Annotated in this window: 59 protein-coding genes and 1 pseudogene (1 of these 60 running past the window's edge); 31 read left to right on the top strand and 29 right to left on the bottom strand. The window is 71.7% G+C overall.

Annotated features, from left to right (window positions below; genetic code table 11):
* The first annotated feature begins 180 nt into the window (after positions 1–180).
* The 12 genes and pseudogenes from BEK98_RS27085 to BEK98_RS50170 form a co-directional block, all read left to right on the top strand.
* Positions 181–471, top strand: coding sequence for a helix-turn-helix domain-containing protein (locus tag BEK98_RS27085; protein WP_094219281.1), 291 nt, complete (start codon positions 181–183; stop codon positions 469–471).
* Between the two features lie 92 nt (positions 472–563).
* Entirely contained in the window at positions 564–1025 is a 462-nt protein-coding gene (gene crcB / locus BEK98_RS27080) for a fluoride efflux transporter CrcB (protein WP_094219280.1), read from the top strand.
* Positions 1022–1402: a DUF190 domain-containing protein gene (locus tag BEK98_RS27075; protein ID WP_094219279.1), complete on the top strand. Its 381-nt coding sequence runs from the start codon at positions 1022–1024 to the stop codon at positions 1400–1402. The genes crcB (BEK98_RS27080) and BEK98_RS27075 overlap by 4 nt, the downstream gene beginning before the upstream one ends.
* Positions 1399–1773 (top strand): fluoride efflux transporter CrcB, encoded by a 375-nt coding sequence (gene crcB / locus BEK98_RS27070; RefSeq protein ID WP_094219278.1) that lies wholly within the window; start codon positions 1399–1401, stop codon positions 1771–1773. The genes BEK98_RS27075 and crcB (BEK98_RS27070) overlap by 4 nt, the downstream gene beginning before the upstream one ends.
* Positions 1774–1848: 75 nt before the next feature.
* The gene (locus BEK98_RS27065; protein ID WP_094219277.1) at positions 1849–2685 is read left to right on the top strand and encodes an undecaprenyl-diphosphate phosphatase; all 837 of its coding nucleotides are present in this window, start codon (positions 1849–1851) and stop codon (positions 2683–2685) included.
* Positions 2686–2855: 170 nt separating this feature from the next.
* Positions 2856–3533 carry a FadR/GntR family transcriptional regulator gene (locus BEK98_RS27060; RefSeq protein WP_094219276.1) on the top strand — a complete coding sequence of 226 codons (678 nt, stop codon included), beginning with the start codon at positions 2856–2858 and terminating at the stop codon, positions 3531–3533.
* Positions 3530–4972 (top strand): amino acid permease, encoded by a 1443-nt coding sequence (locus BEK98_RS27055; protein WP_094219275.1) that lies wholly within the window; start codon positions 3530–3532, stop codon positions 4970–4972. The genes BEK98_RS27060 and BEK98_RS27055 overlap by 4 nt, the downstream gene beginning before the upstream one ends.
* A 32-nt stretch (positions 4973–5004) precedes the next feature.
* Positions 5005–6021 (top strand): asparaginase, encoded by a 1017-nt coding sequence (locus BEK98_RS27050; protein ID WP_094219444.1) that lies wholly within the window; start codon positions 5005–5007, stop codon positions 6019–6021.
* A 134-nt stretch (positions 6022–6155) separates the two neighbouring features.
* Positions 6156–7565 carry an aspartate ammonia-lyase gene (gene aspA, locus BEK98_RS27045; RefSeq protein WP_094219274.1) on the top strand — a complete coding sequence of 470 codons (1410 nt, stop codon included), beginning with the start codon at positions 6156–6158 and terminating at the stop codon, positions 7563–7565.
* Between the two features lie 50 nt (positions 7566–7615).
* A complete protein-coding gene (locus tag BEK98_RS27040) occupies positions 7616–8554 on the top strand; it encodes a glutaminase (RefSeq protein ID WP_094219273.1) in 939 nt (312 codons plus the stop codon).
* A 131-nt stretch (positions 8555–8685) separates the two neighbouring features.
* Positions 8686–10080, top strand: a complete 1395-nt coding sequence (mptB, locus tag BEK98_RS27035) for a polyprenol phosphomannose-dependent alpha 1,6 mannosyltransferase MptB (protein WP_094219272.1) — start codon at positions 8686–8688, stop codon at positions 10078–10080.
* Positions 10077–10913 (top strand): annotated as a pseudogene (locus tag BEK98_RS50170) (glycosyltransferase family 87 protein); the annotation flags it as partial. The gene mptB and the pseudogene BEK98_RS50170, both read left to right, overlap by 4 nt.
* Before the next feature lie 272 nt (positions 10914–11185).
* On the opposite strand, the gene BEK98_RS27025 reads toward BEK98_RS50170, so the two are convergent.
* The gene (locus BEK98_RS27025; RefSeq protein WP_244202002.1) at positions 11186–12352 is read right to left on the bottom strand and encodes a D-alanyl-D-alanine carboxypeptidase family protein; all 1167 of its coding nucleotides are present in this window, start codon (positions 12350–12352) and stop codon (positions 11186–11188) included.
* A gap of 100 nt (positions 12353–12452) precedes the next feature.
* Entirely contained in the window at positions 12453–13601 is a 1149-nt protein-coding gene (gene rho, locus BEK98_RS27020) for a transcription termination factor Rho (RefSeq protein WP_094219270.1), read from the bottom strand.
* 391 nt (positions 13602–13992) lie between these two features.
* Here rho and BEK98_RS27015 point away from each other — a divergent pair, with 391 nt between their 5' ends.
* From BEK98_RS27015 to BEK98_RS27005, 3 genes are all read left to right on the top strand, one after another.
* A complete protein-coding gene (locus BEK98_RS27015) occupies positions 13993–14433 on the top strand; it encodes an MFS transporter (RefSeq protein ID WP_244202001.1) in 441 nt (146 codons plus the stop codon).
* A gap of 270 nt (positions 14434–14703) precedes the next feature.
* Positions 14704–15588 (top strand): hypothetical protein, encoded by an 885-nt coding sequence (locus tag BEK98_RS27010; RefSeq protein ID WP_244202000.1) that lies wholly within the window; start codon positions 14704–14706, stop codon positions 15586–15588.
* Positions 15589–15633: 45 nt separating this feature from the next.
* Positions 15634–16302 (top strand): hypothetical protein, encoded by a 669-nt coding sequence (locus tag BEK98_RS27005; RefSeq protein WP_244201999.1) that lies wholly within the window; start codon positions 15634–15636, stop codon positions 16300–16302.
* 25 nt (positions 16303–16327) lie between these two features.
* Here BEK98_RS27005 and BEK98_RS27000 read toward each other — a convergent pair whose 3' ends face one another.
* Positions 16328–16726, bottom strand: a complete 399-nt coding sequence (locus BEK98_RS27000; protein WP_094219268.1) for a nuclear transport factor 2 family protein — start codon at positions 16724–16726, stop codon at positions 16328–16330.
* 99 nt (positions 16727–16825) lie between these two features.
* On the opposite strand from BEK98_RS27000, the gene BEK98_RS26995 reads away from it, so the two are divergent.
* Positions 16826–17596 (top strand): class I SAM-dependent methyltransferase, encoded by a 771-nt coding sequence (locus BEK98_RS26995; RefSeq protein ID WP_094219267.1) that lies wholly within the window; start codon positions 16826–16828, stop codon positions 17594–17596.
* Here the strand turns inward: BEK98_RS26995 and BEK98_RS26990 are convergent.
* From BEK98_RS26990 to BEK98_RS26965, 6 genes are all read right to left on the bottom strand, one after another.
* The gene (locus BEK98_RS26990; RefSeq protein WP_094219266.1) at positions 17574–18317 is read right to left on the bottom strand and encodes a GntR family transcriptional regulator; all 744 of its coding nucleotides are present in this window, start codon (positions 18315–18317) and stop codon (positions 17574–17576) included. The two genes, BEK98_RS26995 and BEK98_RS26990, sit on opposite strands and share 23 nt — an antisense overlap.
* Positions 18318–18523: 206 nt before the next feature.
* Complete coding sequence (locus tag BEK98_RS26985; protein ID WP_094219265.1) at positions 18524–18928, bottom strand: nuclear transport factor 2 family protein; 405 nt, start codon at positions 18926–18928, stop codon at positions 18524–18526.
* A 25-nt stretch (positions 18929–18953) separates the two neighbouring features.
* Positions 18954–19922: an acetylxylan esterase gene (locus BEK98_RS26980; protein ID WP_094219264.1), complete on the bottom strand. Its 969-nt coding sequence runs from the start codon at positions 19920–19922 to the stop codon at positions 18954–18956.
* A gap of 248 nt (positions 19923–20170) precedes the next feature.
* The gene (locus BEK98_RS26975; protein ID WP_107428296.1) at positions 20171–20755 is read right to left on the bottom strand and encodes an Rv1733c family protein; all 585 of its coding nucleotides are present in this window, start codon (positions 20753–20755) and stop codon (positions 20171–20173) included.
* A 256-nt stretch (positions 20756–21011) separates the two neighbouring features.
* Positions 21012–21767, bottom strand: a complete 756-nt coding sequence (locus BEK98_RS26970) for a ferredoxin reductase (RefSeq protein WP_094219443.1) — start codon at positions 21765–21767, stop codon at positions 21012–21014.
* Positions 21768–21774: 7 nt separating this feature from the next.
* Positions 21775–22380 carry a sulfite oxidase-like oxidoreductase gene (locus BEK98_RS26965; protein ID WP_094219263.1) on the bottom strand — a complete coding sequence of 202 codons (606 nt, stop codon included), beginning with the start codon at positions 22378–22380 and terminating at the stop codon, positions 21775–21777.
* A 168-nt stretch (positions 22381–22548) separates the two neighbouring features.
* Between BEK98_RS26965 and BEK98_RS26960 the strand changes: the two genes are divergently transcribed.
* Positions 22549–23475: an NADP-dependent oxidoreductase gene (locus tag BEK98_RS26960; RefSeq protein WP_094219262.1), complete on the top strand. Its 927-nt coding sequence runs from the start codon at positions 22549–22551 to the stop codon at positions 23473–23475.
* Positions 23472–24233 carry a GNAT family N-acetyltransferase gene (locus BEK98_RS26955; RefSeq protein WP_094219261.1) on the top strand — a complete coding sequence of 254 codons (762 nt, stop codon included), beginning with the start codon at positions 23472–23474 and terminating at the stop codon, positions 24231–24233. Before BEK98_RS26960 ends, BEK98_RS26955 begins: the two co-directional genes overlap by 4 nt.
* A gap of 7 nt (positions 24234–24240) precedes the next feature.
* On the opposite strand, the gene BEK98_RS26950 is transcribed toward BEK98_RS26955, so the two are convergent.
* Positions 24241–24639: a MarR family winged helix-turn-helix transcriptional regulator gene (locus BEK98_RS26950; protein WP_167444275.1), complete on the bottom strand. Its 399-nt coding sequence runs from the start codon at positions 24637–24639 to the stop codon at positions 24241–24243.
* Positions 24640–24761: 122 nt separating this feature from the next.
* On the opposite strand from BEK98_RS26950, the gene BEK98_RS26945 reads away from it, so the two are divergent.
* A complete protein-coding gene (locus BEK98_RS26945; RefSeq protein WP_094219259.1) occupies positions 24762–25829 on the top strand; it encodes an ABC-2 transporter permease in 1068 nt (355 codons plus the stop codon).
* Between the two features lie 64 nt (positions 25830–25893).
* Here the strand turns inward: BEK98_RS26945 and BEK98_RS26940 are convergent, their stop codons facing one another.
* The 3 genes from BEK98_RS26940 to BEK98_RS26930 form a co-directional block, all read right to left on the bottom strand.
* A complete protein-coding gene (locus BEK98_RS26940; RefSeq protein ID WP_094219258.1) occupies positions 25894–27150 on the bottom strand; it encodes a vWA domain-containing protein in 1257 nt (418 codons plus the stop codon).
* Positions 27147–28376, bottom strand: a complete 1230-nt coding sequence (locus BEK98_RS26935) for an AAA family ATPase (protein ID WP_094219257.1) — start codon at positions 28374–28376, stop codon at positions 27147–27149. The genes BEK98_RS26940 and BEK98_RS26935 overlap by 4 nt, the downstream gene beginning before the upstream one ends.
* 68 nt (positions 28377–28444) lie before the next feature.
* Positions 28445–29923 carry a hypothetical protein gene (locus BEK98_RS26930; RefSeq protein WP_094219256.1) on the bottom strand — a complete coding sequence of 493 codons (1479 nt, stop codon included), beginning with the start codon at positions 29921–29923 and terminating at the stop codon, positions 28445–28447.
* A gap of 350 nt (positions 29924–30273) precedes the next feature.
* Between BEK98_RS26930 and BEK98_RS26925 the strand changes: the two genes are divergently transcribed.
* Positions 30274–31068, top strand: coding sequence for a putative protein N(5)-glutamine methyltransferase (locus BEK98_RS26925; RefSeq protein ID WP_094219255.1), 795 nt, complete (start codon positions 30274–30276; stop codon positions 31066–31068).
* Positions 31069–31072: 4 nt separating this feature from the next.
* Here BEK98_RS26925 and BEK98_RS26920 read toward each other — a convergent pair whose 3' ends face one another.
* Complete coding sequence (locus BEK98_RS26920) at positions 31073–33139, bottom strand: SpoIIE family protein phosphatase (RefSeq protein WP_208643240.1); 2067 nt, start codon at positions 33137–33139, stop codon at positions 31073–31075.
* Positions 33140–33428: 289 nt separating this feature from the next.
* Between BEK98_RS26920 and BEK98_RS26915 the strand changes: the two genes are divergently transcribed.
* From BEK98_RS26915 to BEK98_RS26900, 4 genes are all read left to right on the top strand, one after another.
* The gene (locus BEK98_RS26915; RefSeq protein ID WP_094219254.1) at positions 33429–34313 is read left to right on the top strand and encodes a hypothetical protein; all 885 of its coding nucleotides are present in this window, start codon (positions 33429–33431) and stop codon (positions 34311–34313) included.
* Positions 34314–34439: 126 nt separating this feature from the next.
* Entirely contained in the window at positions 34440–34808 is a 369-nt protein-coding gene (locus BEK98_RS26910) for a hypothetical protein (protein ID WP_094219253.1), read from the top strand.
* A gap of 121 nt (positions 34809–34929) precedes the next feature.
* A complete protein-coding gene (locus BEK98_RS26905) occupies positions 34930–36945 on the top strand; it encodes an NADPH-dependent 2,4-dienoyl-CoA reductase (RefSeq protein WP_094219252.1) in 2016 nt (671 codons plus the stop codon).
* A 30-nt stretch (positions 36946–36975) separates the two neighbouring features.
* Complete coding sequence (locus tag BEK98_RS26900) at positions 36976–37548, top strand: PadR family transcriptional regulator (RefSeq protein ID WP_094219251.1); 573 nt, start codon at positions 36976–36978, stop codon at positions 37546–37548.
* Between the two features lie 15 nt (positions 37549–37563).
* Here BEK98_RS26900 and BEK98_RS26895 read toward each other — a convergent pair whose 3' ends face one another.
* Together BEK98_RS26895 and BEK98_RS26890 are read right to left on the bottom strand one after the other, a co-directional pair.
* Entirely contained in the window at positions 37564–38103 is a 540-nt protein-coding gene (locus tag BEK98_RS26895; protein ID WP_094219250.1) for a hypothetical protein, read from the bottom strand.
* A gap of 179 nt (positions 38104–38282) precedes the next feature.
* Positions 38283–39263 carry a fibronectin type III domain-containing protein gene (locus BEK98_RS26890; RefSeq protein WP_094219249.1) on the bottom strand — a complete coding sequence of 327 codons (981 nt, stop codon included), beginning with the start codon at positions 39261–39263 and terminating at the stop codon, positions 38283–38285.
* A gap of 377 nt (positions 39264–39640) precedes the next feature.
* Here BEK98_RS26890 and BEK98_RS26885 point away from each other — a divergent pair, with 377 nt between their 5' ends.
* Complete coding sequence (locus BEK98_RS26885; RefSeq protein ID WP_094219248.1) at positions 39641–40339, top strand: glycoside hydrolase family 75 protein; 699 nt, start codon at positions 39641–39643, stop codon at positions 40337–40339.
* A 116-nt stretch (positions 40340–40455) separates the two neighbouring features.
* On the opposite strand, the gene BEK98_RS26880 is transcribed toward BEK98_RS26885, so the two are convergent.
* The 4 genes from BEK98_RS26880 to BEK98_RS26865 form a co-directional block, all read right to left on the bottom strand.
* A complete protein-coding gene (locus BEK98_RS26880; RefSeq protein ID WP_094219247.1) occupies positions 40456–40866 on the bottom strand; it encodes a PTS-dependent dihydroxyacetone kinase phosphotransferase subunit DhaM in 411 nt (136 codons plus the stop codon).
* Positions 40859–41470, bottom strand: a complete 612-nt coding sequence (dhaL, locus tag BEK98_RS26875; RefSeq protein ID WP_094219246.1) for a dihydroxyacetone kinase subunit DhaL — start codon at positions 41468–41470, stop codon at positions 40859–40861. The genes BEK98_RS26880 and dhaL overlap by 8 nt, the downstream gene beginning before the upstream one ends.
* A gap of 46 nt (positions 41471–41516) precedes the next feature.
* On the bottom strand, positions 41517–42509 hold the full coding sequence (dhaK, locus tag BEK98_RS26870; protein WP_094219245.1) for a dihydroxyacetone kinase subunit DhaK: 993 nt from the start codon (positions 42507–42509) through the stop codon (positions 41517–41519).
* Positions 42510–42758: 249 nt separating this feature from the next.
* The gene (locus BEK98_RS26865; protein WP_208643239.1) at positions 42759–44147 is read right to left on the bottom strand and encodes an MFS transporter; all 1389 of its coding nucleotides are present in this window, start codon (positions 44145–44147) and stop codon (positions 42759–42761) included.
* A gap of 108 nt (positions 44148–44255) precedes the next feature.
* On the opposite strand from BEK98_RS26865, the gene BEK98_RS26860 reads away from it, so the two are divergent.
* Positions 44256–44822: a helix-turn-helix domain-containing protein gene (locus BEK98_RS26860; protein ID WP_094219243.1), complete on the top strand. Its 567-nt coding sequence runs from the start codon at positions 44256–44258 to the stop codon at positions 44820–44822.
* A gap of 13 nt (positions 44823–44835) precedes the next feature.
* Here BEK98_RS26860 and BEK98_RS26855 read toward each other — a convergent pair whose 3' ends face one another.
* Both BEK98_RS26855 and BEK98_RS26850 read right to left on the bottom strand, forming a co-directional pair.
* Complete coding sequence (locus BEK98_RS26855; protein WP_094219242.1) at positions 44836–45267, bottom strand: GNAT family N-acetyltransferase; 432 nt, start codon at positions 45265–45267, stop codon at positions 44836–44838.
* Positions 45264–45770 (bottom strand): aminoacyl-tRNA deacylase, encoded by a 507-nt coding sequence (locus tag BEK98_RS26850; RefSeq protein WP_208643238.1) that lies wholly within the window; start codon positions 45768–45770, stop codon positions 45264–45266. Before BEK98_RS26850 ends, BEK98_RS26855 begins: the two co-directional genes overlap by 4 nt.
* A 125-nt stretch (positions 45771–45895) precedes the next feature.
* Between BEK98_RS26850 and BEK98_RS26845 the strand changes: the two genes are divergently transcribed.
* Complete coding sequence (locus BEK98_RS26845; RefSeq protein ID WP_094219241.1) at positions 45896–46351, top strand: RpiB/LacA/LacB family sugar-phosphate isomerase; 456 nt, start codon at positions 45896–45898, stop codon at positions 46349–46351.
* A gap of 132 nt (positions 46352–46483) precedes the next feature.
* Here the strand turns inward: BEK98_RS26845 and BEK98_RS26840 are convergent, their stop codons facing one another.
* A complete protein-coding gene (locus tag BEK98_RS26840; RefSeq protein WP_244201998.1) occupies positions 46484–46849 on the bottom strand; it encodes a DUF6479 family protein in 366 nt (121 codons plus the stop codon).
* A gap of 170 nt (positions 46850–47019) precedes the next feature.
* Here BEK98_RS26840 and BEK98_RS26835 point away from each other — a divergent pair, with 170 nt between their 5' ends.
* Together BEK98_RS26835 and BEK98_RS26830 are read left to right on the top strand one after the other, a co-directional pair.
* Entirely contained in the window at positions 47020–47394 is a 375-nt protein-coding gene (locus BEK98_RS26835) for a four-helix bundle copper-binding protein (protein ID WP_094219440.1), read from the top strand.
* A gap of 83 nt (positions 47395–47477) precedes the next feature.
* A complete protein-coding gene (locus BEK98_RS26830; RefSeq protein ID WP_094219239.1) occupies positions 47478–48656 on the top strand; it encodes an acyl-CoA dehydrogenase family protein in 1179 nt (392 codons plus the stop codon).
* Between the two features lie 444 nt (positions 48657–49100).
* On the opposite strand, the gene BEK98_RS26825 is transcribed toward BEK98_RS26830, so the two are convergent.
* On the bottom strand, positions 49101–49820 hold the full coding sequence (locus tag BEK98_RS26825) for a TetR/AcrR family transcriptional regulator (protein WP_094219238.1): 720 nt from the start codon (positions 49818–49820) through the stop codon (positions 49101–49103).
* A gap of 237 nt (positions 49821–50057) precedes the next feature.
* Between BEK98_RS26825 and BEK98_RS26820 the strand changes: the two genes are divergently transcribed.
* Entirely contained in the window at positions 50058–50384 is a 327-nt protein-coding gene (locus BEK98_RS26820) for an SMP-30/gluconolactonase/LRE family protein (protein WP_094219237.1), read from the top strand.
* 41 nt (positions 50385–50425) lie between these two features.
* On the opposite strand, the gene BEK98_RS26815 is transcribed toward BEK98_RS26820, so the two are convergent.
* Genes BEK98_RS26815 through BEK98_RS26800 form a run of 4 tightly spaced genes read right to left on the bottom strand, consistent with a single transcriptional unit; the run spans position 50426 to position 53722 of the window.
* Positions 50426–51526, bottom strand: coding sequence for an MBL fold metallo-hydrolase (locus BEK98_RS26815; RefSeq protein WP_094219236.1), 1101 nt, complete (start codon positions 51524–51526; stop codon positions 50426–50428).
* A complete protein-coding gene (locus tag BEK98_RS26810) occupies positions 51523–52377 on the bottom strand; it encodes an SDR family NAD(P)-dependent oxidoreductase (protein ID WP_094219235.1) in 855 nt (284 codons plus the stop codon). The genes BEK98_RS26815 and BEK98_RS26810 overlap by 4 nt, the downstream gene beginning before the upstream one ends.
* Entirely contained in the window at positions 52374–53174 is an 801-nt protein-coding gene (locus tag BEK98_RS26805; protein WP_094219234.1) for an MBL fold metallo-hydrolase, read from the bottom strand. Before BEK98_RS26805 ends, BEK98_RS26810 begins: the two co-directional genes overlap by 4 nt.
* A 5-nt stretch (positions 53175–53179) precedes the next feature.
* On the bottom strand, positions 53180–53722 hold the full coding sequence (locus tag BEK98_RS26800; RefSeq protein WP_094219233.1) for an ester cyclase: 543 nt from the start codon (positions 53720–53722) through the stop codon (positions 53180–53182).
* Between the two features lie 117 nt (positions 53723–53839).
* Between BEK98_RS26800 and BEK98_RS26795 the strand changes: the two genes are divergently transcribed.
* Entirely contained in the window at positions 53840–54487 is a 648-nt protein-coding gene (locus tag BEK98_RS26795; protein ID WP_094219232.1) for a TetR/AcrR family transcriptional regulator C-terminal domain-containing protein, read from the top strand.
* Positions 54488–54500: 13 nt separating this feature from the next.
* Here BEK98_RS26795 and BEK98_RS26790 read toward each other — a convergent pair whose 3' ends face one another.
* Positions 54501–54586 carry the end of a LuxR C-terminal-related transcriptional regulator gene (locus BEK98_RS26790; protein ID WP_094219231.1) on the bottom strand. The gene runs 610 nt beyond the window's last position, so the window shows 86 of its 696 coding nt (coding positions 611–696); its start codon lies beyond the right edge, outside the window; its stop codon occupies positions 54501–54503.

The raw sequence follows: 54586 nt of genomic DNA, 5'->3' as shown, positions 1-54586 counted from the left end.
ACCCCTGACGGGGGCCCGGCCGTAAGGGGACGGCCGGGCCCCTTCTCGTTTCCCTGAACGGGTCCGGCGGGAACGGCCGTTCGATACCGGACAACGGCGGCGGAGTCCCGTACGGGACGGCTTCGGCTGCGCAAGAGTGGGAACACAGCGCACGAGGAGGCCGGGACGGAGGCGAGACGGATGATGAGGAACCCCTCGGGCGGCATGCGGCAGGACATACTGGAGTGGCTCAAGGATCCGGCGGCCCACTTCCCGGCAGAGCGCCACCACGGGGACCTCGCCGAGACCGGTGTCACCGCGCGGGCGGTGGCCGCCAAGCTCGGCGTCCCCCGGCGGACCGCCGCCGCCCACCTCGACCTCCTCAGCCGCCTCGGCCTGCTGCGCACCCGCCGGATCCGCTGCCGCACCCGCTACCGGCGCGACGAGATCCGCATCGCCGAGGTGGCCAGGCTGTTCGAGAAGGGCTGGTGAGACCGCGCTCCGTCGGCCGTGTGCCACGGCGGTACCCTGGTGCCCGGCCGTGATCACCCATCGGGGCGGGCCCGAACAGGAGACGTACGAGCATGACAGCCCCGGAAACCGAGAGTCTGCGGGCCCGCCCCGCGCCCGCGCGGCGGTCCGAGTGGCGCACCCAGGCGCCCCTTGTGGCGGTAGTGGCAGTCGGCGGCGCCCTCGGGGCGACGGCCCGCTACGCGCTCACGCTGGCCTGGCCCACGCCCCCGGGCGGCTTCCCCTGGGCGACCTTCTGGACCAATGTCATCGGCTGCGCCGTGATCGGCGTGTTCATGGTGCTGATCACCGACGTGTGGGCCGCCCACCGCCTCGTGCGCCCCTTCTTCGGCACCGGCGTGCTCGGCGGATTCACCACGTTCTCCACCTACGCCGTCGACATCCGCAGACTGGTCGACACCGGCCACCCCCGCACCGGGCTGGCCTATCTCGCCGCGACCCTGGTCGCGGCCCTCGCGGCGGTGTGGCTGGCCTCGGTCGCCGCCCGCCTGGTGCTCACCCGGAGGCAGCCATGACCTCACTCACCGGCCGGGCCCTCAAGCTGACCGTCTACATCGGCGAGGACGACACCTGGCACCACAAGCCCCTCTACTCCGAGATCGTGCACCGCGCCCACGCCGTCGGGCTGGCCGGCGCCAGCGTCTTCCGGGGCATCGAGGGGTTCGGCGCCTCCTCCCGTATCCACACCACCCGGCTGCTGTCCCTGAGCGAGGACCTGCCCGTGGCGATCGTCGTGGTGGACACCGAGGAGCGGGTGCGGGCCTTCCTGCCGCAGCTGGACGAGCTGGTCGCCGAAGGTCTCGTGACCCTGGAGGAGTGCGAGGTCATCCGGTACGTGGGGCGTGGGTCAGGTCCTGACGGAGCGGAACCGAAGGGTAAGAAGTCGTTGTGAACTGGCTGCTGGTCGTCGTGGGGGCCATGGTCGGCGCACCCCTGCGCTATCTCACCGACCGGGCCGTCCAGGCCAGGCACGACTCGCTCTTCCCCTGGGGCACCTTCGTGGTGAACGTCACCGGCAGCCTGATCCTGGGCCTGCTCACCGGCGCCGTGTCCGCCGGAGCCGCAGGTCCGCACCTGCAGCTGCTGATCGGCACCGGTCTGTGCGGGGCCCTGACGACCTACTCGACCTTCTCCTACGAGACCCTGCGGCTGACCGAGGCCGGTGCGGGGCTCTACGCTGCCGCCAATGCCGTCGCCAGCGTGGCGGCGGGTCTTGCGGCCGCCTTCGCCGGGGTGTCCCTCGCGGACGCCCTGTGGGCCTAGGCACTTGGCGTACCGTCGGGCACAGTCGGTACTGTCTACAGCACTGTCGACCAACTATCCTCAGAACTGGATCCCATGAGCGCCATCTCCGTCGGTCAGGCCGTCGTCCTCGGAGTAGTCGAGGGGGTGACCGAGTTCCTCCCCGTGTCCTCCACCGGCCACCTCAAGATCACCGAGGGGCTCATGAACATCCCCGTCGACGACAAGTCCGTCGTCGGTTTCTCCGCCGTCATCCAGGTCGGCGCCATCGCCGCCGTGCTCGTGTACTTCTTCAAGGACATCAAGCGGATCGTCTCCGCCTGGTTCCGGGGTCTGACCAAACCCGAGGAGCGTTACCACCACGACTACAAGTTCGCCTGGTGGGTGATCGCCGCGACCATCCCGATCGTCCTGGTGGGCCTGGCCGCCAAGCCGCTGATCGAAGGCCCGCTCGCCTCGCTCTGGGTGGTCGCCGGCTCGCTGATCGGCGGCTCCGTCGTGATGTGGTGCGCGGACCAGATGGGGCGGCACAAGCGCGGTGAGGACGACACCTCCTTCAAGGACGCGATGCTGGTCGGCTGCTCCCAGATCCTCGCCCTGCTCTTCCCCGGCTTCTCCCGCTCCGGCGCCACCATGTCCACCGCGCTCATCCTCGACCTGGACCGCGTGGCCGCCACCCGCCTCTCCTTCTTCCTCGGCATCCCGGCCCTGACCGGCGCCGGCATCTACGAGCTGAAGGACGCCCTCGGCGCGGGCGTCGGCGCCGCCCCGCTGGCCGTCGGCACGATCGTGTCCTTCGTGGTCGCCTACGCCTCCATCGCCTGGCTGCTGAAGTTCGTCGCCAAGCACTCCTTCAACGCCTTCGTGATCTACCGCATCGTCATCGGCGCCGGGCTCATCGGCCTGCTCGCCAGCGGCACGATCAGCAGCTGAGCGATCCTCCCACCACCCACGGGGTGCGGATGCCTGCATTCAGGCGCCGCACCCCGTGAATGTTTCCTTACGCGATGCCTTGACAGTTCCCTTCGGCAACCCGCAGGATCGCTCTCGTGAACCTGTCAGACAGCCAGACAGGTGGCCCGGTCCCGCGGCGCGTCAGCGCCATGGAAGCCGTCCTCGGCCACCTCCGCGGCGCCATCGAACGCGGCGAGTACGCCATCGGCGACAAGCTCCCCTCCGAGGCCGAGCTGTGCCGCACCCTCGAGGTGTCCCGGCCCGTGCTCCGCGAGGCGCTGCGCGCCCTGCAGACGATGGGCCTGACGGTCTCCCGGACCGGCAAGGGCACCTTCGTCGTCGCGAACGCCGTCGAGGACCCCACGTTCGGCGACTACGCGGCCAGCGACCTGCTCGAGGTGCGCCGCCACATCGAGATCCCGGTCGCCGGGTACGCGGCCCTGCGCCGCACCCCGGAGAACCTGGACCACATGGCCCATCTCCTGGACCGCATGGAGCGGGAGACGGACACCACCGCGTGGGTCGCGATGGACAGCCTCTTCCACCTCGCCGTGGCCGAGGCCGCCCAGAACCCGGTGTTCCGCCGGGTCATCGAGGAGATCCGTGACGCACTGGCGCGTCAGTCGGCCTTCCTCAACGAGCTGGGCGGGCGCCGCGAGCAGTCCAACCGCGAGCACCGGGCGATCGTCGAGGCGCTGATCGACGGTTCCGAGCACGACGCCGTCGAGGCCATGAGCCATCACCTCGACCGCGTCGAGACGACCCTCACCGACATCGTGCGCCCCGGGCGCACGGACCTCCCCACGGAAGGCGGACCCGAGGCGTGAGCGAGCAGCACCTCAAAGACGAGACGCGCCCCTCGTCCACCCATGTAGACGCCGGAGACGCGGGCTACAGCAAGAGCCTGAAGCACCGGCACGTCAACATGATCGCGATCGGCGGTGCCATCGGCACCGGCCTCTTCCTCGGCGCGGGCGGCCGGCTCGCCGACGCCGGACCCTCCCTTTTCGTCGCGTACGCCGTCTGCGGCGTCTTCGCCTTCCTCGTCGTGCGCGCGCTCGGCGAACTCGTGCTGTACCGCCCGTCCTCCGGCGCCTTCGTGTCGTACGCCCGGGAGTTCCTGGGCGAGAAGGGCGCCTACACCGCGGGCTGGATGTACTTCCTCAACTGGGCGACCACCGGTATCGCCGACATCACGGCGGTGGCCACCTACACCCACTACTGGGGCATGTTCTCCGACATCCCGCAGTGGGTGATCGCGCTCATAGCCCTGGCCGTGGTCCTCACCGTGAACCTGATCTCGGTGAAGATCTTCGGCGAACTGGAGTTCTGGTTCGCGATCGTGAAGGTCAGCGCGCTGGTGGTCTTCATGTGCATCGGCATCTTCCTGCTGGTCACCCAGCACCCCGTGGACGGCGGCACCCCCGGCCCGTCCCTGATCACCGACAACGGCGGCGTCTTCCCGAACGGCCTGCTGCCCATGCTGCTGATCATCCAGGGCGTCGTCTTCGCCTACGCCTCCGTCGAACTGGTCGGCGTCGCCGCCGGTGAGACCGAGAACCCCGAGAAGATCATGCCGAAGGCGATCAACTCGATCATGTGGCGCGTGGGCCTGTTCTACGTCGGCTCGGTCGTCCTGCTCTCGATGCTCCTGCCCTGGAACAAGTACACCGCCGGCGAGAGCCCCTTCGTGACCGTCCTGTCCCACATCGGTGTCCCGGCGGCGGGCGACGTGATGAACCTGGTCGTGCTCACCGCGGCCATGTCCTCGCTCAACTCCGGCCTGTACTCCACCGGCCGCATCCTGCGCTCCATGGCGGTGAGCGGCTCGGCCCCGAAGTTCACCGCGAAGATGAGCCGCAGCCAGGTCCCGTACGGCGGAATCCTGCTCACCAGCGGTATCTGTGTCCTCGGCGTCGGCCTGAACTACGTCGTCCCGGCGGATGCCTTCGAGATCGTCCTGAACTTCGCGGCGATCGGCATCCTCGCCACCTGGGGCATGATCATGCTCTGTCACCTGCTCTTCTGGCAGAAGACCCAGAAGGGCGAACTGGCCCGGCCCTCCTACCGGCTGCCGGGTTCCCCCTGGACCGAACTCGTGACGCTGGCGTTCCTCGCCTCCGTGCTGGTCCTCATGTACGCCGACGGCGGCGCCGGACGCACCACAGTGCTGTGCCTGCCGCTGATCGTCGCAGCGCTGGTCGCGGGCTGGTACGCCATCCGCGGTCGCACAGCGCGCAAGTCCACCACCGGAGCCGATGCGTGACCCACGCGGCGCTCCCTGACAAGCAGGTAGTGATGTACAGCAGTTCCCCTGCGGACCCACCCCTCGTCCGCGAACCCCTCCACGCCCCCGTCGCCCACCTCATCCGCGGCGGGGTCGTCGAGGGCATCCACTACGGCTCCGTCGTCGTCCTCGGCTCCGACGGCCAGGTCCAGTTCCAGCTCGGCGACATCGAGGCCGCGTTCTACCCGCGCTCGGCCCTCAAGCCCGTCCAGGCCGTGGCCATGCTGCGGGCCGGGCTGCCGCTCGACGGCGACCTGCTCTCGCTGGCCGCCGCGAGCCACTCCGGCGAGGAGCGCCACCTCGCCGGCACCCGGCGGATCCTCGAACTCGCCGGCCTCGCCGAGGACGACCTGCGCAACGTGCCCGACATGCCGTACGACCCGGCCGTCCGGGACACCTGGGTCCGCGAGGGCCGGCTGCCCTCCCGCCTCGCCCAGAACTGCTCCGGCAAGCACGCGGCGATGCTGTGGACCGCCAAGCTCAACGGGTGGTCCCTGGAGGACTACCTGGACCCGGCGCACCCGCTCCAGCAGGCCATCGCCGAGATCGTCGAGGACCTGACCGGGCAGCGGGTGGCCCAGGTGACGGTGGACGGCTGCGGCGCGCCGCTGTTCTCCGTCTCCCTGCACGGCCTCGCCCGCGCCGTCGCCCGCATCACCACCGCGGCTCCGGGCACGCCCGAGGCCCGAGTGGCCGACGCGATGCGCTCGCACGCCGAGATGGCCTCCGGCCGGGGGCGTGATGTGGCCGCGTTGATGCGGGCCGTGCCTGGGCTGCTCGCCAAGGATGGCTTCGAGGGCGTTCAGGTGGCGGCGCTGCCTGATGGCCGAGCCGTCGCAGTGAAGATCGCCGACGGGGCGAATCGGGCGCGGATCCCTGTTGCCGCGGCGGCGCTCGCGCGCGCGGGCGTCGACCCCGGGCTGCTGACCGAATTCGCCGGAGAGGCACTGCTGGGCGGCGGGGAGCCGGTGGGCTGCGTGCGACCGGTACGTGCGCTGGACCCGGTGCCGTTCACCGCCTGCGCGTAGCGCTTCGCCCGATGCCGTTGGGGGACTGCCGGTCGTCGCCGGTCTGCGGGCCGTTCGTGGTTGATCGCGCAGTTCCCCGCGCCCCTATCGGGGCGCTGTCACCTCCGTACCTCAGAAAGAGGACCCCAACCCTCATGACCGCCGCCACCCGAAGCGAACACGATCTGCTCGGCGACCGCGACGTCCCCGCCGACGCGTACTGGGGTGTTCACACCCTGCGCGCGACGGAGAACTTCCCCATCACCGGCACTCCGATCTCCGCCTACCCGCACCTGATCGACGCCCTCGCCGCCGTCAAGGAGGCCGCCGCCCTCGCCAACGAGGAGCTGGGTCTGCTGGCGCCCGAGAAGGCGGCCGCGATCGTCGCCGCCTGCCGGGAGATACGCGACGGCAAGCTGCACGACCAGTTCGTCGTGGACGTCATTCAGGGCGGGGCGGGCACGTCCACGAACATGAACGCCAACGAGGTCGTGGCGAACCGCGCGCTGGAACTGCTGGGGCACGCGAAGGGGCAGTACCAGTACCTGCACCCCAACGAGGACGTCAACCTCGGGCAGTCGACGAACGACGTCTACCCGACGGCCGTGAAGATCGCGACCGTCTTCGCCGTGCGCGGGCTGCTCAAGGCGATGGCCGTGCTCCAGGACGCGTTCGGCCGCAAGGCCGTCGAGTTCCGTGACGTGCTGAAGATGGGGCGCACCCAGCTGCAGGACGCGGTGCCGATGACCCTCGGCCAGGAGTTCTCGACGTTCGCCGTGATGCTGGACGAGGACCGCAGCCGTCTCGCCGAGGCCGTCGAGTTGATCCATGAGATCAACCTGGGCGCCACGGCCATCGGCACCGGTCTCAACGCTCCCGCCGGATACGCCGAGGCCGCCCGCCGGCACCTCGCCGACATCACCCGGCTGCCCCTGGTCACCGCGGCCAACCTGGTCGAGGCCACCCAGGACTGCGGCGCCTTCGTCCAGATGTCCGGTGTGCTCAAGCGGATCGCGGTCAAGCTCTCCAAGAGCTGCAACGACCTGCGCCTGCTCTCCTCCGGTCCGCGCGCGGGCCTGGGCGAGATCAACCTGCCGCCCGTGCAGGCCGGTTCGTCGATCATGCCGGGCAAGGTCAACCCGGTGATCCCCGAGGTCGTCAACCAGGTCGCCTTCGAGGTGATCGGCAACGACGTCGCCATCACCATGGCGGCGGAGGCCGGACAGCTCCAGCTCAACGCCTTCGAGCCGATCATCCTGCACTCCCTGTCGGAGAGCATCACGCACCTGCAGCGCGCCTGCCTCACCCTGGCCGAGCGCTGCGTGGACGGCATCACCGCCAACACCGAGGTGCTGCGCGCGACGGTCGAGAACTCCATCGGCCTGGTCACCGCGCTCAACCCGCACATCGGGTACACCGCCGCCACCGACATCGCCAAGGAGGCCCTCGCCACCGGCCGGGGTGTGGCCGAACTCGTGCTGGAGAAGGGCCTGTTGCCGGCCGAGCGGCTGGCCGACCTGCTGCGCCCCGAGATCGTCGCGGGCAGCGGGGCACCTGCCGCCTGACCTGCGGTGACGTCCTCGCGACTACGCACCTGGACCGGCCGGGAGGCACAATGGTGATCATGACAACGACGTCGTCCCTCACCTTCCTGCCGGTCCTGGAGCGCATCGCCGAGGAGATAGGGCGCACGCCCGGCCGCGGGCGTCCCGCCGACTACATCCCGGCCCTCGCGGCCCGCGATCCGCGCAGCTTCGGCATGGCGGTCGCCGAGCTGGACGGCACGGTGTACGGGGTGGGGGAGTGGCGGCAGCCGTTCTCCACGCAGTCCATCACCAAGGTCTTCACGCTCGCCCTGGAACTGGCCCGCGAGGGCGACGAACTCTGGGAGCACGTGGGCCGCGAGCCCTCCGGCAACCCGTTCAACTCCCTGGTGCAGCTGGAGTACGAGAACGGCATTCCGCGGAATCCTTTCATCAACGCGGGCGCGCTCGTCGTCACCGACCGCCTCCAGACCCGTACCGGAGACGCGGCCGACACCCTGCTCGCCTTCCTACGCGCCGAGAGCGGCAACCCGGATCTGGACTTCGACCGGCAGATCGCCGCCTCCGAGACCGCGCACGGCGACCGGAACGCGGCGCTGGCGCACTTCATGAAGTCGTACGGCAACATCGAGAACGCCGTGCCGACCCTGCTCTTCGAGTACTTCCGCCAGTGCTCGATCGCCGCCTCCTGCGCGGATCTGGCCCTCGCCACCACCTTCCTGGCCCGCCACGGCATCTGCGCCGACGGCACCCGGCTCCTCACCCGCAGCCAGGCCAAGCAGATCAACGCGATCATGCTGACCTGCGGGACGTACGACGCGGCCGGGGACTTCGCCTACCGCGTCGGCCTGCCCGGCAAGAGCGGCGTCGGCGGCGGCATCATCGCGGTCGTCCCGGGCCGCTGCACGCTGTGTGTGTGGAGCCCGGGCCTGGACGAGCGCGGCAACTCGGTGGCGGGCGTGGCGGCCCTCGACCGGTTCACGACGCTGACCGGACTGTCCGTGTTCTGAGGGTTCGGCCGCCCCCAGCGCACCGTACTGAGCAGCACTTCTCACGCTCCCGTCACATGCAGGCCGCCCGTTGGTGAGTGGAGCGTCTCCTTCCGGCCACCCCGCGTTGACACGCTGAACCAGTGTTGGCCATGGCTTTCCCCTTCGATCTCCGCCGCTGCCAGGTGCTGGGCCTGGCCGGTACCGCCATCCTCGCGTTGGGCGGTGAGACGGCCGGTGCCCTGCCCGTTCAGGACCTCTTCGCCCCGGCCTCCGCGCAGGCCGCGCTCGGGCTGGTCGGGGTCTACTTCGGCGTCGTCCTGCTGATAGCGGCCTGGGTGCTCCTCGGCCGGCTGGTGCGCGGTCCGCAGCCGCCCACCCAGCGGGCCCTGCTGGTGGTCCTGGCCGTCTGGGCGGCCCCGCTGCTGCTGGCGCCCCCGCTGTTCAGCCGGGACGTCTACAGCTACCTCGCCCAGGGCGCCATGGTCGACGCCCACATGGACGTGTACGCCCAGGGCCCCGCCCAGCTCGGCGGGCCGCTGGCCGACGAGGTTGCCCCGGTGTGGCAGCACACGGCCGCCCCGTACGGCCCCGCCTTCCTGTGGCTGGCCTCCGCGCTGTCCAGCCTGACCCGCGGCGAACTGCCCGCGGGCCTGCTCGGCATGCGCCTGGTCGCCCTGCTCGGCGTCGCCCTCATGGCGGCGGCGCTGCCCCGGCTGGCCCGGCACAGCGGCGCCGACCCGGCCGCCGCGCTGTGGCTCGGCGCCCTCAACCCGCTGGTCCTGCTGCACCTGGTCGCGGGCGCCCACAACGACGCGCTCATGCTCGGGCTGCTGGGGCTCGGCCTGGTCGCCGCCCGCGGCCGGTGGCCCGTCCTCGGGGCGGTGCTCGTCACGCTGGCCGCCCTGGTCAAGGCGCCCGCCGCGCTGGGCCTGCTCGCGGTGGTGGTCCTGCAGATCCGCACCCGCCGCACCCCGCTGTGGGCCGCCGTGACGACGGCGGCCGCGGCGGCGGCGACCACGGTCGCCGCGACCGCCGTGGCCGGCACGGGATACGGCTGGATCCGCGCCCTGGACACGCCCGTCTCGCCGCACAACTGGGCGCTCACCAGCCTGCTGGGCCGCGCCACCGGAGCCCTGCTCGACCGCCTCGGCAGCGACCTGGCCCCGCTCGCCGTGCCGGTCTGGCATCTGCTCGGCCTCGCGGCCACCGCCGGAGCCATAGTGCTGATATGGCTCCGGCTGCGCCTGCGACCGGTGTACGCCCTCGGCCTGAGCCTGCTCGCGGTGGCCGTCTTCGGCCCGGCGATCCGCCCCTGGTACGTGCTGTGGGGCCTGTTCCTCATCGCGGCCGCCGCGCCCAGCACCTCGGTACGGCACCGGGTGGCCGCCCTGGCCGGTGTTCTGGCCCTCGCCGTGCTGCCCAGCGGCGGCCCGGCGGACCTCGGCCAGCTGGTCCTCGCCGTCTCGGGCGGGCTGCTCGGCGTGGTCGTCCTGTGGCAGGCACACCAGGCGGCCCAGGCTCCGGTGACGGGACATACGGCATGACGGCGCCGACGCTGCCGCGCACGGACCGGGGCCGTGCGCTGCTCGTGCTGGTCCTGGCCGCCGCGGTGACCGTGTTCACGGCGACCGTGCCGCTGCTGCGGGACTTCTTCGACCTGCGGGTCTACTACGGCGCGGTGCACACCTGGGTGCACCACGGCGGCCGGATCTACGACTACCGGGTGCCGGGGACGGCGTACGGCTTCACGTATCCGCCGTTCGCCGCGCTCGTCATGCTGCCGCTGGCCCCGATGGGACGGCACACCGCGATCGTGGCCTCCCTGCTGGTGAACCTGGCCGCGCTGGCGGTGGTCCTGCGGATCCTGGCCGGGCCCGGCTGGCGGCGGCACGGCTGGTACCGCTGGTCGCTGGCCCTGTGTGCGCTCGCCCTGTTCGAGCCGCTGCGGGACACCTTCAGCTTCGGCCAGGTGAACCTGGTCCTGCTGGCCCTGGTCCTGGGCGACTCCTGGCTGCTGTCGACCGGACGGGGCCGCTGGGCGGGCGTCGGGATCGGGCTCGCCGCCGCCGTGAAGCTCACGCCCGCCCTGTTCATCGGCCTGCTGCTGCTCGCCCGGCGGTGGCGGGCGGCCGGGGTGGCCACGGCCGTGGCCCTCGCGGCGACCGGGCTGGCCGCCTGGGCGGACCCCCGTGCGTCCCGTTTCTACTGGACCGAGGCGCTGTGGGACACCGGCCGGGTCGGCCGCCTCGACTACGTCTCCAACCAGTCGCTGCAGGGCGTCCTGGCCCGGCTCGGCGAGCCGGACCGCGCGCTCTGGGCCGCGGTGGTCCTGCTGGTGCTGTGCGGATGGGCGTGGCGGGCCGGCCGGGCGGTGGCGGCCGGCGACTGGACGGCGGCCTTCGCCCTCACCGGTGCCGCGGCCTGCCTGGTCAGCCCGATCACCTGGGTGCACCACCTGGTATGGCTGCTGCCGTCGTTCGCGGTGCTGGCGCGCGCGGGGCACCCGCGGCCGGCGGGCGCCCTGTACGCGGTCCTGTGCACCAGCGTGGTGTGGCTCTGGTTCGACGACTCCTCCGGCATCGACGGCTTCCTCGGCAGCAACATCTACACCTGGATCACGCTCGGCCTGCTGCTCGCCCTGCCCACCGGTCAGCCGCGGTCGGACCGGCCGCCCTTGGCCCGCAGCCCCAGCCACACCGCCCCCGCGCCGAGCCCGGCGAGACCCGCGACGGCGGCGGGTGACCAGTCCGAGTCGTCGTCCGGCACCGGCGAGGTGGCCGCCGCGACCGGGGTCGCCGCCGATCTCGACCCGGTGCGCAGCCCGTCCAGCGAGCCCACCGGATCCACCTGACCGGCCGCCGCGAACCCCCAGTCGAGCAGGGCGCGGGCCTCCTCGTACACGGCGAGGCCACCGCCCTCCTGAGGGTTCATCACCGTCACCACGAGGGTGTGCCCGCCCCGGCGGGCCGCGGCGACGAGGGTGTTGCCCGCGTTGCTGGTGTAGCCGTTCTTGATGCCGATCAGCCCCGGGTAGCGCGCCACCCCGTCCTCGCCGGTCAGCAGGCGGTTGGTGTTCTCGATCGCGTACGGAACTCCCTCGCCGGGGAACAGAGCTTCGGCGGTGGAGCAGTACCGGGCGAAGTCGGGGTTGCGCAGCCCCTCCCGGCCGAAGACCGCCAGGTCGAACGCCGAGGAGACCTGGCCGGGGGTGTCGTAGCCGTCGGGGGAGACGACATGGGTGTCCAGGGCGCCGAGGGTGCGGGCCTTGGCCTGCATCCGGGTGGCCGTGGCACGCCAGCCGCCGCCCAGGGAGGCGAGCACGTGCACGGCGTCGTTGCCCGAGCTGAGGAAGACCCCGCGCCACAGGTCGGACACCCGGTAGCTGTGCCCCTCCTCGACACCGACCAGGCTGCTGCCCTCGCCGACGTCCGCCAGCTCCTCGTACCGGACGGTGTGCTGCATCGTGGCGGGCAGTCTCGGCAGCACGGTGAGGGCGAACAGGGTCTTCAGGGTGCTGGCGGGCGGCAGCCTGCGGTGTGCGTCGCCCGCGGCCAGCACCTCGCCGCTGCCCGCGTCGGCGACCAGCCAGGACAGCGCGGAGACGTCCGGCAGCTCGGGCGCGCCGCGGTGCGGTCTGACCTGGGTGCCGGAGCGGTGGAGCAGGGACGGTTTCGGCACCGCGGCGCGCGGCCCGGGCGGTGCGGGATCCCCCGCACGGTGTGCGGTGGCGGCGGCGGCCGGCGCGAGGGCCAGCACGCCCGCGACGCACAGGGCGCAGGCCGACGACACCGCCCGACAAGAGAATCCGGTGATCATATGATCAACGTAGGAAGTGGAGGGAAATCGGGCGCGCTGCCAGGGCCGGACGGTCCACGGGAGCACCCGGATGCCGCACTCCGGGACCACCCGGCGGCGCTCAGCCCGTCGGCAGGGTCGGCTGGACGCGGCGCAGGAACGTGGCGTTGTCGGGGGTGTCCCGCATCCGCTCCAGCAGGGTCTCCAGGGTGGCCGGTCCGCCCTCCCGGGAGCGCAGGGCCCGGCGCAGGCCCCGAGTGGCCGTCAACTCGGCCGGGGTGAGCAGGAGTTCCTCGCGGCGGGTGCCCGTGGGGTCGATGTCCACGGCCGGGAAGAGACGGCGGGCGGCGGCTTCCCGGTCGAGCCGCAGCTCCATGTTGCCCGTGCTCTTCAGCTCCTCGAAGAAGTAGCCGTCGGCACGGGAGCCGGTGTCCACCAGGACCGTGGCGAGGATGGTGAGCGAACCGCCCTCCTCGGCCTGGCGGGCGGCGCCGAAGAACCGCTTGGGGCCGAGCAGCGCGCCCGCGTCGACACCGCCGCTCAGGGTGCGTCCGCCGGCGGCGGAGGCGTTGTTGTGGGCCCGGCACAGCCGGGTCAGGGAGTCCAGCAGGATGACGACGTCCTCGCCGTCCTCGACGAGCCGCTTGGCCCGCTCGACGACCAGCTCCGCGAGGGCGATGTGCTCCTTGGGCGTCCGGTCGAAGGTGGAGGCGTACACCTCGCCGCGCACCGAGCGGCGCATCTCGGTGACCTCCTCGGGACGCTCGTCCAGCAGGAGGACCATCAGCCGGCACTCGGGATGGTTGCCGGCGACGGCGGCGGCCAGCTGCTGCAGCAGCACGGTCTTGCCGCTCTTGGGCGGGGCCACGATCAGCCCGCGCTGGCCCTTGCCGACCGGTGCGAACAGGTCGGTGACCCGTCCGGCGAGACCGGCCGCCGGGTGTTCCAGACGGATCCGCTCGTGGGGGTGGAGCGGGGTGAGGTCCCGGAAGTGGCGGCGGCCCCGGAGTTCGCCCGGGGCGCGCCCGTTGACCTGGGTGACCTCGGTGAGCGCGCGCTGCGCCCCGCGGACGCCCTCGACGAGGTCGCCCTTGCGCAGGCCGTGCCTGCGGATCAGCGCGGCGGGGACCTGCGGATCGGCGGGGGAGGGCAGGCAGTGCACGGCCCGCAGCTGCCCCTTCCCGTGCGCGTCGACGTCGAGGACACCGGTGACGAGCCGGGCGGCCGGGGCCTGCTGCTCTACGTGAGGGGGTTCGAGTGTGGTGGTCATGGGTGGTCCTTTCACGGACGGAAGACATGAGGAAGGGGGAGAGGGCCGCGAGACGGGAGGGCGTACGTGCCTCCGGGCGGCGGAAACGACACCTCGGCCGAGGTGGTGCTGGGGCTCCGAGGTGGTGCTGAGAAGCTGACGCGCCCGAGTCGGAGAACGAGGGTCGGATCAGCGCGGAGAGAAGAAACTGGCACCGGCGCCCACAAGGGGGCGTACACAAGTGCTGAGTGCACGGTACCACTCGATGGCGCGGTACCGCTGCGATGTGCTCAACACGTCGATGGCGTGAGCTATTCCCGCCGGTGCGGGCCCCGGCAACGCCCGGCTGCAGGCGCGCGGTGCCCCTCCCTACGCTGCCACCACCGCACTCGGGCGGTAAGGGGCAAGGGACTTGGCAACCATGGGTCGACTGGCCGGGAAAATCGCCTTCCTCAGCGGGGCGGGAGCGGGAACAGGCCGCGCCGTCGCCGCGCTGCCCGTCACCACCACCTCCCTCACGGCCTTCCTCGGTCCGGTGCTGCTGCTCGGCATCGGCTTCATCTGCGTGGTCTCCTCGCTGACCTCGGCCGCCGTGAACGCCGTACCGATCGAGATGACCGGCATGGCCAGCGGTGCCACCAGCCTGGTCCGCGAGTTCGGGCAGGGCCTCGGGCCCGCCGTGATCAGCATCATCGCGATGAGCGCCGCCTCCTCCGCGCCGGCGGGCAGACTGAGCGGCGCCGACAAGGGCATGGAGGCCGCGGCCGGACCCCTCGCCGTGGTCAACGCCGGCAGCGACGGGGCCCGGGCGGCCGCACAGTCCGCACTCGGCCCCGGCAGGCCCTGGGCGTGATGAGCTGCGGCTGCGCCTCGCTGCTCGGCGCGCTGGTCACCCTGCTGCTGGTCCGCAAGAACACCGCCCGGACGGCGGTGAACGCCGCGGTGCGGACGGCGTCCGTCTGGCCGACGGAAGACGGCCGGGGCTCCTGGGTCCCGGCCCTCCTGTGCGACGCGGGAGTCCGGTCCGTACCCGTGTGTCACCGGCTCGCACCAGATGTCCCCAGACCATAACGATCCCGGACGTCAGGGGACTTGACCGGCCACTGTGCACTATCTTCACGACATGTCCACGCCACCGCAGCCCCCACAGTCGGCCGACCAGCCCGCGCCGCAGCCCGGACAACCCGCGCCACAGCAGGGGGTCCCGCCGCAGCCGACGGCCTACCCTTACCCGAACCCGCAGTCTCCCCCGCCGGGGAACTTCTATGCGCAGCCCACGCTGGTCGGACAGCCGGCCCCGCCCCAGGCAGGGGTGCCGGGGAACCCTTACGCACAGCCGCCCCAGTACGGCCCGGTACCCGCACCGGCGTCCGGTGGCGGCGGTGGTGCCGGGCGGGCCGTGCTGTGGCTCGCCGTCGGCGCGGTCATCGCCTCCGCCGCGTGGGCGGCCGGGGTGTTCCTGATCGGCGGCGCGGGGGACAGCGCGGACCTGCGTGGCTACTCGGCACCCTCCAACATGTGCTCGGGCGCGGACTACTCGTCCTTCAAGGACGAGTACCCCGAGAACGACTCCTCCGCGACGCACAACTCCCTCAAGGACAAGGCGCTGGACGAGAGTTACTGCAGCCTGAGCCTGAAGAAGACCGGCTCCAGCTACGCGGACGCCTACCTCTCCATGCAGGTGGACCTGCACCGCAAGACCGATCCCGGGCCGGAGTTCACCGCCACTTGGAAGAACTACGGGGACAGCCACACCGGTTACGACGTCAGCCCCGTCAAGGGTATCGGCGACGAGGCCTACCTGGTCAGCCAGGACACCACCAGCGGCTCCACGAGCGGCTCCCGCTACGCGACTCTCGCCGTACGCGACGGCTGGGTGACGTACACGATGAGCTACAGCGCCTACCTCAGCTCGTACGACCAGGACAAGAACCCGCCCGCGCTCGCCGACGTGTCCGACTGGCTGAAGACGGACACCAGGTCCACGCTGGAGCAGCTCAAGGACTGACCCTGACACCGCGTCCAGCGCGTCGGTGATCGCCTTGACGCCGCCGTGCGCCGCGTACCCGCCGTCGACCGTGCCCGCGCGGCCCACGCCGAGTTGAGCGCCGTTCCGGTGCGGAGCACGGTGGTGAACTCCGGGCACTTCGGCTGCATGTTCTTCGGCGCCGGCACGCTCACCCTGGACGGCGGCACGGTGATCAACTCCGAACGGGCCACCTTCCTCATGATGAACACCGGCGTCTACACCGAGCCGACCGACGACCCGGTGAAGGACGCGAGGTTCGACGTCACCGCCGTCCACGACACCGACGGCGCCGCCACCTTCGGCTCGATCGCGCTGAAGGGCGACTTCTACAACGGCGTGCGCAAGGGCAGGAACATGGTCCTCACCTTCGAGGACGCCACCGTCGAGGGAGTCATCTCGGCGACGCGGGCCAGGCACCGGGTGTCCAGCATCGACGCGTCCACCTTCTACGAGCTGGGCATCGTGACCAACACCGCGCAGGCCGCCGTGAACAACGGCGCGATCGTACGGCTGGACAGTGGCTCGACGTGGACGGTCACCGGCACCTCCCACCTGACCCGGCTCGCCCTCGCCGCCGACGCGACGGTACGGGCCCCGCGCGGCAGGTCCGTGACGATGGCCGTCGACGGCGCGCCGACGGCCATCACGCCCGGCGCGACCTACACCGGAGCCGTCACGCTGACGGTGGCCTGAACCGTCCGGGGCGGTGCCGCACCGGTCAGGCGGACCGCGCCTCCGCCTCCTTCGCGATCTGGTCGAACCGTGCGCCCATGGCCTCGGCGAGGGCCTGGGCGCCCGACAGCGGACGGACCATGACCATGAAGTCGTCGATCAGCCCGTCCTCGTTCACATGCAGGAAGTCGCAGCCGGTCAGCTGTCGGTCGCCCACCCGCGCCGTGAAGACCAGTGCGTGGTCGGAGGCGTCCGGAGCGCCGATCTCACGGACGTACCGGAAGTCCTCGAACACCTGGAAGACCCCGCGCAGGATCGCCGCGGTGATTGCCTTGCCCGGGTACGGCTTGAAGACGACCGGGCTGGTGAAGACCACGTCGTCGGCCAGCAGTGCCTCGACGGCGTCCAGGTCTCCCGCCTCCACCGCCGCACGGAACGCGCGCATCGGATCACCTCGCATAGTCAATTAACTGAATAGATGCGGAGGAGAGTAGTCAGCGGCGGTAATCGTGTCCACAGCCGCGCCAGCACCTAGGCTGACGGGATGTTCAGCCCCGAAGGCCCCACGCTCCGTGAACTCGCCGTACAGGCGCTGTCGTCCGTCGAGCACGGCTACGATCTGCTGGCCCCGAAGTTCGACCACACCCCCTTCCGCACACCCGACGCGGTGCTGGACTCGGTGGCGAAGGCGCTGGACCCGATCGGCCCGTTCGAGGACGGCCTCGACCTGTGCTGCGGCACCGGCGCCGGGCTGGACGTCCTGGCCGGGCTGTGCCGGCGCAGTGTCACCGGCGTCGACTTCAGCGCCGGCATGCTCGACGTCGCCCGGCGCCGGGCCGCGAGCGCGGGGCTTGCGGCGGGGGCCGAGGGGCCGGGCGTCGCCTGGGTGCGCGCCGACGCCCGAGCCCTGCCGTTCACCGCCGCCTTCGACCTGGTGGTCAGTTTCGGGGCGTTCGGCCACTTCCTGCCCCGGGAGCTGCCCGGGCTGTTCACCCAGGTCCACTCGGTGCTGCGGCCGGGCGGCCGGTTCGCCTTCCCGGTCCTCGCCCCGCCCCGCCCGTCCAGCCCCGCGTTCTGGATGCTGCTCGGCTTCGACGCGGTGATGCGGGTGCGCAACGCCCTGTGGAGGCCTCCGTTCGTCATGTACTACCGGGCCTTCCGGCTGGGTGAGGTACTGGAGGAGCTGACGCGCGCGGGGTTCACGGTCGACCTGCACGCGCTGCCCGAGTTCGGGCAGCGCGGCGACGGCAGCCCCCGCGTCCGGCTGGTGTCGGCGCGCAGGGGTGACGGTGTCACCCCGCCGCCGGCAGCGTGAACTCGTAGACCAGCGCGTCCTGTTCGGCGTTCACCACCAGGTCGGTGATCTCCAGCGGGCGCGCGTACTGGTCGTGCACCCGCCGGGTCACCCGCACCGAGGCGGCGTCGCCGACCTGGGTGATGGCGTCCCGGTGGTGCAGCGTCAGACCGGCCTTGCGCATCCAGTCGTAGGCCCGGCGCAGCTGCGCGGGAGTGGCCCCGTCGGCCCGGTCGCGGTAGCGGCCCAGCTCCGCGACCTCGGCCAGCGCCACGGCCGAGAACGACGTCACCGCCGTACGCAGCGACCGGCCGTCGGGCGTGGCCGACCGGTAGCGGTGCACCAGCGTCGGCCGGTGCGGGGCCAGGCGCAGCGCCTGGGCGTGCTCCGGCGGCGGCGCCTCCCAGGTCACCGTCGCCCGGTCCACCGCGCCCAGGTCGGCGGGGCGGGCACCGACCGGGAAGGTGAGCGAGACCGGGTCCTCGACCGGGCGGCCGGGCAGCGTGGCATGGCTGCCCCGCCGGTCCGTGGCGACCAGACCGCCGCGGCGCAGCACCTCGAGTGCCTGCCGGACGGTCTCCCGGCTGACCCCGAAGTGCTGGGCCAGATGCCGCTCGCCGGGCAACCGCTCGCCGGGCGGAATGGTGCCGTCGTGCAGTTCGTCGAGCAGCAGCGACGCGATCCGCCAGTACAGGGGTCCGGCGTCGGTCTGCGGGGGATCGTGCGGGGTGGTGCGGGCCATGCCGCGCCTCCTGTTGGTGACAAGACGTAGCCGTGCGGGCTCATTGCGCGACCAGATCTAGCATTGGTCTAAACCACAAGGGAAGAGCGTCCTGCCGGTTAGGCCGAAACCCACCCGCGTGATCCCGGTGCCAGGGGGATCACGGCGAGCGGCAACTGGCTGAAAAGGGCGAGGAGCAGGCGAGGCTCGGGCGAGTATCGCGAGTGTCAGAGGAGGAACAGCCGGCCCGCCGGCTCCTGGTGCCCCTCGGTCGTGTGCCAGTAGTCGCGGGTCTCCACGGCCCGCCCCTCCTCGTCGAACCGTACGAACACGCAGCCCGCCAGGGCGGCGGGGGAACCGCCCTCCTCGCTCAGCACCCGGAACTCCGCCACCGCGATCCCGCCCGGACCCACCAGGGGCGCGGAGAACCGTACGTCGGTCACCTGCTCCTCGGCGAACGACCAGCGCAGATACGCGGCCAGCTCGTCCCGCCCCCGGTGCGGCTCGCGGAACGGCATCGACCGGTGCACACAGTCCTCCGCGTACAACTCGATCAGCGCGTCCACGTCATGTGCGGCCCAGGCCCGCTCCCAGACCCGGACGAACCGCTCGGCGGCCACCCGTGTGTCCATGCCCCCGCTCCTTCTGTCCGTGCTCTCAGGCGTACGACCGCAGCCAGCTCAGCTTCCGCTCCTCCTGGAACGGCCCGCCGCCCTCGTGGTCGTTGAAGTCGTACAGCTCGATCGCCTTGTCCTCGTGCGCCCAGGCGTTGAACGCGGCGAACACGGTCGACGGCGGGCACGTCTGGTCCTCCAGGGCCGCCGAGAAGAGAGCCGGGGCCCGGCCGCGGGCCGCGAAGTGCACGCCGTCGAAGTAGGAGAGGGTGTGCAGCACATCGGCCGCGCGGCCGCGGTGCGTCTTGAGGAACAGGCCTATCTCCCGGTACGGGTGACGCTCCGTCAGTATGGTCGCGCGCGGGAAGTCGCACAGGAACGGCACGTCCGGGGCGACGGCGACCAGATCGGGCAGCAGCCCGCCGACGGCGAGGGCGATGCCGCCGCCCTGGCTCTCCCCGATCACCACGGTCCGCGCCGCGTCGGTCAGCGGATGCGAACGGGCGGCCTCCACCGCGCGCACGGCGTCCGTGAACACGCGCCGGTAGTAGTAGTTCTCGGGGGCGTCGACGCCCCGCGTCATGAACCCGGGATAGGCGGGCGCGGCGCCGACCGGGTCCGCCGTGCCACCCCCGCCGCCCCACGCGCTGCCCTGCCCGCGCGTGTCCATCACGAAGTGCGCCCGGCCCGTCGACGCCCACAGCAGCTTCTCGTGCGCCAGACCGCGTCCGCCGCCGTAGCCGATGAACTCCACCACCAGCGGCAGCGGTTCGGTGGCGCCGGCCGGCAGCCGCAGCCAGCCCTTGACCGGGTGACCGCCGAACCCGGCGAACGTCACGTCGTACACCTGCACCGTGGACAGCCCGGTGTCCACCGGCTCGAAGCGGGCGTCCAGGGTGTGCTCGCGCGCCTCCTGGAGCGTCTTGCCCCAGAAGGCGTCGAAGTCCTCCGGTGCCTCGGACTCGCTGCGGTACGCGCGGAGTTCGTCGATCGAGAGGTCGAACAGGGCCATCGGCGACCGCCTTTGCGGAGGGAGCGTGAACGGGGACTGCGCGCTCTCACCGTACGTGGGTGATCGGATGACTCGCCAGGGCTGTGTCGGGTACGGACAGGGTTTGTCGCCCCGCGCTCGCGGTCGAGGTGCTGGCCAGGGCGGCGAAACCGCTTGCTGCGGGAGCCGAGCGGGGTGACCGTCGGGGGTCTGGTGGTCGGGTCACCTGCTGGTGCTGCTGCTGGTGCCGGCGCCGATGCGGGTGCCGGTCAGGCCCTCGGCTGTGTCCACTTCGGTCCCGTGCGCGCCCATTCCCGCTCCCACTCGGCCAGCCGGTGGCGCAGCGCGATCCGGCGCTCCAGGGCGTGCCCGAGGAGGACCACGGCCGCCGCACCGCCGGTCGCGCACACGCCGACGGTGACCGTGTGCTGCCAGACCGCGAACTCGTCCGGCGGCGGGGCGACACTGCGGCCCCGGGCGTCGAACCACACGATCACCAGGTCACCGGCCCGGGTCCCCGCCGGGACGCGGGCCGGCGCGGTACGCGTCCCCTTGCCCGGCTCGGTCCAGCGGACCTGGGCACGGTAGGGGTGATCACGGTCGCCCTGCTCCGTGGGCAGCCGCTCGGGGGTGTTGCCGGTCACCACTGCCTGCACCTGATGCCGCTCGGCCCGCTGCGACACCGCGAGCGCACGCGCCTGCTCATGGGCGCGCAGGCCCGCCGCGACCCCGGCCAGCGGTGTGACGACGAACAGCAGGACGGAGACGACCAGCACGGTCCACGCCTCGATGACGTCCGAGCGGCGCCGCAGCGGATTGCGCCGCCAGCGCCAGCCACGCACCTGGGTACGCATGTCCACCTCCCTGCCGGAGCCGGAGGGCCGGACGAGCCGGGTCACCGGTCGTCCGCTCCCGCCGCCGCACACGAGCGTCCACACCGGTCTCGTACCCCGTACGGCGCACCTCGCTCACCCCGCCTACCGCGACTTCAAGCCCTCATGGAGCACGGCACGCGGCACGCGCCCCAGGGCCTGCGCGAGCGGCCGCGCACGGGACCCGCGCGCCCTGGAGCGTGTCCGGCGGACAGGCCCTGACCGAAGCGGTCGATCCCTAGCCGAAGCGTTCGATGCGGATGCGCTCGACCGGCTGGCCCGCCGCGACCAGCAGGCGGGAGGCGTGCTCGGCGAAGCCGTTGGAGCCGCACACATAGGCCTCCCACCCACCCGGAGGCTGCTCGGCCAGGAGCGGCGCCACATGTGCGGCCGCCATACGACCCACCGGCAGGCCCGTGGGGGCGCTGCGCGTGAACACGGCCGTCGTCTCGCCGCCCAGCTCCCCGGCGTAGATCAGCTCCTCGGGGCTGCGCGCCGACACGAGCATCCGCAGCGGCACGGCGAGGCCCCGCGCCCGGTGGTGCCGCACCATCGACATCAGCGGTACGACCCCGGAACCGGCCCCGAGCAGCAGGGCGGGGCGGTCGCCCGGCCAGGCGAAGAAGCCGCTCAGCGGGCCGCGCACCTCGACCGTGTCACCGGGCCGGGCCACCGTGTGGAACCAGCCCGAGACCTCACCGCCCGGCACCTGGTCCAGGGTCAGCTCGATGTGGCCGGAGTCGTCCGGTGCGGACGCGATCGAGTAGTGGCGCTGGGCCACATAGCCGTCCTCCGCGGTCAGCCGCAGCATCAGGTGCTGCCCGGGCAGGTGCCCCGCCCAGTCCGGCACCGCGAGCCGGAACGTGGCCGAGTGCGGCGTCTCGCGCCGGATCTCGGTCAGGGTGGCCGTCTGCCACACCGACGCCGCCCGATTGCTCACGGCGATGCGGCCGGGCACGGCGAAGCGGGTCGCGGGAGTGAAGTCCGTGGTCACCGTCGTCTCAGTCACCGGAGTACCGCTGCTCCTCCCACGGGTTGCCCCGCGCGTGGTAGCCGTTGCGCTCCCAGAAACCCGGCTCGTCGTGGTCGAGGAGCGTGATGCCGGCGATCCACTTGGCGCTCTTCCAGAAGTACAGGTGCGGCACCAGCAGCCGCGCCGGGCCGCCGTGTTCGGGCGCGAGCGGCTCGCCGTCGTACTCCCAGGCGATCCAGGCGCGCCCGCCGGTGAGGTCGGCGAGCGGGAGGTTCGTGGTGTAGCCCGAGTGCGAGTAGGCGAGCGCATGGGTGGCGGACCCATGGGGCCGGACCACATCGAAGAACGTGTCCAGCGAGACGCCGCCGAACCGCACCCCGAACTTCGACCAGCTGGTCACACAGTGGATGTCACCCGCGTACGAGGAGCCGGGCAGGGCATGCGCCTGCTCCCAGTCCCAGGCGTGCGGTCGCTCCACCAGTCCGTCGATGCGGAAGGACCAGTCGGCGGGCGTGAGGTCGGGGGTGACCTCGGCGGACAGGACGGGCCAGTCGTCCCCGGCGTCGTACTGCCCCGGTGGCAGCCCTGGATTGGCGACGCGCGGGCGACCCGTGAAGCCTCGGGTGACGTTCATGGTTCAACCGTACGCTGTCGGCGTGGGTGCTCCGTCCCAGGTCAGTGCCCCGACCATTGCGGCCGTATGAACTCTGCGCAGGCCCGGGAATAGCCGCCCCGCGCTCCTCCTTGGCGCTGAGTACCGGCCGGTGCGCCGGTGACAGCACGAGGGAAGCGAGGAAAGACGATGCCCAAGGCGTACGTCTTCACGCGGTACGGCGGCCCGGAGACAGAGGCGCTGACCGACGTGGAACGGCCGGCCCCCGGCCCGGGCCAGTTGCTGGTCGCCGTCCGGGCGGCGGGAGTGAACCCCGTCGACTGGAAGCTGCGGGGCGGCTTCCGTCGCCCCGGCGAGAGCGCCGAGCGCGTCTTTCCCGCGGTCTTCGGCAGCGAGGCCGCCGGTGTCGTCGAGGAGGTCGGCGCGGGCGTGACCGGGTTCGCCGTCGGCGACGCGGTGTTCGGCAACACCGTCGACGGCGGATACGCCGAGTACGCCCTGCTGCGCGCCGACCAGGCCGCGCACAAGCCCGCCGGGCTGTCCTTCACCGACGCCGCCACCCTGCCGGTCGCCGCCGCCACCGCCTACGACGGCGTCCGCCAGCTCGATCTGCCCGAGGGCGCGACCCTGCTGGTGACGGGCGCGGGCGGCGGGGTCGGCAGCGCGGCCGTCCAGATCGCCCGCGCCTTCGGAGCGAAGGTCGTGGGTGTGGCGAGCGAGAGCAAGAAGGACTTCGTGGAGTCGCTGGGCGCCGTGCACGTGCCCGGCGGACCGGGCCTCGCCGAGCGCGTGCGTGCCGCCGTACCCGAGGGCGTCGACGCGGTGTACGACCTGGTGGGCGAGGAGACGCTCGCCGAGGCGGCCACCCTGCTCGCCGACCGGACCAGGCTGATCACCGCGGGGGCACCGCCCGAGACCGTCGCCGAGCTGGGCGGCTCCCGGGTGGCCCGCGCCCGCACCGCCGCCGTCCTGGACGCCGTGGCCGACCTCGTTCTGCGCGGGGCCCTGAACCCGCACGTCACCCGTACCTTCCCGCTCGACCGGGCCGAGGAGGCCCTGCGCGCCGTCGAGGACGGGCACGCCCGAGGCAAGATCGTGATCGAGGTGTCCGCATGAGCGACCTGACCGGCGCCGGCGTCGGCTCCGGCGAGGCGACGGCGGCCCCGCACGTCCTCGACAACCCCGCCCGCGCCTCCCTGACCGGCCCGCACGCCCACTTCGCCGAGCGGCTCGGCCGCGTGCTGCGCTACCCGGTGGACGTCTCCCCGTGGCTGGCCCTGTCCGACGAGCCCGACGCGGACGACTGGGCCGACCTCGCCGCGCTGGCCGGCCCCGGCACCGAGGTGCCGCTGGCCGGCTACAGCGGAGAGGTGCCGGACGGCTGGGAGGTGACCTTCCGGGTCGAGGGCGTGCAGTTCGTGGACGACGGCCTCGCCGCCGCACCGGACCCGGAGGCGGTCCGCCTCGGCCCGGCCGACGTACCCGAGATGCTCGATCTCGTGGCGCGCACCCAGCCCGGCCCCTTCCTGCCACGCACCATCGAACTCGGCACCTACCTGGGCATCCGCCGCGAGGGCGCCCTGATCGCGATGGCGGGGGAGCGGCTGCACCCGCCGGGATGGACCGAGATCAGCGCGGTCTGCACCGACCCGGCCTTCCGCGGCGAGGGCCTGGCCACCCGGCTGATCCTCGCGGTCGCGCACGGCATCCGGGAGCGTGGCGAGACCCCGTTCCTGCACACCAGCGCCCGGAACACCCACGCCATCCGGCTGTACGAGTCCCTCGGCTTCCGGCTCCGCCGCCACACGGCGTTCCTCGCGGCCCGCGTTCCCGAGCACCTGCCGGAGGACCGGGCCGCCGTACCGGTGCCGTGACCGGCACTCAGTCCGAGTCGGCGTCGGACGGGCTGGCGTTGTACCGCTCCAGGTAGGCCGCGAAGCGGATCAGGTCCTCCTCCGGCCAGCCGGTGAGCCGCTCCCGGAAGGCGGCCCGCCGGCTCCGGGTGACCTGCGCGAGGATCTCCTCGCCGGCCTCGGTCAGGTGCAGCACCTGGACCCGGTGGTCCTCCGGGTCCAGGCGCCGCTCGATGAGCCCGGCCCGCTCCAGCGCGGCCACCTGGCGGCTGACCGTGGACTTGTCCAGGGCGTAGTGCGCTGCCAGGTCGGTGGCCCGGCAGCCGCCCTTCTCCTCCAGGTGGCCGAGGAGGGTGTAGGACACGAGCGACAGCTCGGGGTGCATGCGTCCCGCCGAGGCCCGGGCCCGGCGGGCGAAGATCGTCATCTCGCGCTGGATGGTCTCGATGGCCGTCTCCGCTGTCACCGGAATACCTCCTCCGTCGTTCTAGTTGTATAGTACAACTTGAAGCGAAAGTTGTATAAGCCAACTATTGGAGGTCGTGCCCGATGAGGTCACCAGCGCTCCGCCATGTGCTCACGCACCTGATCACCCCGCTGCTGATGTGCCTGGGCATGGGGCTCGCGTACATGGGGGCCTTCGTGACCCCGGAGCCGAACCACCTGCCCGTCGCCGTGGTCGGTGCCGGACCGCAGGCGAAGGTGTTCGCCCAGACCGTCAAGGACACGGCGGGGGACAAGCTCGACATCCGCACCGTCGCCACCCGCGCCGCCGCCGTCGACCTGCTGAAGTCCCGGGATGTCACCGGCGCCTATGTGCCGAGCACCAAGGCGCCCGAGCTGCTGGTGGCCACCGCCGCCTCCGACATGGGTGCCACGGCCGTCGAGAAGGTCTTCACGCCGGTCGCCGCGAAGGAGGGCGTCCCGCTGAAGGTCACCGACGTGGCCGCGCCGGTCGCCGACGACCCCACAGGCCAGGGCCTGTTCTTCCTGCTGATCGCGCTGAGCATCGGCTCCTACGCCTCGGTCGCCGCCCTCGGCGCCGCGGGCGCCACGCTCCCGATGCGGATACGGGCGCTGCTCGCGCTCGGTGTCTCCGCGGTGGTCAGCGGCATCGGCGCACTGCTCGCCGGGCCGGTGTTCCACCTCGCCCACCACGGCCTCGCGAGCGTGTGGGGCATGGCGTGGCTCTACTCGGCGGGCATCCTCTTCATCGGCGTCGGACTGCACACCTTCCTCAAGCGGTGGACCACGCTGACCATGATGGTGCTGTTCGTGATGCTCAACTTCACCAGCTCCGGCGGCCTGTTCCGGCCCGAGCTGCAGAACGGCTTCTTCGGCACCCTGCACGCCTTCTGGAACGGCGCCGGCTTCGTCGAGGGCATCCGCAGCCTGCTGTACTTCGGCGACGACGGCCTCGCCCGCAACGTGTGGACGCTCGTGGTCTGGCTGCTCGCCGGCCTCGCGATGACCGCGATCGCGGCCGCGTACGAGCGTGCCCGGGCGCCCAGGCAGGCGGCCGCTCTTCCCGAGCCCGCACCGAGCACGGAGCAGGCCCGGCAGCAGGCCGATGAAGAAGAGGCCGAGGAAGAGGTCGAGGAGACGGTCGGCGTCTGAACGGCCGACGCACGGGGAGAAGGGGCGCCGCCCGGTGACGGACGGCGCCCCTCCGGCTTGCGGCTCACCGACCGGCCGGCCCGATCGTCACCACCCGCGCCCACTCGGGCGGCGTGTCCGGCCGGTACTCGGGGTTCTCCTCGTCCCGGGACCCGCCACCGGACCGTTGCCGGGGAAACAGGCCCACCACCGTCCGGCACGGTGGCCGCGCCTCGGGCCACGGCGTCTGCCCGTCCGTCAGGACCACGACCACGTCGGGGCCCGGCCGGGCCCGCAGCGCCTGGGCGAAGCCCGACCGCAGGTCCGTCCCTCCGCCGCCCACCAGCGGGATTCCCTCGGCCCGGCACAGCGGGTGCACGGTCTGGGCCGCCGCGTCGCACGACACCACGGTGACCAGGTCGCGCCGGCCGCCCACGGCCCGGGAGATCGCGGCGACCTCCAGGAGCGCGCTGCCCAGTTCGGCGTCGCTGACCGACCCGGACGTGTCGACGACCACGCACACCCGGGGTGGCCTGCGCCGCAGACTCGGCAGGACCACGCCGGGCACCCCGGCCGAGCGCCGCGCCGGACGACCGTAGCTGTAGTCGTCGCCCGAGCCCGCGCCGGAGACCGCCGAGCGCATCGCCGCACCCAGCAACTCCCGCCAGGGCTGCGGCGGATGGAACGCCTCCTCGGCCCACCGCTGCCACCCTTGGGGCGCGTCCCCCGGCGCGCCGGTGATGCCCTGCGCCACCCGGAAGCGCACCGCGTCCCGCTGCTGCTCGCTGAGCCCGTGGGCGCCGTCCGGTCCCAGGTCCCACTCCCGCTCCAGGCCGTCGGCGCCGCTCCCGCAGTCCAGCCAGGCCAGCGCCTGCATCCGTGGCCCGAGCCGGAACAGCCGCAGGTAGTCCTCCATCAGCTCGCCCTCGGGCAGCTTCAGTTGCCTGGGGGTGACGGCTCCTCGCGGCCGTACCAGCCCGTCGCCGTACACGTCGTCGTTGATCTCCAGGTCTGCCGCGATGTTCATCCGCAGCCGCTCCCCGGGGCCGTGCAGCCCGCGCTCCCGGGCGACCCGGTCACCGCGTGCGTGGTGGTCGCGCAGCAGGTGCGCCACCTCGTGCACCCACACCCCGGCGAGGTCCTCCACGGGGGTCCGGTCCACGAAGGCCGGGGAGACGTAGCACCGCCAGTGCCGGTCGACGGCCATCGTCGGCACCTGCCGCGACTCGACGGGGTGCAGCGCGAACAGGGCCGTCGCCAGGTAGGGCCGCGCCCGGGCCGCGTGCAGCCGGGCGGCGAAGAGCCTGCCGAGGTCCAGCGCCCCGGGTGCGTCGTCCGTCATCGACGGGCCCCGGTCGCGACCGCGGACCGGCGGGCGGCCTCGTCGGCGCGCCGGGACAGGGAGACCACGCCGGCGAGCCGTTCGATCGCCTCCGGTACGTCCCAGTCCTCCCGCCGCAGGGAAGCCAGCGTGGTCGCCGGGACGACCACCACGTCCGGGGCCCCGGTCTCCAGCGCGCGGACCAGCAGCGCCCACGCCGCGTCCCAGCGGGCCCGTTCCGGCCGCTTGCGGATCGCGTCCACCACGCCGTCCAGCGCGGCCTGCCGCAGATCCCCGCGCTCGGGCAGCACGGCACCGGCGGGGTCGGCCAGCAGCGTCTCGGGGTCCGGCAGGTCCATCCGGTCCAGGCTCGCCAGCACTTCGAGGCCGGGCCCGTCCCCGACGGTGCCCCGGACCAGTAGGGACAGCACCTCGCGGGAGGAGCCTGCGGCGGTCGCGAAGGCGATCAGACGCAGGGTCATCTCCCAGCTGCGGGGCGACGGCCAGGCACCGCCCCGGCGCGTCTCACCGCTGGGCAGCCGGTGCACCAGCGCCGGGCGCGCGGTGAGGAAACCGCAGACCGCGCGCCGCGCGAAGTCCACGGCCTCCGGCAGCTTCTCCGCATCGAGCCGGGGCAGGGTGGCCCGGGGCCAGGTCCCGCCCAGGCCGCGTACGACGACGTCGTGGTCGTGCGTCCACTGGAGGTGCACGAACCGGTTGGCCAGCGGCGGGCTCAGTTCCCAGCCGTCGGCGGCCGAGGAGCGCGGATTGGCGGCGGCCACGATCCGCACGCCGGGCGGCAGCCGCAGCGCGCCGATCCGCCGCTCCAGCACCAGCCGGAGCAGGGCCGCCTGGACGGCGGGCGGCGCGGTGGACAGCTCGTCCAGGAACAGCAGCCCGCGCCCGGCCCGGACCAGCCGTACCGCCCAGTCCGGCGGCGCCATCGGGACCCCCTGTTCCGCGGGGTCGTCTCCTACGACGGGCAGCCCCGAGAAGTCGGACGGCTCGTGGACGCTGGCGATCACGGTGGTCAGCGGCAGGTCCAGGGCGCTCGCGAGCTGGGTCAGGGCCGCCGTCTTGCCGATGCCCGGCTCACCCCACAGCAGCACGGGGAGATCGGCGGCCACGGCCAGGGTCAGCGCCTCCAGCTGGGTGTCGGCGCGGGGTTCGGTGCTCGCGTCCCGCAACAGGGCCAACAGGTCGGCGGCGACGTCGAGTTGAGAGGGGTGGGTGGGAGTGTCGGGCATGGCAAAGGAAGCGTATGCGCACATATGTGGTCACCTAGGGTGTGAAGTCGGCGGGAAGAGAAGGGGGTTCAGCGAAGGAAGGTCGCGTGGCGGGGGTGACGGCGGTGGTGCCGGGTGGTGCGACGGTCCGGACGGGGAGGGGTGCGGCCGGGGCCGACCAGACCGGCCCGGTAGAGCCCGTACGCGATCCTCCGGGCCGCGGCCGCCTCCAGCTCGTCCCGCAGGGAGCCGTCACGCAGCAGCGCGTCGGGACCCAGCAGGCCCTCGACCACGGCCAGCGCGCCCGCGGTGTCGCCGTGGTCCAGACGTTCGCGGACACCCGTGAGGCAGTCCGGACGCCGGTGTGCCTCGTCGATGGCCCGCAGGCAGGGGAGCGGTGGTCCGCCGAGCGCGACCAGCAGTTCCTCGCGCCGGATCTCCTCCGGAGCGTGGTCCAGCGGGGCCAGCACGCCGTCGACCAGGCCGATCCGGTGCCGGGCTCCCCGGCACTCCACGAACCGTGGTGCCCCCGCCGGGTCGGGAGGGCGGGGCGGACCGGACGGTGTGTGATCCGGCACGAGCGCGGACGCGACCAGCGGGTGCAGGTGGTCGGGTGCGAGCAGACCGGCCCGCAGCAGCTCCAGGTCCGGCAGGACCCAGGTCGCCGCGTCGGGCAGGACGGGCAGCGCGGACACGCCGCCCTTGGGCAGCGACGCCGCGACCCGCAGGGTGGCCGGCGCCGCACCGTCGTCGTCCCCGGCCAGGTCCAGCACCAGCCGGCGCCGGCCGCCGAGCCGCACGACGAAGGTGCCGGCGGACCGGTCCCCCGAGCCGAGCGAGCCGAGCAGCACGGCGGCCTCGGCCGCCCACCGGCCGATGGCACAGCCGGATCCCGGCGGTACCAGGTCCGGTGGCTCCAGGTCCGGTGGCTCCCGGTCCGTCACGGGTCCCGGCGGTACCAGGTCCGGCAGCCCCAGGTCCGGTGGCTCCAGACCCCACGGTTCCCGGTCCGTCACCGGCCGGTCGGCCCCGGACCGTACCCGCAGCTCACCGGCCCTGCGCGCATCCCACAGGTGTCGGTGCAGATCGAGCCGGTACCGTCGGCTGGGATGCGGATGCGGATGCCGGGCGGTGCCCGCGCGGGATCCGTCCCACAGCGCGAGACCGATCCGCTGACCGGCGTCCGCCCAGGCGGGCGGAGTCCGGGCCACCAGGTGCACCGGACCGTCCCCGGCACGCCCCAGGCCGTCGTACTGGGCCAGCGTGAGGGTCAGCCCCGGGCGCAGCAGCCCGTCGGGCGCGATCCTCGGCATGTGCCAGCGCAGCAGGTCGGGAGCGAGGTGGCGGAGGTCGGCGCGGACCCGGGCCGCGAGGTCCCGGCCGTGGGTGCCGGCGACGGAACGCAGATCGAGATCGACGTCGACACCGGCGGCGGCACACGCCCCCGCCCAGTCCCCGGCGCGGCGCCGGACGGTCGCGGTCTCGATCATGGACGGCGGCACGGCGAACTCGCGCACGCGCAGCCACAAGGAGAGTCGGGAGTCCCCGTACGCGGTGTGAGTGAGCATCAGCACTCACCTTGCGCGGACGGGACCCCCAATCTGACAGCAGAGTGAGTGGTCATCGCGGCGATCGTAACGGGCCGCACCCGGCCGCGCCAGGCAGTTTCGAACTCGGCGCGGACGACGGCCGATCCGGGCCCTGGGGTATGGTGGCCGTCCGGCCGCGGACGGTACGCGGCCCCAGGCTGCCGAGGAGGTGAGACCCATTACCGCAGTGTCAGTCGGGGTGCTCTCTCCTGGTGACAGCCTTCTGTGACAGCTATCTGTGACAGCTTTCTGTGACAGCGCGGTCCACCGCCACAGGTGACCGCGAGAGCGCCCTTCGCCTCCCGGTTCCCGAAAGGCTCTCGGCGTCCATGCCCGCTCTGCCCTCCCTGCCCCCTCTCTCCCCTTCCGCCGTCGTCTCCGCGCTGCGCGCCGCCGGGTGCGTCTTCGCCGAGGACGAGGCGGAGTTGCTCCTCACCACGGCTCGTACCCCCGAGGAACTGTCCGCGATGGTGGACCGGCGCGCCGCCGGACTCCCGCTCGAACACGTCCTCGGCTGGGCCGAGTTCCACGGTCTGCGCATCGCGGTGGACGAGGGCGTCTTCGTCCCCCGCCGCCGTACCGAGTTCCTGGTCGACCAGGCCCTGGCCCAGGCCCCGGAGGCACGGGTCGTCGTCGACCTGTGCTGCGGCTCCGGTGCGCTCGGCGCAGCCCTGGCCGCCGCACTGGGCGTTGTCGAGGTGCACGCCGCCGACATCGACCCGGCGGCCGTGCGCTGCGCCCGCCGCAACCTCGCTCCCTACGGCGGCCGGGCCCATGCGGGCGACCTGTTCGACGCCCTGCCCGCCGGCCTGCGGGGCCGCGTCGGCATCCTCACGGCCAACGTGCCCTACGTCCCCAGCGCCGACGTGGCACTCCTCCCGGCGGAGGCCCGCGACCACGAGCCGCAGACCGCCCTCGACGGCGGCGCGGACGGCCTCGACATACTGCGCCGGGTGGCCGCCGGGGCACCCGGGTGGCTGGCGCCCGGCGGCTGCCTCCTGACCGAGGCCAGCGAACGCCAGGCACAGGCGGCCGCAGCGGCGTTCACGCGCGCCGGTCTGACGACCCGTCTGGCGGTGTCGGACGAGGCGTACGCCCATGTGGTGATCGGCGTACGGGAGTAGCGGCCTACCGCAGCTCCTGTGCCCGGGCGATGAGCAGGGCCACGTCGTCGTGGTTGTCGGGGTGGTGCAGCGTCCGCAGGAGCAGGTCGCAGGCCTCCTCCAGCGGGCGGCCGGGGTCGTCGAGCAGGGACAGCAGGAAGTCCAGGCGTTCGTCCAGGGAGTGGCAGCGGGTCTCGACCAGCCCGTCGGTGTAGAACACCAGCTCGTCGCCCGGCTCGAAGTCGACCGTCACGGTGGAGAACTCGACCCCGCCCACGCCCAACGGGACCCCGGTGGGCAGGTCGAGCAGCTCCGGCGGGTGGCCGGGACGCACCCGGGCCGGCGGGAGGTGGCCGGCGTTGGCGATCCGGCACTGGCGCAGATGCGGGTCGTGGACGGCGTACACACAGGTGGCGATGGAGTGGTCCCAGGCCGAGGTCGTCTTGTCCAGGTGCTCCAGCAGCACCGCCGGGTCGAGGCCGAGCGCGGCCAGCGTGGTGGTCGCGGTGCGCAGTCGGCCCATGGTGGCGGCGGCGTTGATGCCGCTGCCCATGACGTCGCCGACCACGAGTGCCGTCCGGCCGCCCTCCAGCGGGATGACGTCGAACCAGTCGCCGCCGACCTCGCTGGTGGCGCCCGCCGGCTGATAGCGGGAGGCCACCTCAAGGCCCGTCGTCACCGGCGGCTGGCTGGGCAGCAGGCTGCGCTGCAGGGTGAGCGCGGTGTTGCGGGCGTTCTGGTACCAGCGGGCGTTGTCGATCTGCACGGCCGCCCGGGCCGCCAGTTCCCGGGCCAGCAGGACGTCGTCCGCGTCGAAGGGCGCCGGATTGCGGGTGCGCTTGAGGTCGAGGGCGCCCAGCACCTCGCCGCGCGCGATCAGCGGCACGGCGAGATACGAGTGCAGGCCCGCCCGGCCCAGGAGGGCGGCCGCCTCGGGGGAGCGGGCGATGCGCGGCAGGTCCTCGTCCTTCACCTGCTGCACCAGCACCGCCTCACCCGAACGGACGCACTCGGTGACCAGCCGGTCGGGCCCGTACCGGGCGATCCGGCCGGGCGCGTCGGCCGCCCGGACGGCCTCCGACTCCTGGTCGGCCCGCAGCGCCAGGGCCCGGATCACCGCGTCCTCCGACGGGCCGAGCGTGCTGGGCCGGCCCTCCACGACGGCGTCCAGCAGGTCCACGGCGGCCACGTCGGCCAGCGCGGGCACGGCGACCTCGGCCAGTTCGAACGCCGTGCGCTCCAGCTCCAGCGTCGTACCGATGCGCGTGGAGGCGTCGGCGATGACGGCGAGCCGTCGCCGCGCGGTCTCGGTCTCGATGCGCGCCCGGTGGGCCTCGGTGATGTCCACCACCGAGGCCGCGACGCCGAGCACCGTGCCCACCGAGTCCTCCAGCCGGTAGAGCGACACCGACCAGGCGTGGTCCTCGTCCGGATCGGCCGGGGTCCGGCCGATGGTGGACTGGGCCACGAGGGGCACCCCGGTCTCCAGGACCCGGCGGGCCGCGCCCTCCAGGGCGTCGACGTCCAGCAGCGGCAGCATCTCGCCGACGGTCCGCCCGACGTGCTCCGCGGCGGGGATGCCGTTGATCTTCGCCAGGGCCGGGTTGATCGAGACATACCGCAGGTCCGTGTCGAACACGGCGAATCCGATCGGTGACTGTTTCACCATCCGCTCGGACAGCGCCACGTCCTGTTCGAGGCGGCGCACCGTGGACCGGTCGGCCGCGAGCCCCAGCGCGTACACGTCGCCCTGGTCGTCCAGCAGGCGCATGTTGCGGAACTCCACCAGACGCGTGCCGCCGTCCTTGACCCGGACGGGGAACGCCCCGGCCCAGCTCTGACCGGTCTGCATCACATCGGCGAACAGCTTGCCGACCATCTGGATGTGCTCGTCGTTCACCATCAGCCGGGCGGCGAACTGCCCCAGCGCCTCCGGCGCCGAATAGCCGAACAGCTCCTCCGCCTGGGGGCTCCACAGCACGATGCGGCCCTCGGCGTCCAGCACCACCGACGCGACGCTCAGTACGTCGAGCAGCCCGCTCGGCCGCACCGGCCCGCCGCCCTCGGCCACCGGAGCCTCGGCTGCACTCATGCCATGCACCGCCTTCGCCAGTCCGCACGGCACGTCGTCCCCCGTGCCGACTCCCCTTGTTCTACCGCGCTCACACGCGACTCTCCGACGCCGTCGCCGACTATCTCCACCATCTCTCAACACGGCGGCGGACGTCCGCCGAAGTAACCACCCCCGTGACCGGCAGGCAAGTCCCCGGGGCCGGGAGAGTTCACCCTCATGTTGCTCCATTGGTCTGTACATGACCATCGAGCCCCGTCAGACTGTGCGCCGACCGAGTGCCCCACCCCCCCCGTTCGAGGAGTCGGCCATGCCCGCGTCCCCGTCCGTCCGGCAACGTTGTCACACAGTCCTCGCCGGACTCGTCACCCTGGCCACCGCAGCCGTGGTGTCCCTCGCCGCACCCGCCCCGGCCTCCGCCGCCGACAACTGGACCGAGACCGGCTCCGACCGCGCCGACCCGCTGACCGAGAGCCAGGGTCTGACCTCGGTGGAGGTCCCGGCGAACAGCCCCAACCGGTACACCGGCATCGGCACCATCCCCATCGGTGTCTCCAGCAGAGGCTGGAACCACGTCGGCGACCCCGACGCCTCGTACAACGGCTACTACATCGAGCCCTACCAGCAGGACTCCGGCAACTCGAAGATGTTCCGTGTGCAGGCACCGGGCGGCGCCTGGTCGGAGTACGTCCACGCGCTGAGTCCCGGCGAGGCGCTGAACAACTCCTGGGACGCGATCTCGCCGGACGGCCAGTGGATGCTGGCGGGCGAGTGGGGCACCATGAACCGCCTGCTGGTCTTCCCGACCCCGGGCATCAACCCGAGCACCTCGCCCTCGGCGAACCTCCCGCAGGCCTCCAAGGTCAACCTCGACCACGCCGTCCGCGACGTCCAGGGCTGCGACTTCTCCGGCCCGACGACCCTGCTGTGCTCCTCGGACGACCCGGACGGCTCCCTCTTCGGCATGACCAAGCCGCTGCTCCAGATCGACCTGTCCGCGACCCCGGGCTCGGCGGACGTCTCCGGCCATGTCACGGCCCTGCGCCAGCTGCCGCTGCGCAGCTCCTGCTCGGGCACCTTCGAGACGGAGGGCATCGACTACGACCGCCGGACCGGCGTCCTGCGGGTGATCGTCATGTCGCCGGGGTTCTGCATCCTCACGGACAGCAAGACGTACAAGTTCTCGCGCGGCTGAGAACCCCCGCCGCGTCGCCGCCGCGACAGGTGGTGCGTTTCCGGAAAGTGGTGGTTTTCTGGGGAGGTGGCGCGGTGCGCGGGGAGCCCGCGGTATCGCGCCACCGCCATGAGAGGAGCGATCACGATGGCCCGTGAGCGATCGCACGAGGAAGCCGTGTCCCTCGAGATCAGCGGATGCAGCAAGGAAGACGCCCGGATCGTGTTCGACGCGCTGTGCGAGTGCTTCGAGTCCGACCGGTCCGCCGAGGACGTGCCACAGCAGCTCCACGAGACACGCCCGATGGTGTGGCTCGGCACGTTCGAGGTCACCGACGCCCACGCCTGCCGGCCGCCCGCCCGGCTCTCGGCCGGCGTCGAGGCCGACGCGCAGGGCAGCTACTGGGCGATCAACCGGCTCCACAGGACGCTGGACTCGCTCTTCGCGGTGCGCAACCTCTCCTCGGCCTCGGGGGACCAGGAACGGGAACTGCACCTCCTGCTCGAAAGCCGGTGACGTAACGGCAGCCACAGCCACAGAGTGATCGGGTTCACCTCCGTGCGTTTATGCAACTAGTTGCACAATGGGTTCGGGGTCCTCTACAACAGAGGCGTCCACACCGCGCACGGAGGGCCCGATGAGCCGTTACCCGCACCTGATGTCCCCGCTCGACCTGGGATTCACCACGCTGCCCAACCGCGTCCTCATGGGCTCCATGCACGTCGGTCTGGAGGAGGCCGAGCGCGGCTTCGAGCGGATGGCGGCGTTCTACGCGGCCCGCGCGCGCGGCGGAGTCGGGCTCATCGTCACCGGCGGCATCGCGCCCAACGAGGAGGGGCGGCCGTGGGAGGGCGGCTCCAAGCTCACCACCGAGGCGGAGGCCGAGGAGCACAAGGCCGTCACCGAGGCCGTACACCGCGAGGGCGGCCGGATCGCGATGCAGATCCTGCACTTCGGCCGGTACGCCTACCACCAGGACCTGGTCGCCCCGAGCCCGCTGCAGGCCCCGATCAGCCCCTTCGTGCCGCGCGAACTGAGCGACGCCGACGTCGAGCGCACCATCGACGACTACGCCCGCGCCGCCCGCCTGGCACAGCGGGCCGGTTACGACGGCGTCGAGATCATGGGCTCCGAGGGCTACCTCATCAACGAGTTCATCGCCGCCCAGACCAACCACCGCACCGACCGCTGGGGCGGCTCGTACGAGAACCGGATGCGTTTCCCCGTCGAGATCGTCCAGCGCGTGCGCGAGGCGGTCGGCGAGGACTTCATCATCATCTACCGGCTCTCCATGCTGGACCTGGTCCCGGGCGGCTCCTCCCTGGAGGAGGTCGTCACCCTCGCCAAGGCCGTCGAGGCCGCCGGGGCGACGATCATCAACACCGGCATCGGCTGGCACGAGGCGCGCATCCCCACCATCGCCACCTCGGTCCCGCGCGGCGCCTACACCTGGGTCACCAAGAAGCTCATGGGCGAGGTGTCCCTCCCGCTGGTGACCACCAACCGCATCAACACCCCCGAGCTGGCCGAGGAGTTGCTCGCCGACGGCTACGCGGACATGGTGTCCATGGCCCGCCCGATGCTCGCCGACCCCGACTTCGTCAACAAGGCCGCGGCCGGCACGCCCGAGGCCATCAACACCTGCATCGGCTGCAACCAGGCCTGCCTCGACCACACGTTCAGCGGCAAGATCACCTCCTGCCTGGTCAACCCGCGCGCCTGCCACGAGACGGAACTGGTGCTCTCCCCGACCCGGCTGAAGAAGCGCGTCGCCGTCGTCGGCGCCGGTCCGGCGGGCCTCGCCTGCGCCGTGAGCGCCGCCGAACGCGGCCATGACGTGGTGCTCTTCGACGCCGGGAGCGAGATCGGCGGCCAGCTGAACGTGGCCCGCAAGGTCCCCGGCAAGCAGGAGTTCGACGAGACGCTGCGCTACTTCCGCCACCAGCTCGACGAGCACGGCGTGGACGTACGCCTCGACACCTGGGTCGGCGCCGGGGACCTGGCCGACTACGACGAGGTCGTCGTCGCCACCGGCGTCACCCCGCGCACCCCCGACATCCCCGGCGCCGACCACCCCCGCGTCCTCGGCTACCTCGACGTCCTGCGCGACGGTGCCCCCGTCGGCGACCGCGTCGCCATCCTGGGCGCCGGCGGTATCGGCTTCGACGTCGCCGAGTACCTCACCGACGGCGGCGACAAGGCGAGCGAGGACCCGGAGACGTACTTCCGCAACTGGGGCGTCGACATGGACTACGCGGCACCGGGCGGCCTCGCCGCACCGCGCCGGCCCGCCCCGCCGCGCGCGGTCCACCTCCTCCAGCGCAAGACCACCAAGGTCGGTGCCGGACTCGGCAAGACCACCGGCTGGATCCACCGCACCGAGCTGAAGCACCGCGGCGTGACCATGGTCCCGGGCGTGCGCTACGACCGGATCGACGACGCGGGCCTGCACATCACCGTGGGCGAGGAGAGCACGGTCCTGGAGGTCGACACCGTCGTGCTGTGCACCGGCCAGGAGCCGCGCCGCGACCTGTACGAGGAGCTGGTCGCCGCCGGACGCAGCGTCCACCTGATCGGCGGCGCCGACGTCGCGGCCGAGCTGGACGCCAAGCGGGCCATCAAGCAGGGCACCGAACTGGCGGCGGCCCTGTAGGGGCCGTACGCCCGTCCCTAGGATGAGCCCATGTCACTCCCGCACGCCATCCTCACCGCCCTGCTGGAGAAGCCGTCGTCGGGTCTCGAACTGACCCGCCGGTTCGACAAGTCGATCGGCTACTTCTGGTCCGCGACGCACCAGCAGATCTATCGGGAGCTGGGCAAGCTGGAGGCCGAGGGCCACATCCGCACCCTGCCGGCCGAGCAGCCGGCCCGCGGGCAGAAGAAGAGTTACGAGGTTCTGCCCGCGGGCCGCGCCGAACTGGCCCGCTGGACCGCCGCCTCCCAGGATCCCAAGCCACAGCGGGACGTCCTGCTGCTGCGGCTGCGCGCCGCGGCGGTGGTCGGCACGGCGGGCCTCGAATCCGACCTGCGCCGCCATCTGGAGCTGCACCAGCGGCAGTTGGCCGAGTACGAGGAGATCGAGCGGCGCGACTTCCCGCCGGACCGGACCGGCCCGCAGGACCGCCTGCGCCACCTGGTCCTGCGCGCCGGCATCGACCTGGAGACCTTCTGGACCCAGTGGCTGACCGAGGCCCTGAAGGAGTTCACCGCGCTGCCCGCCGAGGCACCGGAACCGACGGGGGACCCGTCCGGCTGATCTGACGGTGGGGTCTCAGAGGCGGTACGGCTTCGAGCGGCGGCGCAGGAACCAGGCCGTGGCGGCCAGGCCGGCGGTCACCAGGGTCGCGCCGATGCCCAGGGTGAGCGTCCGGTAGTCGCGGGCCGCGCCGCCGAGGCCGCCCATCACACCGCGCGAGGGGGCCGCGGCGGACGTCGACGAGGTCGTGGGGGCGGAGGCGGCGGACACGATCACGGACTGGCTGCCGGCGGTCACGCCGTTGGAGCAGACCACCACGACCGTGTACGTCCCCGGGCTCACCCCCGACCAGGCCGCCGACTGGCTGATGGTCGTGCCCGACAGGGCAACCTGGCGGCCCTGGGAGAAGCTCCCCTGGCCGCTGCTGAGCAGCGAGGCGGTGCCCCAACTGCCGTTGTTCTGGACGCATGCGCTGGTGACGACCGAGACCGTGGACCCGGTGGTGCTCACCGAGATTCCCGAGACCGCCGCCGAGGGCCCGGCGAGTGCGGTCGGGAGCGCGGCGGCGGCCGCCAGGGTCAGGCCGGAGCGGAGGAGGAGTCGGGAGTTTCGCATTGGCTGGCCTCCGGCGGCACGGTTGGCGGTACATCCCATGCGCCGCCGAGGGTCGGGAAACGTCCGTGCTGCCCTCAAGGGCAGCAAACGCGGCCCCGGACCCGGCCGCACGCGGACCGCACCCGGTCAGGTGACGTGACTCCTGCGACCGGTGCAGGACGGAGCCGGCCCGTCGACCGTCAGCCGCCCGCGCCCGTGGTCACCGTCCGCTCCGCCGAGAAGCCGCCCCAGGTGCCGTCGGGCAGTCGCGCCCTCAGCCGCACCCGGTGCTCGGCCCCGGCGTCCCGCCCGACGTAGAAGCTGTAGCGGGCCCGGCCACGCGGTGGGTCGCCGCCCCATACCAGGGAGGTGGCCGTGGTGCCGTCGAGCTGGATCCGGTACTCGGTGATCACCCCGTCCACCCGCGGCGGATCCCAGGCGAGGTCGATGTAGTACGCCCCGGCGGACCGGTGGGTCGTGGCGGTGAAGCCGGTCGGCCGGGTGTCCCGTCCGTCGTCGGTGCCCGGCGTGCCGATCCGGACGGGTGCGCTCGCGGGCGAGAGGTTGTCGGCGGCGTCCCGCGCCCGCAGGGTGAAGACGTACCGGGTGCCGGGACGCAGTCCGGTGACCACGGTCGCGGTCTGGCCGCCACCGACGCTGTGGATCTTCGCACCGCCCTGGTAGACGTCGTACGACACCACGCCCCTGTCGTCGCGGGAGGCGGCCCAGGACAGCTGGACCGCCCGGCTGCCGACCGCCCGGCCGGTCGGCCGTAGCGGGCGGGTCGGGGCCGAGCGGTCCGCCGCCACCACGGCGGGCGTGCGCGCCCGCACCTCACGGCTCGGCGGCCCGAGGCGGCCGTCCGTGTCCCGGGCCCGCACAGTGAACGCATACAGGGTGGACGGCCTGAGCCTGGTGACGTCCACCATGTGCTGCGAGCCCGGTACTTCCGTGACTTTCGTGGCGCCGCGATATACCTCGTAGGTGCGGATCCCGCGCCCGTCCGGCACCGCGTTCCACATCACGTGCACGCTGGTGGCGCTCCCGGCCGCGGCGGTGACGCCCGCCGGAGCGCCGGGCGCCCGTCCGCCGTCGCCGTCGGCCGCACCGCTCCAGCCGCAGGACGTGACCAGCACCAGGGCTGCGCAGGCCAGCACGGGCCGGAGGGGAACGCGTCGCACGGCTCTGCCTCCCCGGGGACGGCATCACGGCAAAGGTCCGGACCAATATGACCCGGCCTGTGCGACCGAAGCAAGGGGGTCGTGTTGGTGACCATGCGCGGGAGTTACGTATGCTGAGGACTCCCTACGGCTGAACTCCCCGAGAACGCAGGGAAGTTCATGCCTGTGGCGCGGACACGCTGTCGTCGCCGAACCCGCGCCGACGCGGGCGGCCGGGGGGCCTGGGCCGGTATCGGCTCAGGCCCCCGGCCCCTGTTGTCTTCTCACAGGGCGTCAGGAGCGTGCTCCATCCGGCCCCATCGGAGTGGTCGTGCTCGCAGGCCGGCACCAGATTCGGCAAGGTGTCCGGAATGTTCTCCAGGAGAGAGTCCCTCAGAGTGCGTCTCCAGTCGCTGACGCTGGCCACGGCCGGCGCCGCCCTGCTCGCCCCGACGACAGTTCCCGCCGCTGCCGTACCGCCCGGGCAGGAGCACGCGGCCCACAGCGAGGGCTCCGTGACCGCCACCGACCTGCTCGACCGGGTGCGCACCTGTACCCAGGTGTCCAAGGGCCGGTACAGAACCGACGGCGGTGGCTCCGCGACCGTCCCCGTCTGCGGCACTCGCAAGGCGGTGTTCTGGAAGGCCGACCTGGACGTCGACTGCGACGGACGGCCCACCACCCGCTGCAACCGCCGTACCGATCCGCTGTTCTCCGCCGCCACCGCCTACCAGCAGTCCGACGGCCGCCACCTGAACGCCGAGTCCCTGCCCTACATCGTGATCCCGGCTCCGAGCGGCATCTGGGACCCCAGCGCGCAGGGAATCAGGGGCGGCGCGGTGGCGGCCGTGATCTACCACGACCGGGTGCGGTACGCGGTCGTCGGCGACACCGGTCCGCGGGACATCATCGGCGAGGCCTCCTACGCCACCGCCCGGGGCCTCGGCATCCACCCCGACCCGCGCAACGGTGGAGTCCCCTCCGGCGTCACGTACATCGTCTTCAAGGACTCGAAGGTCGCCCCGATCGAGGACCACCGGGCGGCGGTGGAGATGGGGGAGCGGCTGGCCCGGGAGTTCGTGGAGGCCCAGAAGTGAGACCGCCTGCACGGCCCACCGAGCCCGGGCGGGCGCCTTTTATGCCTACCGAGTCGAGTGGTGGGTGGGCATAGGCCGGGGGTCCAGGGGGCGGAGCCCCCTGGACCCCACGCGACTCACACCTTCCGGTAGCTGTACGCCTCAGCGGCCGCGGCCTCCACCGCGTCCAGATCCGCTCCCGTGGCCGCCGTGACGACCGCGGCCACCGCGCCCTCCACGAACGGCGCGTCCACCAGCCGCGCCCCGTCCGGCAGTTCATCGCCCTCGGCCAGCAGCGCCTTCACGGTGAGCACCGCACTGCCGAGGTCGGTGAGTACGGCGACCCCGACACCCCGGTCCACGGAGGCGGCCGCCGCGGAGATCAGCTCGGCGCTGGTGCCGAGCCCGCCGCCCTCGGTACCGCCCGCCGCGGCGACGGGCACCGCGGTGGCCCCGCCCGCCAGACCCTTCGCCAGCTCGGCCACGGATGTCGCGACCTCCGCGCTGTGCGACACCAGCACGATCCCGACCCGCTTCTCGTCACTCACCCGATGCTCCCGAAGCCGCTTCTTCCAGTCCGGCGATCAGAAGGGCCGAGGATGTGGCCCCCGGATCCTGGTGCCCGATGCTGCGCTCGCCGAGATAGCTGGCCCGGCCCTTGCGGGCCAGCAGCGGGATGGTGGCCTCCGCGCCCTGCTCGGCGGCCGAGCGTGCCGCGGCGAAGCCCTCGCCGAGCGCGTCCACGGCCGGGACCAGGGAGTCGATCATGGTCTTGTCGCCGGGTGCGGCACCGCCCAGTGCCATCACCCCGTCCACGCCCGCCCTGAGCGCCTCGGCCAGCTGCTTCTCGCTGACCTCGGTGGCGTCCCCGAGCGCCTTGCCGGCCTTGCGCAGCAGGGTGCCGTACAACGGCCCGGCCGCCCCGCCGACCGTCGAGATCAGCCGGCGCCCGGCCAGGACCAGCACGGCGCCCGGGGTGGCCGGCGCCTCCTCCTCCAGGCTGGCCAGGACGGCCGTGAACCCGCGCTGCATGTTGCTGCCGTGGTCGGCGTCCCCGATGGCCGAGTCGAGGGCCGTGAGCCGTTCCGCCTCCCGGTCGACGGATGCGGCGGTCGCCGTCATCCAACGGCGGAAGAAATCGGCGTCGAGCACTGGATCTCCTTGCGTGGTAGGGATGTTGACCGCTTCGTCCGCCGTATCACATCCCCCAGCGCAGTGCCGGGGTCTTCACCGGCGCGTCCCACAGCCGCAGCAGTTCCTCGTCGACCTGGCACAGCGTGACCGAGGCACCCGCCATGTCGAGGGAGGTGACGTAGTTGCCGACGAGGGTGCGGGCCACGGTCACGCCCCGCTCGCCGAGCACCCGCTGCACCTCCGCGTTGAAGCCGTACAGCTCCAGCAGCGGGGTGGCACCCATGCCGTTGACCAGGACCAGCACGGGGTTGCGCGGGGGCATGTCCTCCAGGATGGCGTGCACCGCGAAGTCGGCGATCTCCCCGGAGGTCATCATCGCCCGCCGCTCCCGGCCCGGCTCGCCGTGGATGCCGATGCCCAACTCCAGCTCGCCGGAGGGCAGATCGAAGGTCGGGGAGCCCTTGGCCGGGGTGGTGACGGCGCTCAGCGCGACACCGAAGCTGCGGGCGTTCTCGTTCACCTGGCGCCCGACGGCCTCCACCCGCTCCAGCGGCTGCCCCTCGGCCGCGGCGGCACCCGCGATCTTCTCCACGAACAGGGTCGCGCCGGTGCCGCGCCGGCCGGCCGTGTACAGGCTGTCGGTGACGGCCACGTCATCGTTGACCAGCACCTTGCCGACCTGGATGCCCTCGTCCTCGGCGAGTTCGGCCGCCATGTCGAAGTTGAGCACGTCACCCGTGTAGTTCTTCACGATGAACAGCACGCCGGCCCCGCTGTCGACGGCGGCCGCCGCCCGCGCCATCTGGTCCGGCACCGGCGAGGTGAACACCTCTCCGGGGCAGGCCGCCGAGAGCATGCCCGGACCGACGAATCCCCCGTGCAGCGGCTCGTGCCCCGACCCACCGCCCGAGATCAGCGCGACCTGCCCGGCCACGGGAGCGTCCCGGCGGACGATCACCCGGTTCTCCACGTCCACGGTCAGGTCGGGATGCGCGGCCGCCATACCCCGCAGCCCGTCTGCCACCACGGTCTCCGGGACGTTGATCAGCATCTTCATGCCTATCTCCTAAGAAACTTAGCAGGTGAGTCTCTGACCGGTGTTTTCCCTGTTCAGGGGATCCCCCTGAGGGCGCCTTGGGGCGGGAGCACGGAGCCTTGCTCATCAGTATCGACCTTGTGGCAGCGAAGGTCATGTGCGCCGCAGCTTCCCGTTCGGCCGCCGCCGACTCGGCCCACTCCGGGATCCGACGGCCCCAGCCGTGGTTACGGAGTGTGCGTGGACCTTCTTCATGTCTTCGACCGTGCTTCATGCCTTCGACCGTGACGTACGGGCCAGGAGGACCAGCAGGAGCCCGCAGGCGGCGACCAGGATCCAGCCAGGGCGGGACGCGTGGGCCAGGCCCGCTGGGGTGGTGTTGGCCACCAGGCCGCCGGAGAGGGCGATGCCGAGCGCGGCGCCGACCTGTCGTGCGGTGGAGGTGATCGCTCCGGCCACGCCGGCTCGGGCGGGAGGCAGCCCACTGACCGCGGTGTTGGTGATCGGCGCGTTGGCGAAGCCGAACCCGATGCCGGTGAGCAGGTAGGCGAGCAGGAGCAGGGGCGTGCTGGTGTGACCGTCGAGTCCGACCAGGCAGAGTCCGCCCGCCATGGTGAAGCCGCCGGCCAGGGTCAGCGGCAGCCGGGGTCCGACGCGACCGACGAGACGGCCGGACCAGGGGGCGCAGACGGTGGCGCCGAGGGCCATGGGCAGCGTCGCCGCTCCGGCGGCCAGTGGCGTGAATCCCCGGGTGTGCTGCAGGTAAAGGGTGTTGAGCAGCAGCGTCACGTTCAGAGCGACGAAGACCGCCACGGCCCCCAGGACGGCACCGCTGAACGCGGGGCTGCGGAAGAGCCGTAGATCCATCAGCGGTTGCTGCCGACGGGCCTCGACCCATACGAATCCGACCGTCGCCATCGTCGCGACCCCATAGGCGGCCAGCGCTGCGGGCGACGTCCAGCCGATGTGCGGCCCTTCGATGAGGACGCCGACCCAGACGCCGATGACCACGGTCAGCAGCGCCTGACCCGGCACGTCGAGCCGCTGTGCCCGCGGCGCCCGGGACTCGGGCACGAACACGGCGCTGAGCACCAGAGCGGCCACGATGACCGGGGCGTTGATCCAGAACAGTGCCCGCCAGTCGAGCCCCGCGAGCAGAGCACCCCCGATGACCGGCCCGACGGCCATGCTGAGCCCGAAAACGGACGCCCAGACACCGATCGCCTGCGCTCGCTCTCTCGGGTCGGGCATCGCGTTCACCACGATCGCGAGAGCGACCGGACTGAGCATCGAGGCGCCGACGCCCTGAACGGCGCGGGCCGCGACCAGCGCGCCGACCGAAGGCGCGATCGCGCAGACCAGCGAGGCCGCCCCGAACACGACCAGCCCGCACTGGAACATCCGTCGGCGTCCGAACCGGTCCGCCAGCGCGCCGGAGGAGATCAGCAGCCCGGCCAGGACGATGGTGTACGCGTCAACGGTCCACTCGAGACTGCGCGTCCCGACGCCCAGGCCGCGCCCGATGGCGGGCAGGCCCACGTTGACGATGGTGGTGTCCAGGCCCACCAGGAACATGCTCAGGCAGCAGACGGCCAGCACCGTCCAGCGTCTGCGTGCGCTCAGAGCGGGCGGAACAGGGTGAGTCGTCGTCGCGGTCACGGGTTGCCTCTCACAGCCGGGGAGTAATCGCCCGGTAAGGCTCAGTCAGTCCCCTCGGCACCGACCAGCACTTTTGCGAGAACCGCAAAGAACCGCACACTGAGCCCCGTGGACGCAGAACTGGAGCAGATCCTCGACGACATCGGGCCACGGCTGCGCGCGTTGCGCCGGGACCGGGGACTCACGCTGGAGGCGCTGGCGGCAACGACCGGGATCTCGGTGAGCACACTGTCCCGTCTTGAGTCGGGCAGCCGACGCCCGACCCTGGACCTGCTCATCCCGCTCGCGCGGGCACACCGCGTCGCGCTCGACGAACTGGTGGCCGCACCGGCCACCGGTGACCCCCGGGTGCATCTGAAGCCCTTGCGCAGGGGTGACGGCAGCGTCCTCGTGCCACTGACCCAATACCCGGGCCGGGTACAGGTGTTCAAGCACGTACTGGCTCCCCGCGAACCGAAGCTGGTGACTCACGAAGGCTATGAATGGCTCTACGTCCTGGCCGGCGAACTGCGGCTCGTCCTAGGCGAGCACGAAAGCACGCTCCGCCCCGGCGAAGCGGCCGAGTTCGACACCAGACAGCCGCACTGGTTCGGTCCGGCGAACACGAGCACCGTGGAGATCCTGCATCTGTTCGGCCCCCGAGGCGACCAAGCCGTCGTCCGCGCGAGCCCCTAGCTCCGGGGTGTGGTCAGCTACGGGACCACTTGAAGTAGGTCGCCGTCTCGTCGAACCCGAGGCGGCGGTAGAACTCGCCGGCCCTGCGGGTCGGCACGGTCACCTCCACGTCACCCGCCGCTTCGGCCCTCGCCTGCACGGCCCGGATCAGCGCGGAGCCGATTCCCCCGCCGCGCAGCCCCGCGTCCACGGTGAGTTCCAGCAGCTCCAGCACGGTGCCGCCCGCGAACAGGGTGGGCATCCGCACCGCGAGCACATAGCCGACCGTGGCCGAGTCCCGCTCGGCCACCAGGAACTCCGCTCCGCCCTCCGCCGCGGACTTGAGGACCTGGGGGAACGTGACGTCCTCGAAGACCGCCCGATCGGGCCGGTAGCTGGTCACGAATCCGTTCAGGAGACGCCAGACGGCAGCGGAGTCCGCGGGCGTGGCAGGCCGGACGGTCATGTCGCCCCCGCCCCCGCCGTCGTCGGAATGTCGGCGATCGGCGCCGTCGCGGCCGTCGGAACCGCGGCGATCAGCTCCGCCGCGTCGATCTCGATACTGCTGTCGGGCCGGCCGCTGCCGCAGTGCACGCGGCCCAGCCCGCCCACCGTCTCGTCGAACACCACCACCGCGCCGCCGTCCGCGGACACGGGGCACACCCCGCCGGGCCGCATGCCCGCCCGCGCCAGCCGGCCGGCCCCGGCGGGGGAGAGATCGGTGCGGCGGATCCCAGCGGCCCGGGCGAGCGCGCCGTACCGCAGCCGTGCGTGGCCGGGCAGAGCCGCCAGGACGAGCCGGTCCTCCGGGGTGACGAAGGCAAGGGTCTTGACCGTCCGCTCCAGCGGAACGCCGAGCGCGGCGCACACGTCCAGGACTTCGGCCACGTCGGGATGCTCGTGCAGCCGGAAGGAGGCGCCGAGCGCCGCGAGCACCTCGGGCGGGCCGACCGGTTCGGGATCGCTCACCTCGCCGAGACTAGCCTGCCGGAGAGGGAAGTTGACCGCTGTCGGCAGAACCCACAGGCTGTCGGCCGGTGACCCGGGGCGGCGGTGCGTACCGGGGCCGTCGGAAAGGAACTAGGCTCCGGAGTATGCGGATCTCCGTCTCCTCCGACATGGACGAACCCGTCGCCCGCCTCCTCGTGGAGGAGCTGCGCCGGCGCGGCCACGAGGTGCGTGAGCACGGCGCGCTGCGGTCCGGTGCCGACCCGCAGTGGGCGGTCTGCTCCGAGGCGGCCGCCCGTGACGTCGCCGACGGCACGTCCGATCAGGCGGTCGTGTGCTGCTGGACCGGCACCGGCGCCTCCATCGCCGCGAACAAGGTGCCGGGCGCTCGCGCGGCCCTGTGCACGGACGCAGGCACGGCCGAGGGCGCCCGCCGCTGGAACGACGCCAACGTCCTGGCGCTCAGCCTGCGGCTCACGTCCGCACCGGTGCTGAAGGAGATCCTCGACGCCTGGTTCGCGGCCGAGCCGAGCCAGGACCCGGAGGACGTACAGAACGTGGCCCGCGTCGGCCGCCTCGACGCCGCCAGGAAGGTCTCCTAGAGGCGTACGGCGGCCTGACGCGGGCCGGGCCGGTCGTTCGCTCGATGCCGTGCGTGTCTTCGAGGCCGTGTGTGTCGGTGTCCGGTGCTCGGTGTCCGATGCGGGTGTCCGGTGTTCGGCGGTCGGTCGGATTCAGTGGGCGCCCAGTCCACCGCCGCCGAACGAGCCGCTAGACCCCTTGCTCCAGCGCGGGCGATCCTTCGACGCGCTCGGCCTGGTGTCCATGTTGGTCAGCTCGTACGGGGTGAGCGGGCGACCGCCCTTGGGGATCTGGGGAACCTCCTGGGACTCCCTGTTCTCCCGGACCTCGTGCACCGCGCCGTCCGGTGGCAGGTGCGGCTGCTCCTCGGGGCGCGGCCGAGGGGGCTCGCGGTACTTGACGCGGGAGGTCATCCAGTAGCCGCCGGCGAGGAAGGCCACGACGGCCAGGGCCACCAGGAAGAGCACGAGGCTCATCAGTCCGCTCGCCGCAGCAAGCTGCATCTGTGCGGTACTCATAGGATAGGAATACCCCACCCGGAACAGGACGAACCGGACACCTTGGGTGAGCGCACGTCCACGGACGGCGACGTGACCCCCCGGTCGCGACCATCGCATTGCCCTGGGAAGGGATTTGCTTGCTCCGGTGAAGGGGGTTTGCGATGCTCCCGCCCGGCTACCCGCCCGGTGTGACACCGCCGACTTCACCGCAGCAGCTCTACAGGTTCCTGGAGGACCGTTTCGCGTGTGCCCTGGCGTGTACGGAGTGCGCCAGGGTGTGTGCGGTGCGTGCGAGTCTCCTGGACCCGATCGGCGCCGTGCGCCAGGACCGCGTACGCCGGCTGGGCATCATGTGCGCCGAGGTGTGCGACGCCACCTGCCGGATGCTGACCGAGCAGGACCGTCAGGACGAGGAGGGGATCAGGATCCAGTTGGAGTGGTGCCGCTCGGTCTGTCTCGACTGCGCGGACGCCTTCGCCGGGCAGACCGGCGCCGAATCGGCCGCGGGGGCGTGCCGGGCCTGCGCCCAGGCGTGCACGGACTTCCTGGAGTCCCTGAACTGAGCCCCGGCGTGCCATTCCCTATTTCTGGAACACGTTCTACGGTGTCCGCCGTCAGGACCGCCCTTGGGGACCCTGGAGGCGCCGTGCACCTCGACCACACGCCCGAGCAGCAGCGACTGCGCAGCGAACTGCGCGCCTACTTCGCCGAGCTGGTGCCGGACCACGCCTACGCCCGGTACGCGGATCCGGCCGCGCAGAAGCGGTTCTACCGCGAGACGATCCGGCGGCTCGGCACCGACGGCTGGCTCGGCGTGGGCTGGCCCAAGGAGTACGGCGGGCGCGGGATGACCGCGATGGAGCAGTTCATCTTCTTCGACGAGGCCGCGCAGGCCGGCGTACCGCTGCCGCTGATGGCGCTGAACACGGTCGGCCCGACCATCATGCAGTTCGGCACCGAGGAGCAGAAGGCGTACTTCCTGCCCCGCGTCCTCTCCGGCGAGATCGACTTCGCCATCGGCTACAGCGAGCCCGAGGCCGGCACCGACCTCGCGTCCCTGAAGACGCGCGCCGTACGCGACGGCGACGAGTACGTCGTCAACGGGCAGAAGATCTGGACCACCAACGGCGACACCGCGGACTGGGTGTGGCTGGCCGTACGCACCGACCCGGACGCCCCGCCGCACAAGGGCATCACCATGCTCCTCGTGCCGACGTCGGACCCCGGCTACTCGTGCACCGTCATCAACACCCTCGCCTCGCACGACACCACGGCCAGCTACTACGAGAACATCCGCGTCCCCGTCTCGCGCCGGGTCGGGGAGGAGAACCAGGGCTGGCGGCTGATCACCAACCAGCTCAACCACGAGCGCGTCACCCTCGCCGCCCACGGCACCATGGCGATCCGCGCCCTGCACGACGTGCAGCGCTGGGCGATGGAGACCAAGCTGGCCGACGGCCGCCGGGTGGTCGACCTGCCCTGGGTACGCCGCCTGCTCGCCCGGACCCACACCCGGCTCGACGCGATGAAGCTCCTCAACTGGCAGATGGTGACCGCCGTCCAGGAGGGCACGCTCACCCCGCAGGACGCCTCCGCCGTCAAGGTCTACGGCTCCGAGGCCCGCCGGGACGCCTACGCCTGGCTCATGGAGGTCGTGGCCGCGGCGGGCCCCCTGAAGGAGGGCTCGGCGGGCGCCGTCCTGCACGGCGAACTGGAACGCGGCTACCGCTCGGCGGTCATCTTCACCTTCGGCGGCGGCAACAACGAGATCCAGCGCGAGATCATCTCGTGGATCGGGCTGGGGATGCCTCGGGTACGGCGGTGACGGCCTGTGACGAGGCTTTTTAGTTGGCACAAAAGCGGGAGAGTTGGCACCCTACCGAGGGCGCGGACCGGAGGGTAGCTGAGATTGAGCACGGTAGCTGTCGTAGGCGCACGACATCTGACGTGTGCCGTCACAGTGGGCAGGTAGCGCTTCACCGGAACGCAGACAGGGCGGACGGAGCCGATCCGCTACAACCTGACCTGGAGACGTACGGTCACGGCGTAGGTCGAATGGTTCACCCGCCGCCAACATGCAGAACGAAGCTCGGGCGAATGCCGGCATCCGATGCAGCCGATGGCACCTCCGACCCGCACGGTCAGCAGTTCGCCGAATCAGCGCGCGGGAGCTGGGGGACGGTGCGGTGATGGGTCAAGCCATGAAGGCGCCCGTTGGCGCGAGGCCCGCGGTCGGCGTCTCGACGTGCGCGGTCGTCCATGGACTGCCTCATTCTTGCCACCTCTGCACGGGGACCTCGTCGAGAGGCTCGGCCCCCAGCGGCAGGTTCTCCGCGCGAACGAGCAGCCCGGAGATGGCCACCTCCACCGACTGGCGCACAAGATCGGTGAAGTCCGCCCGCATCGGGGCCAGCGCCGGATCGGCGGCATAAGCGGCCAGCAGCGCCTCAGAAGGTCGGCCGTGCGGCCAGGCTGCGCTTATCGCCAGAGTGGTCAGCCCCACGAGTCGGAACGCATCCTGCGTGCCGAGTTCCGGCAGGTATCGCAGGAACAGCCCTGCGAGGCCTTGGAACGCGCGCAGCGTGGCGCTCTTGTGCTCGACGGCGACCTTGGCAGACACATTGCGCTCGAGCACCGCGGCCTGCGCACTGGTCAGGTCGCATAGCACCGGGCGCTCAGCCAGGGACTCGGCCAGAATCCTGGCCAGTTGGTCTCCGCGCTCACGGGCGGAGCCTTCGACGGGTTCGAGCGAGTGCTCCAGTTCGCCGAGCCAGCCCTGCAGTTCGACGTCCAGGAGCTGCAACAGGATCGCCTCGCGTGATTCGAAGTAGCGCAGCACGTTCGACTTGGCCAGACCGACGCGCCGACTCAGCTCGTTCAGGCTCACGTTCGCGACCGGCATCTCAGTCAGCATCACCGCAGTGGCGTCGAGGATCTGGCGCCGCCTCTGGTTCCGCTGTTCGTTGTTGCGGGCGCGTTGAAATGTCACCCCACCATGTTACATACCGGCAGTACTTTATCAAAGTACTGCCGGTACATTAATGTGCGGACTTGAGGCGTCGCACTCGCTCTCCCTGGTGGCATACCAAGGTCTGGCCGCTGCGGGGGGGCATGGGGCACGGGCCCGCACGGGGCCTCCTCCGTACACGGCCACTCAGGGCTGTGGGTCAGCGAGCTCGGCGCCGCCCGCATCGACTGCCTGCGTCTTTCCGCCGATCACACCAGCGTGACCCTGCCGAGCATCGGCATGTACGGCAACCAGGGCGTCGGCGGATTCGACTCGAACGCCGTCGACGCCGACGGTCACGTCTACCAGTGCGTCATCAACGACGGGAAGGTTGAAGTGTTCAGCCCCCAGGGCGAGTTGATCGCGAACATCGTCGTTCCGCAGACGATGTCGGAGCCGCAACTCCTGACCTCGAATCTCGTCATCAAGCCCGGCACCCGGGAAGGCTATCTGGTCGTCGGCGGAGGCAACGGCGGCTTTGTCTACACGTTCCCGGCGCTGGGACTGGGCGACGCCCAGTCCAATGGCGGGGGCGCCGCCGGGTAGCGGACGGGTATCGACGCCTGCGAGGCGGCTCATGGGCGGCGCTATCCATGGCCGATGGCGTTGTGGCTGAAGGTAGGGCGGGTGCCGGGGCTGGCCGGATGGCCGGTGAGTTCGCTGGAGGGGAAGAACTGCAGGAAGCGTGTGTCGCTCTGAGCGCGATCGACGATCGACTTTTCCAGCACCAGAGAGTTGTACTGGTCGGCGGTTGTCTCGATGGTGTTCGCGTTCAGTACGACCTCGTGGCCCCACTGTCGGACGAACGAGCGCAGCCCCGGCATCTTGGAGTGTTCGGGGGTCAGGCATTCAGCGGCGATGGCGTTCTCACTGGAGGCCCAGATGCCGGTGTCGGTGTTCATGACGAGAGTCTGGTTGCCGAAGACGTGGCCGGGTGTCGGCAGGATAGCGAGCCCGGGACCCAGGAGTGTCGCCCCATCGATGGGAAGGATCGCGCCGGGCCGCAGGTCACGAAACTTGTCGGCCTGATACCAGGGCTTCTGCAGCGGGTGCAGTCGCCTCATCGCACTGAGCTCGTCCCTTTGCACGACGAGCTTGGCGTTGGGGAACAACGGCTCGATCGGCGCGGCGGCACCGAGGTCCGGTTGTGGGGCCGTTGTCCCCACCCACCGACGGATGTCCTGGGTGTGGAGGTGGTCGAACAGCAGATAGTCGACCTCCTCGACGCTGATCCCGAGGCGACGCAGATGTGTTTCCACGGAGTCGTACTCGCGCAGCAGGAGGTGCCGGGCGAAGGAAGGCGTGCGGCGCGCGAGCTCCGCGAAGTACGGGGTGTTGGCGCCGAGTTCGATGTCGGAGGGCTCGAAGAGCAGAGTCCGCCTGCGCCCGTCGCTCTCGTGCCACCGGATGACGAGCATGCGGTTGGTGATGGTGAGGAACGGCGCCGGTGTGCGGGCGGCACGGAAGAGCCCGAACCTGGTCGGGTAGGGCAGAGTCACCAGGTTGCACGTGCGGATCGACGAGGGCATGCCCGTGGTGCGGAACTCCTTGACGAAGTCGGCCGCACGGGCCCGGATCCACTCGAGCTTTGCTCCGGGCCCGCCCGGCAGACCGGCGAGGCCGTCGAAAACGGTGATGGCCGAGCCGAGGTCAACGGCGCTGGTCTTGAGGCTCTCGTAGCCGGTCATGAGGCCACCAGCCCGAGCACTCGGCGGACCAGCGCTTCACGAACCCGGATGGGAAGCATCCGCATCAGGACGACATCCTGCAGGTAGCTGTGGGGGATGTCGTACCGCGGCGCCGGCCGCTCCGCAGTGAGCGCCTTGACCACTTTGTCGACGACCCGTTCGATCGCGATTCCGTGCGCGGCGCTCTGTACGGTCCTGTCCAGGAACCTCCCCAGAGGTGCCGCGTACACGGCCAGCGACGGTACCTTGCGCAGCTCGTCCTGAATGTGACCGGCCATCGGTGTGTTGATCAGGCCGGGTGCGACGACCGAAACGTGGATGCCGAGCGGGGCGAACTCCATCCGCATGGCGGTCGAGAGAGCCTCGACACCGAACTTGCTCGCCGAGTACGCGCCGGTGAACGGCAGCGTGCGGGTACCGCTGGCCGAGCTCATGTTGACGACCTTGCCTCCCTTGGCGATCAGGGGCAGGAAAGCGCGGGTGACGTTGTGGATCCCGATGAGATTCACGGACAGGACCTTGAGGAATGCGTCGGCGGTCAGGTCCACGAGCGGGCCGTTTGTGATGACCCCGGCAATGTTGAGGACGCCGGCGAGCCGTGCCTCGCCGAACGCGTCGCGTGTGACCTTGGCTGCTGCCTGCACGTTGTCCTCGTCGCGGACGTCGAACACGAGCGGGGTCAGACCGGCAGGGAACGCCTGCAGGAGCGCGGCCGCCTCCTGATCGTCGATGGCCCCGCCCAGCACGCGGTAGCCGTCGGAGACCAGCCTCGTCGCAATGGCATGGCCGATACCCGAGCCGGCCCCCGTGACCAGGACGATGGGCCCGCCGGGGGAGGCGGTTGTTTTCATGAGAGGGGCCTTTCGGGCGCGGCGGCAGCGAGAGCGTCGAAGTGGAGCGGATCGTGGGCGGAGACGATCTGGAGGTCGGTGTCTGCGCGTTGGTGGAGTTCGGCCAGGCGGCGGTGGTTGTCCTTGACCCTGGCCCAGTCCATGGCCGCCATCCTTTCCATGCCCGTCAGCAGGGGCGGGATGGGCGTGCCGTCGAGGACGCCACGGTGGTAGAAGGCGTCGCCGCAGTGCAGGAGCCACTTGTCTCCGCGGTCCACTGCGATACAGGCGTGGCCGCGGGTGTGACCGGGCAGCGACACCAGCACAATGCCGGGCGCGATGTCGGTGAGCTCTTTCGCTGCCGCGAACCCACGCCACGGCTCGCCGTCCGGCCTGTGCTCGACGATGTGCGGCCCGTGCGCCCATTGCGCAGGCCGGTAGCGCCTGCGCTCCGCACGTGTGGGAGAGGTGATCGCCCCGAGGACCTCGGCGGACGTGGTGTGGATCCGGGCTTGCGGGAAGTCCGCGATCCCGCCGATGTGGTCGAAGTCGAAGTGTGTGACGACGATATGGCGGACGTCGGTTGCCTTGAACCCGAGTCTCTCGACCTGCCGGAGTGCCGTCTCGTCCTTGCTGAAGGCGGGCTTGATCAGCCAGCGCATGAACCCGACGCGTTCGGCCGGATCGGCGATGTCGTCCATGCCGTAGCCGGCGTCGACCAGGACCAGCCCGTTGTCGGTCTCCAGCAGGAAGACGTGCGTGACCATGGGCGCGGTCGGCATGGCCATGCTGCCGCAGTTGAGGTGGTGGATCTTCATGACCCTCACACCTCGGAGATCGTGTGGACGGCGTCGTTCGGCTTGCCCTTGTTCCCCAGAGAGGACGGAAGGGCGCGCAGGATCCTGAGCATGAGCAGCAGGGTGCTGGGCTTCTTGAAGTCCAGGCCGCCGATCAGCTGCTTCAGGATGGTGAGCGTGTCGAAGTAGATGCGCTCGCATACCAGGCGGTCGTCCTCGAAGACGAAGAACGCGGTGACCCGGACCTTGAACGTGTTGCCCGTCGCCGGAATCGCGCCGAACGGTCCGCGGTGGGTGCCCAGCAGGTAGAACTCGACGACGACCGCGTCGTCGGCATGCCGAAGGCTGATCATCTCGTGGCGCTGGTCGGGGAAGGCCACACGGGTGTCGTGGTAGTAGCCGCGGACCTCGGCGTCACCGTCGTGGACCACGCCCATCGGGATCAGTTCGTAGCGCGGATGCGGGAACGTCGACAGTACGTCGTCCCAGGCGTGCCGGACCTCGTCCTCGAAGTGGTCCCGCACGACCTTCTCTCGCCTCTCGCGCACATCCACGGTCAATCGGCTCATCTCTGCGCTCCGCAATCGTCGAAGTCTTGCCCCTGGGCGTAACCTTATGCCGTAAGGATAAATGCGCAACCTTATCTGATAAGGTTTTTTGCGTTTGACCGGAGAGGAGCTCCCGAGATGCCCCGACCCCGCCGTGACCTGAGCCGGCGCGAAGTGCTGACGGCTGCTCGCCGGCTGGCGGAGCGGGACGGTGTCGGTGCCCTGACGATGACCAAGATCGCGAACGCGGTCGGCGTCGAGTCGATGTCGCTCTACACCCATGTCAAGAACAAGGACGGCATCCTCGACGGCATCGTCGACCTGACTCTTCAGGAACTGGTCATCCCTGCCCCGACGGGGGACTGGAAGGACGACGCGCGCGCTGTGGCGCGATCGTTCCGGCAACTGGCCACGGCCTACCCCAACACCGCCACCCTGGTCCTCACCCGATGGCAGAACTCCGCGGCTTACGTCGAATCTGCCGACGCCGTACTGAACATCCTCCGTACCGCCGGCTTCCGCGTCGACGCCGCAGTCCACGCGCTCCGCGCCCTCATCGCCTACATCGTCGGAACACTGCTCCGAGAGGTGGGGGTGGGGCCCACCCTCAGCACCCCCGATACCGACCAGGCCGCCGCCCAGCGCGTCAGCCTGCTCGCTGCCCAGGGCGTCCCGCGAGTCGTGGAAGCCGCGACAGAGCTGGCATCCATCGACCACGAAGCCGAGTTCGAATTCGGGCTGCGCCTTCTGCTCGATGCGCTTGACGAACTGGTTCACCCTGTGTGATCGAGATCATCGGTCAGGTCGGTCTGACCAGTCCTGTCTCGTAGGCGATCACGACGGCCTGGACGCGGGCGCGGACACCGAATTTGGCGAGGATGCTGC

Source organism: Streptomyces diastatochromogenes, assembly GCF_002242805.1.
Lineage (GTDB): Bacteria > Actinomycetota > Actinomycetes > Streptomycetales > Streptomycetaceae > Streptomyces > Streptomyces diastatochromogenes.
Note: the sequence above shows the minus strand (reverse complement) of the source record. Positions and strands in the feature narration are given on the sequence as shown.

Bases quoted from the DNA above. Each gene is read 5' to 3' on its own strand.
- BEK98_RS27085 (WP_094219281.1), top strand. From the start codon at position 181: ATGATGAGGAACCCCTCGGGCGGCATGCGGCAGGACATACTGGAGTGG.
- crcB (WP_094219280.1), top strand. From the start codon at position 564: ATGACAGCCCCGGAAACCGAGAGTCTGCGGGCCCGCCCCGCGCCCGCG.
- BEK98_RS27075 (WP_094219279.1), top strand. From the start codon at position 1,022: ATGACCTCACTCACCGGCCGGGCCCTCAAGCTGACCGTCTACATCGGC.
- BEK98_RS27065 (WP_094219277.1), top strand. From the start codon at position 1,849: ATGAGCGCCATCTCCGTCGGTCAGGCCGTCGTCCTCGGAGTAGTCGAG.
- BEK98_RS27060 (WP_094219276.1), top strand. From the start codon at position 2,856: ATGGAAGCCGTCCTCGGCCACCTCCGCGGCGCCATCGAACGCGGCGAG.
- BEK98_RS27050 (WP_094219444.1), top strand. From the start codon at position 5,005: ATGTACAGCAGTTCCCCTGCGGACCCACCCCTCGTCCGCGAACCCCTC.
- aspA (WP_094219274.1), top strand. From the start codon at position 6,156: ATGACCGCCGCCACCCGAAGCGAACACGATCTGCTCGGCGACCGCGAC.
- BEK98_RS27040 (WP_094219273.1), top strand. From the start codon at position 7,616: ATGGTGATCATGACAACGACGTCGTCCCTCACCTTCCTGCCGGTCCTG.
- mptB (WP_094219272.1), top strand. From the start codon at position 8,686: ATGGCTTTCCCCTTCGATCTCCGCCGCTGCCAGGTGCTGGGCCTGGCC.
- BEK98_RS27025 (WP_244202002.1), bottom strand. From the start codon at position 12,352: ATGATCACCGGATTCTCTTGTCGGGCGGTGTCGTCGGCCTGCGCCCTG.
- rho (WP_094219270.1), bottom strand. From the start codon at position 13,601: ATGACCACCACACTCGAACCCCCTCACGTAGAGCAGCAGGCCCCGGCC.
- BEK98_RS27010 (WP_244202000.1), top strand. From the start codon at position 14,704: ATGTCCACGCCACCGCAGCCCCCACAGTCGGCCGACCAGCCCGCGCCG.
- BEK98_RS27000 (WP_094219268.1), bottom strand. From the start codon at position 16,726: ATGCGCGCGTTCCGTGCGGCGGTGGAGGCGGGAGACCTGGACGCCGTC.
- BEK98_RS26995 (WP_094219267.1), top strand. From the start codon at position 16,826: ATGTTCAGCCCCGAAGGCCCCACGCTCCGTGAACTCGCCGTACAGGCG.
- BEK98_RS26990 (WP_094219266.1), bottom strand. From the start codon at position 18,317: ATGGCCCGCACCACCCCGCACGATCCCCCGCAGACCGACGCCGGACCC.
- BEK98_RS26985 (WP_094219265.1), bottom strand. From the start codon at position 18,928: ATGGACACACGGGTGGCCGCCGAGCGGTTCGTCCGGGTCTGGGAGCGG.
- BEK98_RS26980 (WP_094219264.1), bottom strand. From the start codon at position 19,922: ATGGCCCTGTTCGACCTCTCGATCGACGAACTCCGCGCGTACCGCAGC.
- BEK98_RS26975 (WP_107428296.1), bottom strand. From the start codon at position 20,755: ATGCGTACCCAGGTGCGTGGCTGGCGCTGGCGGCGCAATCCGCTGCGG.
- BEK98_RS26965 (WP_094219263.1), bottom strand. From the start codon at position 22,380: ATGAACGTCACCCGAGGCTTCACGGGTCGCCCGCGCGTCGCCAATCCA.
- BEK98_RS26960 (WP_094219262.1), top strand. From the start codon at position 22,549: ATGCCCAAGGCGTACGTCTTCACGCGGTACGGCGGCCCGGAGACAGAG.
- BEK98_RS26955 (WP_094219261.1), top strand. From the start codon at position 23,472: ATGAGCGACCTGACCGGCGCCGGCGTCGGCTCCGGCGAGGCGACGGCG.
- BEK98_RS26950 (WP_167444275.1), bottom strand. From the start codon at position 24,639: ATGACGATCTTCGCCCGCCGGGCCCGGGCCTCGGCGGGACGCATGCAC.
- BEK98_RS26945 (WP_094219259.1), top strand. From the start codon at position 24,762: ATGAGGTCACCAGCGCTCCGCCATGTGCTCACGCACCTGATCACCCCG.
- BEK98_RS26940 (WP_094219258.1), bottom strand. From the start codon at position 27,150: ATGACGGACGACGCACCCGGGGCGCTGGACCTCGGCAGGCTCTTCGCC.
- BEK98_RS26935 (WP_094219257.1), bottom strand. From the start codon at position 28,376: ATGCCCGACACTCCCACCCACCCCTCTCAACTCGACGTCGCCGCCGAC.
- BEK98_RS26930 (WP_094219256.1), bottom strand. From the start codon at position 29,923: ATGCTCACTCACACCGCGTACGGGGACTCCCGACTCTCCTTGTGGCTG.
- BEK98_RS26925 (WP_094219255.1), top strand. From the start codon at position 30,274: ATGCCCGCTCTGCCCTCCCTGCCCCCTCTCTCCCCTTCCGCCGTCGTC.
- BEK98_RS26920 (WP_208643240.1), bottom strand. From the start codon at position 33,139: ATGAGTGCAGCCGAGGCTCCGGTGGCCGAGGGCGGCGGGCCGGTGCGG.
- BEK98_RS26915 (WP_094219254.1), top strand. From the start codon at position 33,429: ATGCCCGCGTCCCCGTCCGTCCGGCAACGTTGTCACACAGTCCTCGCC.
- BEK98_RS26910 (WP_094219253.1), top strand. From the start codon at position 34,440: ATGGCCCGTGAGCGATCGCACGAGGAAGCCGTGTCCCTCGAGATCAGC.
- BEK98_RS26905 (WP_094219252.1), top strand. From the start codon at position 34,930: ATGAGCCGTTACCCGCACCTGATGTCCCCGCTCGACCTGGGATTCACC.
- BEK98_RS26900 (WP_094219251.1), top strand. From the start codon at position 36,976: ATGTCACTCCCGCACGCCATCCTCACCGCCCTGCTGGAGAAGCCGTCG.
- BEK98_RS26895 (WP_094219250.1), bottom strand. From the start codon at position 38,103: ATGCGAAACTCCCGACTCCTCCTCCGCTCCGGCCTGACCCTGGCGGCC.
- dhaK (WP_094219245.1), bottom strand. From the start codon at position 42,509: ATGAAGATGCTGATCAACGTCCCGGAGACCGTGGTGGCAGACGGGCTG.
- BEK98_RS26855 (WP_094219242.1), bottom strand. From the start codon at position 45,267: ATGACCGTCCGGCCTGCCACGCCCGCGGACTCCGCTGCCGTCTGGCGT.
- BEK98_RS26845 (WP_094219241.1), top strand. From the start codon at position 45,896: ATGCGGATCTCCGTCTCCTCCGACATGGACGAACCCGTCGCCCGCCTC.
- BEK98_RS26840 (WP_244201998.1), bottom strand. From the start codon at position 46,849: ATGAGTACCGCACAGATGCAGCTTGCTGCGGCGAGCGGACTGATGAGC.
- BEK98_RS26815 (WP_094219236.1), bottom strand. From the start codon at position 51,526: ATGACCGGCTACGAGAGCCTCAAGACCAGCGCCGTTGACCTCGGCTCG.
- BEK98_RS26810 (WP_094219235.1), bottom strand. From the start codon at position 52,377: ATGAAAACAACCGCCTCCCCCGGCGGGCCCATCGTCCTGGTCACGGGG.
- BEK98_RS26805 (WP_094219234.1), bottom strand. From the start codon at position 53,174: ATGAAGATCCACCACCTCAACTGCGGCAGCATGGCCATGCCGACCGCG.
- BEK98_RS26800 (WP_094219233.1), bottom strand. From the start codon at position 53,722: ATGAGCCGATTGACCGTGGATGTGCGCGAGAGGCGAGAGAAGGTCGTG.
- BEK98_RS26795 (WP_094219232.1), top strand. From the start codon at position 53,840: ATGCCCCGACCCCGCCGTGACCTGAGCCGGCGCGAAGTGCTGACGGCT.